This is a genomic window from Kitasatospora sp. YST-16, assembly GCF_026802215.1.
Taxonomy (GTDB): domain Bacteria; phylum Actinomycetota; class Actinomycetes; order Streptomycetales; family Streptomycetaceae; genus Kitasatospora; species Kitasatospora cineracea.
The window spans coordinates 2,958,491-3,015,375 of the sequence record NZ_CP113837.1 but is presented as its reverse complement, the minus strand read 5'-3'; the positions used below and the strand labels follow the sequence as shown (position 1 = coordinate 3,015,375).

Sequence of the window (56,885 nt, the reverse complement as noted above, 5' to 3'; positions counted from 1 at the left end):
GGGAGGGTGCGGCGGGCGGCGAGGCGGGCGCCGGCGATCCGCAGGGCGAGCGGCAGCCGGCCGCAGAGCCGGACCAGGCGGGCCAGGTCGGCCTGTTCGATGGCGACCACGGACCGGTCGGCGGTGGAGCGGCCCGCGGTGCGTTCGACCAGGGCGATGCTGTCGCGTTCGGAGAGGGCGTCGAGCCGCAGGTGCAGAGCGTGGTCCAGGGTGTGCATGGGGGTGCGGCCGGTGACCAGGACGGCGCAGCCGGGGGTGGCGGGCAGCAGCGGGCGGACCTGGGCGGGGTCGGCGGCGTCGTCGAGGACGAGCAGGGTGCGGGTGCCGGCCAGGGCGGTGCGCAACAGGGCGGCGGCGCCGCCGGCGTCCTCGGGGATCGCGCCGGGTGCGGTGCCGAGGCCGAGCAGCAGGGCGGTGAGCGCGGCGTGCGCGGTGAGCGGGGCCAGGCCGGGGGTGGCGCCGCGCAGGTTCAGGAACAGCTGCCCGTCGGGGAACTCGGCCCGCAGCCCGTCGGCGCACCGCACCGCCAGCGCGGACTTGCCGACGCCCGCCATGCCGCTGACCACGGCGACCGCCGTCCGGTCGGAGTCGGCGAGCAGGGCGCGGCGCAGTGCCTCCAGCTGCTCCTGCCGTCCGACGAAGTGGGCGGCGGGGGAAGGGAGTTGGGCGGGTCGAGGACGTTCCGCGGCCACCGACGCCGACGCCGACGCCAGCTCCGGCTCGGACACCGGCACCGGCTCGGACAGCAACTCCGGCACCGGCTCGGACAGCAACTCCGGTTCCGGCTCCGGCTGTTCGGCCAGCAGCCGCCGGTGCGCCTCCCGCACGGCGGGTCCGGGTTCGACGCCCAGTTCCTCGACCAGGGCGGTGCGCAGGCGCTGGTGCACGGCGAGGGCCCGGGCGCGGTCGCCGGTCGCCTGGAGGGCCCGGATCAGCTGGGCGTGGAAGGCTTCGCGGAGCGGGTGTTCGCCGACCAGCCGGGTGAGTTCGGGGATCAGGGCGTGCGGGCGGCCCAGGCGCAGTTCGGCGTCGAAGCGCCATTCCAGGGCCTGCAGCCGGCTCTCCCGCCACTGCTCGCACGCCGCGCCGTTCCCGGCCGCCTCCGGCAGGTCGGCGAGCGGTTCGCCGCGCCACAGGCCGAGCGCGGTGGCGGTCTCGGCCAGGACGGCGGGCAGGTCGCCGGCCTCGTGCGCGGCGTGGGCGCGCCGGACCGCCGCCTCGAACCGCCGGGTGTCGAGTTCCTCGTCCGCCACGACGAGCCGGTAGCCGGCGGGGGTGGCGCGCAGCCGGGTCCCGTCCTCGTCGGCGAGCGACTTGCGCAGCCGGGCGACCAGGTTGCGCAGCGAGGCTTCGGCGGTGGCGGGGGCGTGTTCGCCCCAGAGCGCGTCGACCAGGCGGTCGAGCGAGACGGGCCGGTCGGCGTTCAGCAGCAGGACGGCGAGCAGGGTGCGGGCCTTGGGTCCGCGGATCGGGCGCTCGGCCGTTCCGTCGTGGACCGTCAGAGTTCCGAGCAAGCCGAAGCGCACCGTGGTGCTCCCTGTCCGCGTGCGCCCCGTCCGACTCCCCGTCGGTGCACGTTAGACAGATGTTATCGGCCGATTATCGGCTCGATCCAGGCTTGTCCTGTCGCACCAAGGACCGCCCGCCGGAACCCGACCGCTTCCGGCCCCACGCCACGGCACGGAGAAGAGCATGCCCCGCACCCAGCGCACCGCCACCGCCCGCCGCCCCCGGCGGGACATCGCCTGGTCCTGACCCACCCCGGCCCCCGCCACGACCGGCAGGGGGCCGACCGGACCCGCGGCCGCCCGGACACCCGGCGGCCGCGCCCGCCGAACCCCGCACCGACGGCAGCCGCTCGCCGTCCCGGGGCCCGGCGCACGCACCGCACGGCGCCCGGGGGAGCGCCGCCGGTGCCGCGGATCCGGGGAGCGCGGTCGGCCCGCGGCAGACGCCGCGGGCGGGGGAACCCGCGCACCCCCGGATGCCGCCACCGACCCGGGGCGGCCCCACCCGCCGAACGGCTACTCCGAGGCGTGGTCCGACGCGTGGTCCGGCGCCGCCACCCGGTGCACGAACGTCGCCGTCAGGAACGCCACCACCGCCGAGACGATCAGCAGCGGCATCGAGTCCGCCGCCTGGTCCCCCAGCAGCGCCGCCGCCAGCACCGTACTGGTCACCGGCAGCCGGGTGACCGCCGCGCTGCTCGCCGCCAGCCCGACCGCCAGCCCCGCCTCGACGCCCAGGCCCGGCAGCCCGCCCGCCGCCACCCCGAGCGCCGAGCCCAGCAGCACGGCCGGGAAGATCGGCCCGCCGCGCAGCGACCCGAGCGCCACGCCCCAGCCCAGCCCCTTGAACAGCACCAGCGCCAGCAGCGCCCCGACCGACCAGCCGCGCGGGTCCGCCGCCAGCTGCCCCAGCGCGGCCTGCCCCGACAGCGCGGCCTCCTCGGGCGAGCGCCCCGTCACCAGCGCGTACCCGGCGATGCACGCGCCCACCAGCACCGCGCACAGCACGGTGCGGGCCGCCGTCCGGTGCGCGGTGAACGCCGCGAAGCGGTGCCCCAGCGTCTGCCCCGCGACCAGCACCAGCGCGATCACCACCGCCAGCGGCACCCCCCACAGGAAGTCCCCGGCGTCCGGCAGTTGCGCCTTCGGCACGGACGGCAGGCTCAGCGCGCCGATCGACAGGCCGGTCCAGTGCCCGAAGCCGGTGAACACCAGCGCGCCCACCCCCGAGGCCAGCAGGCACGGCAGCAGCAGCATGGTCAGCTGCGCCCCGCCCAGGCCCGCGGCCTCGATCATCATCACCGCCGCGACCAGCGGGCTCCCGAAGATGGTGGCGATCGCCGCCGTCGACCCGGCCGCCCCCAGCATCGGCCCGACCATCGGACCGGCCGCCCGCTTCGCCGCGCTCACCGTCATCAGCGCCAGCCCGCTGCCCAGCGCCATCAGCGGCGCCTCCGGGCCGAGCACCGCGCCCAGCGGCAGCACGGCCAGCGCCGCCAGCACCACCGAGGGCACCTCCACCGGCAGCGTCGGCGGCCCGCCCAGCCCCAGCACCGGCGTGTGCCCGCCCCGGCCCGGCATCCGGGTCACGATCGGCGCCAGCAGCAGCCCGGCCAGCGCCAGCGCGGGCAGCGGCCACCACCAGGGCGGCTGCCCGTAGCCCAGGGCCTCGGGCAGCGACCCCCACACCCAGTGCTGCAGTTCGTGCTCCAGCCCGACGAAGCCGAACGCGGCCAGCGAGACCGGCACCCCGACCAGCGCCGACACCAGCAGCAGCCGCCCGTACCCGGGGCTGCGGAGCAGCTCGCGCAGGCTGGGCGGCGAGGACGTGTCGACGACCGGTGCTGCCGGCATCTGCGCTCCTGTCTCCGACGGCGGACACACGTCCTCCGACCGTCCGGCGCCCGACCGCCCCCCGGCCAGCGGGGTGGACCGAACGGGCGAGGACCGCTCCCGCCGCCGTACGGTGGACGGAAGGACCGACCGAGGAGGACGCGATGCCCGGTTCCATGACCATCGGCCACACCGACACCCTCGTGATGCTCAGCCACGACGACGCCGAACACCTGGCGTCGGTGCTCGCGGGCCTGTCCGCGCTCGCCGCCGGCGGGCACCTCTCCAGCGAACAGCTCGCCGCCCTCGGCGCGGGCGGCACCCCCGACCGGGCCGCCCTCGCCACCTGGTCCCGCACCCTGGCCGGCTACCTCCGCGACCACCTCTAGGGCCCGTCTTCGAGCCCCCGCCCGCCCCCTACAGTGGGGGGATGGAGCTCTCCTGGGTGACCGTCCCGACCCCGCTGCCGAGCGGGCCGATGCGGTTCGGGGTGACGGACCGGGGGGTGGCCGCCGCCGGCTACGTCTGCGACGGGCCGGTCCCGGAGTGCACCGACGCGCGCAAGGCCGACCTGGTGCGGGCCCGGGTCGGCGAGTACTTCGCCGGTGGGCGGCGGGAGTTGGAGCTGCCGATCGACTGGCGGCTGGCCTCCGGACCCCACCTGGCGGTGCTGCGCCGCCTGTGGGCGGACGTCGGCTGGGGGAGCACCATCACCTACGGCGAACTCGCCGCCCGCAGCGGGGTGTTCACCGAACCGTCCGAGCCGGGGGTACCGGCCCGGACGGTCGGGCAGATGATGGGGGCGAACCCGCTGCCCCTGCTGGTGCCCTGCCACCGGGTGGTGGCCGCGGACGGCCTGGGCGGCTTCGGCGGGGCCTGGCACGGCGTGGAGACCAAGCGCTGGCTGCTCACCCTGGAAGGGGTGCTCCCGCCGACCCTGGACTGGTCCGGGCCGGAGCTCTAGGCCCGCACCGGGACCGGCACCGGCACTGGCACCGGCACCAGCCCCGCCGCGGCGCCTTCGTCGATCCGCTCCAGCGCGGGCGCCGCCGCCTGCCGGGGCAGCACCGCCTGGACGGTGGAGACCAGGGTGTACTCGCCGAGCGTCAGTTCCGTCGCGGCCGGGAGCGCGGGCCGGTGGCCGAGGGCGAGTTCGAGGGCCGCGGCGGGCAGGTTGAGCCCGCACAGCCGGAGTTGGTGCAGGCCGCCGGACGGGCGGGTGTTGATGTCGAGGACCACCGCGCGGCCGGTGCCCCGCTCGTGCCGGAACTGCACGTTCGACAGGTGGCCGACGCCGAACTCCTCGACCAGGCGGCGGGCCGGCTCCAGGTAGGCCGGGTCGAGGGTGAAGCCGCGGCGGCGGCCCCGCTTGGTGCGGCCGACCGCGGCCAGCACCCGGCCGTCCGGTTCGGCCAGGCAGTCGACGGACACCTCGGGGCCGTCCAGGTAGGGCATCACCAGCAGTTCGGCGGGGGCCGCGGACTGCTCCAACGCGCCCAGCACCTGGTCGAGTTGGACCCGGGTGTCGACGTACCCGGCGAGCCGGCGGAGGCTGAACGGCTCGCGGGTCAGGACGCGGAAGCCCTCGCCGCCCGCGCCGGTGGCCGGCTTCAGGCAGGCGGTCATCCCGGTGGCCTCGATCTCCTCGACGGCGGCGAGCAGTTCGGCGGCGGTGTCGGCCTGCCGCCACAGCGGGGTGGGCAGCCCGGCCGTGTCCAGCGCCCGGTAGCCGTCGGCCTTGCTGGCGAACAGCGAGATCGCCGCGGCGGGCGGGCAGACCAGGGCGGTGCCCAGGGCCTCGAAGTCGCGCCGGCGCAGCGAGATCGCCAGCTGGTGCAGCCGCGGCAGGAACACGTCCACGTCGTGCCGGGCGCAGAACTCCAGCGCGAACTCCACGTACCCCTCGGCGCTCAGCCCGTCGGGTTCCAGGGCGCCCAGGTCGGCGGCGGCGAGCACGGGGGAGTCGGGGTCGACGTGGGTGGCCAGGACGTGCACCGGGCGCGGCGCGGCCCGCAGCAGGTCGACGAAGAAGACGTTCTCGGCGTAGGTGCGGTTCAGCCAGACGCGGACGGGCGCGGTCACGAGGGTCTCCCTGGAGAAGGGCGTGCCGATGGGAGGTCACCGACCGGTTCGCCTGCTCTGTGGCGGCGGTCACCACGCGGTGAGGGGGCCACCTTAGCGCTGTTCCGGGCGGATTCGAACACGGGGTTGGTGAGCAGCGCGGACGCCTGGAACGGGGGTGTTACGGGGGTGCTCCGGAGGCCCTCGGAGGGGTGTCCGGAGAGGTGCCCGGAGGGGCGTCGGGATCGAACGATGATCGATCCAGTGCACTGGTCGCACTATTGCGTCCACGCACCTGAATCACCCCCACGAGTGATTGCCGCCTCACCTGAACGGGCGTCAGCATGGGTGCCGCAACGTGCCGCCGAAACGATCTAGGGGCCCCTCGGAAATGACGACCGAAACCACCGCCGAAATCTCCCGGACGGGGCAGCGGAGCAGCCTCTCGGTGGCGGCCGCCAAGAACCTCGCGTCGACCACCAAGTCGGCCCCGCAGATGCAGGAGATCAGCAACCGCTGGCTGCTCCGCGCGCTGCCCTGGGTCGAGGTCTCCGGCGGCACCTACCGGGTCAACCGGCGGCTGTCGTACGCGGTCGGCCGCGGCCGGGTGGGCTTCGCGCAGACCGGCCGCGAGGTCACGGTCGTCCCGCCGACGCTGCGCGAGGTCCCGGTGCTGCGCGGCTTCGAGGACGACGCGCTGCTCGTCGAGCTGGCCGGCCGCTTCGTCCAGCGCGACTTCGCCGCGGGCGAGGTGCTGATCGAGCAGGGCGGCGAGATCGACGAGGTCTTCCTGATCGCGCACGGCAAGGTCGACAAGATCGGCACCGGCAAGTACGGCGACCCGACCGTGCTGGGCACCTTCGCGGACGGCGACCACATCGGCGACGAGGCGCTCACCGTCGCCGACCGCCGCTGGCCCTACAGCGTCAAGGCCGCCACCGCGGGCACCGTGATGGTGCTGGCCTGGCCCGCCTTCCAGGAGCTGGCCGACCGCTCCGAGGCGCTGCGCGACCAGATCCTCGCCTTCATCGCCGACTCGCAGCTCCCGCAGACCCACAAGGGCGAGGCGGCGATCGGCATGTCGGCCGGCCACGAGGGCGAGTTCGACCTGCCCACCGCCTTCGTCGACTACGAACTCAAGCCGCGCGAGTACGAGTTGAGCGTCGCCCAGACGGTGCTGCGGGTGCACAGCCGGGTCGCCGACCTCTACAACAAGCCGATGGACCAGACCGAGCACCAGCTCCGGCTGACCGTCGAGGCGCTGCGCGAGCGCCAGGAGCACGAGCTGGTCAACAACCCGGAGTTCGGCCTGCTGGCGAACGCCGAGTACGGCCAGCGGATCCAGACCCACTCCGGCCCGCCCACCCCGGACGACATGGACGAGCTGCTCTGCCGCCGCCGCAGCACCAGGTTCTACCTGGCCCACCCGAAGGCGATCGCCGCCTTCGGCCGGGAGTGCAACAGCCGCGGGCTGTACCCGGAGTCGATCCGGTTCGAGGGCAGGACGGTGCCGACCTGGCGCGGCGTCCCGATCCTCACCTGCAACAAGATCCCGGTGGTCAACGGCACCACCTCGATCCTGGCGATGCGCGTCGGCGAGGACAACCAGGGCGTGATCGGCCTGCGCCCCGGCGCGCTGCCGGACCAGGTCGAGCCGGGCCTGAACGTCCGCTTCATGGGCATCGACGAGAAGGCGGTCATCTCCTACCTGGTCAGCGCCTACTACTCGGCCGCGATCCTCGTTCCCGACGCGATCGGCGTCCTGGAGAACGTGAACGTCGACCACCGGCAGCACTGACCACCGGGCGGGCCCACCGTCCTGGGCCCGCCCGTCCCACCGCCTGACGCGCCGTCAGCGCGCATTCCTGCCGCCCCGCCGCCCGGGGCCGGCCGAGGGGGAGGACTCACCATGGCCATCACCGTGCCCGAACGCGAACAGCACGGCACCGCCGCCGCCGAGGGCGGCCGCGACACCGCCGAGGCGATGGCCCTGCTCGGCCGGGCCCGCACCGTCGTCGACCCCGCGCTGCGCGCCGCCGTCGACACCCTCCCGGACTCCATGCGGCTGGTCTCCGGCTACCACCTGGGCTGGCTGGAGGCCGACGGCGGCCCCAGCACGGTCGGCGCCGGCAAGGCGATCCGCCCGGCGCTGGTGCTGGCCGCGACCACCGCCGTCGGCGGCCGCCCGCAGGACGCGGTGCGGGCCGCGGCCGCCGTCGAGCTGGTGCACAACTTCACCCTGCTGCACGACGACGTCCTCGACCGCGACCACACCCGCCGCCACCGCCCCACCGCCTGGCGGGTGTTCGGCACCACCGGCGCGATCCTGGCCGGCGACGCCATGCACTCCCTGGCCCTGCGGGTGCTCGCCGAGGACCCGCACCCGGCCGCCGCCGCCTCGGTCCGCCGGCTCGCCGACTGCGTGGTCGAGCTGTGCGCCGGCCAGCAGGCCGACTGCTCCTTCGAGCAGCGCGCCGACGTCACGCTCGCCGAGTGCCTCACCATGGCCGAGGGCAAGACCGGCGCCCTGCTCGGCTGCGCGTGCGCGCTCGGCGCGCTGTACGCGGGGGCGGACGCCGAGGCCGCCGACGCGATGGACGCCTTCGGCCGGGAGATCGGCCTGGCCTTCCAGCTGATCGACGACCTGATCGGCATCTGGGGCGACCCGGCGGTCACCGGCAAGCCGGTGGGCGCCGACCTCGCGGCCCGCAAGAAGTCCCTCCCCGTGGTGCACGCGCTCTCCTCCGGCACCCCCGCGGGCGCGGAGCTCGCCGCCCTCTACGCCACCGGCCGCCCGCTCAGCCCCGCCGAGCTGGCCGCCGCCGCCGACGCGGTCGACCGGGCCGGCGGCCGCAACTGGGCGCAGACCGAGAGCTGCGACCGGATGGCCGCCGCCATCGCCCACCTGGCCGCGGCCGTCCCCGACCCGTCCCGCGCCGACGACCTGCTGGCCCTCGCCGAACTCGTCACCCGCCGCACCTACTGAGCCGGGGAGCGCACTGCCAGGGGCCCGGGGAACTGTCGGCAGACGAGCATGCACCACCAGGGGCCCGGGGAACGGCGGGTCCGTGCTGCTGGTGGCCGGAGCCCATCGGAGGTCGGGGCTGCTGCGTGTCTTGAACAGAACCAGAAGCAGATGCGCGCTCCGGCAGTGAACCGCCAGCAGACCGGGCCTCGCCGTTCCCCGAGCCCCTGACGGGTGCTCCCTGTATTCGCCTATCCGGTGATCTTCCGCTCCTTCGCCGGGTCGATCCCCAGCGGCGTGTCGAGCTGCCGGTAGGCGACCTCCGCGCGGCCGCCGGACTCCAGCCAGGCCCAGGTGTCGGTGACGGTCTCCAGCAGCGGGCGGATGCGCAGGCCGGCCGCGAGGGCGGTGGCCGGGTCGGCCCGCCAGGTGCCGTGCCAGCCCTCGGCGTCGGGCGCCCAGAGCGGGAGTTCGGTCCAGGGGGAGACCTCGGCGGCGAGCAGGTCGGCGTCCGGGGTCCAGACGAACTCGGCGTCGGAGCCGGTCGCGGCGCGGCAGGCTTCGAGGAGCTCGCCGGTGGTCGTGGAGCCGATCGGCGCGGTGGTGACGTAGCGCCCCTCGGCCCGCCGTTCGGCGAGGTCGAGGCCGAACGCGGCGAAGTCGCGGGCGTCGATCAGGCTGAGCGGGCGGTCGGGGGCGCCGGGGGCGAGGACCCGGCCGCCGCGGGCGATCCGGTCGAGCCACCAGGGGAGCCGGCCGATCGGCTCGTGCGGGCCGATCAGCAGGCCGCAGTTGAGGATCGCGGCGGGCCCGTCGAAGTTGTCCCGCAGGGCGCGTTCGCAGCCGGCCTTGAGCGCGTTGGCGAACGGCTGGTCGGGCGGCAGGTCGCCGGGGCAGTCGAGGGTGGCGGAGCCGGCGTCGACGGGACGGGCGGGCCAGTCGGCGAAGGCGTGGACGGAGGAGACGAAGCCGTAGTGCCCGGCCCGGTCGCCGAGCAGCCGGGCGGTGGCGGCGACGTCGTGGGGCTGCTGGCCGGAGGTGTCGACGACGGCGTCCCACCGGCGGCCGTCGACCAGCCGCCGCAGCGCGTCCGGGTCGGCGCGGTCGCCGTGGACGGCCTCGACGCCGGGCGGGTCGGCCCGGCTGAGGCCGCGGTTGAAGGTGGTGACGCGGTGGCCGCGGGCGAGGGCCTCGGTGGCGTAGGCGAGGCCGAGGAACTTGGAGCCGCCGAGCAGAAGGATGTCCATGCCTCCGAGGCTCTCCGAGCCGGGGCCGGTCCATGCGCCGCGTTCACCGGGAGCGGAGCCGTTTCGCCCGGAGCAGACGGCCCGCCCGGGGCCGCACCCGCCTGACGGCCCGTCGGCCGCCCACCGGATGTCCGGAGTGCCGACCGCGGGGGGAGCACATACCATCCCCGTGTACCGGTATGTCTGAATGTTCCCTTTTGGCGGGGAGGAGGGCGGGTGTCATGGGGAACCCGGCGCGCCCGCGTCCCGAAGCCCGAGCCGCCGGACGGCAGCCGGCCGCTGCCCGCCCGGGCCCCCGATGAACCCACCGATCAGACAAGGACGTTCGCATGGCTGACGCCACGCCCGAGATGCTGGCCGCCGAGGCCTTCGTGTACGGCTCCCCGCTGGTGGCCAACCTGACCATGGTGGACACCATCGTCCGCCGGGGGCTGAGTTCGATCGGTCCGACCGCCTGGAACACCTTCGGCCACGCCACCGAACTGGCCGACCCCGCCTCGCACTTCGTCTCGGTGAACAACGACACCGTGTACTCGGTGGCCCCGCTGGACCTCTCGGCCGGCCCGCTGCTGCTGCACGTCCCGGACACCGGCGGCGCCTACGACGTGCTGCAGTTCATCGACGCCTGGACGAACAACTTCGCCTACGCGGGCCGCCGTTCGTCCGGCACCGCCGAGCAGACCTGGCTGGTCGCCCCGCCCGGCTGGCGGGGCAGCGCCCCGGAGGGTGTGCCGGTGATCACCGCGCCGACGGCGGTGGCGGCGATCGCGGTGCGCAACTACTGCGCGGGCCCGGACGACCTTGCGCGGGTCCGGGTGCTGCAGCAGCAGCTGACGCTGACCCCGTTCGAGGACGGCGGCACGGCGGCCGGACCGCCCGAGCCGGCCGCGGACGTCCCGGCGGAGCTGCTGTTCCTGGAGCAGCTGCGGCTGTGGATGGCGGCCTTCCCGCCCGCCGACGCCGACGTCGCCTTCCAGCAGCGCTTCGCCCCGATCGGGCTGCTCGACCGGGGCCGCTCGCCCTACCTGGACGGCCCGGCCGAGTGGACGGCGGCGCTCGCCAAGGGCCTGGCGGCGGGCCGGGAGCGGGTGGAGGCGGCGACCGTCGGCGCCGGCGACCCGACCGGCGAGTGGGCCGCCAACCTGCACCTGTTCGACTACAACCTGGACCACCTCGGCCCCGGCACCCGCGACGAGCCGCAGTGGAAGATCGCCGACCGCCGCGCCGCCTACCTGACCCGCGCGGTCGCGGCCCGGGCCGGCCTGTGGGGCAACCACGCCTACGAGGCCGCGTACGCCACCACCTACAACGACGCGGACGGCGTCCCGCTGACCGGCGCGCACGCGTACACGCTGCGCTTCGAGCAGACCCCGCCGGTGGGCGCGTTCTGGTCGGTGACGATGTACGGCACCCCGGAGTACCTGCTGGTCCCCAACGAGATCGACCGGTACTCGATCGGCGACCGCACGCCCGGCCTGGTGTACGGCGAGGACGGCTCGCTGACCCTCCACCTCCAGCACGAACGCCCCACCGACGCCGACGAGTTGGCGAACTGGCTGCCCGCGCCCGAGGGCGGCTTCCGGCCGATGGTGCGGATGTACCAGCCGCAGGACGCGGTGCTCGACGGCAGCTACCGGCTGCCCGCGATCCGGCTGCGCTGACCGGGAGGGGACGGAGATGGGCGACGCGATCGGGCAGATGCTGGCCTCGGCGGTCGGCATCGCGATCAGCCCACTGCCGCTGATCGCGGTGATCCTGATGCTGGCCACCCCGCGCGGCCGGTCCAACGGCATCGCGTTCACGGCCGGCTGGGTGGTGGCGCTCGGCGCGGTCACCACGGTGGTGGTGTTGGCCGGTTCGGGCATCGACACCGCCGCCGGGACGCCCGACTGGTCGTACTGGGTGAAGCTCGGGCTGGGCGTGCTGTTCCTGCTGCTGGCGGCCAAGCAGTGGCAGGGCCGGCCCCGGGCGGGGAAGGTCGCCGAACCGCCGGGCTGGATGCGGGCCGTCGACCGGTTCACCCCGGCGAAGTCGGCGGGCCTGGCGGCGGTGCTGGCCGCCGCCAACCCGAAGAACCTGGTGCTGGCGGTCGGCGGCGCGGTCTCCATCGCCACCAGCGGCGCGAGCGGCGGCGGCAAGGCGGTGGCCGGGGCGCTGCTGGTGCTGATCGGCTCGCTGTGCACGCTGCTGCCGCTGGGCGTCTACCTGCTCGGCGGGACGCGGGCGACCGAGGTGCTGGGCGGCTGGAAGGCGTGGATGTCCGCGCACAACTCGGCGATCATGCTGGTGCTGCTGCTGGTCCTGGGCACCAAGTACATCGGTGACGCCGTGGCGGGCCTGACCTGATGCGCCGTCCGTCACCGCGATCGCTGCGTTCGCCGGGACGGCCGAAGCCGAGTGACGTCACCTCCGGCCTGGTCACCGGCCTGTTCTCGATCCCGGAGGGCATGGCGTACGCGTCGATCGCCGGGTTCAACCCGGTCGCGGGCCTGTTCTCCGGCGTCGTCCCGGCGATCGTCGGCTCGCTGGCCGCCCGCACCGTGCTGATGGTCACCACGCTGACCAGCGCCATCGCGCTGACCTCGCAGAGCGTGCTGGCCGACGCCGGGCTCGACCCGAAGGACGCCGGGAACGTGGCGGTGCTCGGCGTGCTGTCCGGCGCGGTGATGCTGCTGATGGGCGTGCTGCGGCTGGGCGTGGTGCTCAGCTTCGTCTCCAACGCGGTGATGGTCGGCTTCTCCACCGGCATCGCGCTGCAGATCGTGGTCGGCGTCCTCAAGGACGCCACCGGCTACCAGCCGCAGGGCCACAACAAGCTGGTGCAGCTCGGCGACTGGCTGGCGCACCCCGGCTCCTGGGAGCTCGCCGCGACCCTGACGGCGGCGGCCACCGTCGCGGTGTGGGCGCTGGCGCACGCGGTGAAGCGGCTGCGGACGGTGGCGCTGCTGGTGGCGATGGTACTGGTCAGCGCGGGCGTGGCGGTGCTCGGCACCGACGTCGAACTGGTCGGCTCCATCGCCGACGTCCCCGCCGCGCTGCCGCACTTCACCGCCCCCGACTGGTCGGCGACCGGGCACCTGCTCGGCGGGGCGCTGTCGATCGCCCTGGTGGCGCTCGCCCAGGCCGCCGGGATCAGCCCCTCGGTGCCCAACCCGGACGGCTCGAAGCCCGGCGTCAACGGCGACTTCACCGCGCAGGGCCTGGCCAACGCCGTCGGCGCGCTGTTCCAGTCGCTGCCGGTCGGCGGCTCGCTCTCGCGCACCGGCGTCGCGGTCTCCGCCGGGGCCCGCACCCGCTGGGCGGGCGTGTTCTCCGGCGTCTGGCTGGCGCTGATCGTGCTGGCGCTGGCCCCGCTGGCCGAGCACATCCCGATGCCGGTGATCGGCGGGCTGATCATCGTGGTCGGCGGCGAGCTGATCGTCGGCAAGGTCCCCGACATCGGGCTGGTGCTGCGCACCTCGAAGCTGTCCGCCGCCGCGATGGCGGTCACCTTCCTGGGCACCACCCAGCTGCCGCTGCAGCAGGCGATCATCCTCGGCGCGGTGCTCTCGCTGCTGCTCTACTGCGTGCAGGCGTCCCGGCAGGCGAAGCTCGCCGCGCTCGACCGCACCCCGGACGGGCGCTGGGAACTCGCCGGCGTCCCGGCCGAGCTGCCCGCCGGCCGGGCCACCGTGCTCGCCTACAGCGGGGTCAGCCTGTTCGCCGAACTCCCGCTGATCGACGCCGACTGGCCCCGCGCCCCCGACGGGCCCGCCGTGCTGGTGCTGGTGGTGCGCACCGTCCCCGACGTGCCCTCGTCCAGCATGGTCAAGCTGCTGCGGCGCAAGCAGGACGAGCTGGGCGCCCGCGGCGGACGGCTGATCGTCGCCGGGGCGCAGCCCTCCTTCGTCCGGCTCGCCGGACACACCGGGCTGGCCGGGGCGCTCGGCCCGGACGGAGTCGTTCCCGCCGACCCCGTCCTGGACGCCGCACTGGAGGAGGCGGTGGCCCGCGGTGAGCGCTGGCTGACGGGCCGGCGCACCGCGGCGGACTGACGCCCCGTCAGGGCGAGGGCGACCCGGACGGCGCGGCGGACCCGGACCCGGACGGCGACGACGACGGGGACGCCGACGGGCCGGTGGAGGACGGGGGCGCGGACGGCGAGGGGGACGCCGGGGCGGAGGGCGACGGGGAGGCCGGGGAGGACGGCGAGGCGGACGCGGAGGCCGACGGGGCGGGGCTCGACGGGCTCGGCGAGCCGGACGGGTCGGCCGGGCCCGGGGAGCCGGGGCCGCCGGAGGGGCTCGCGGACGGCGACGGGCCGCCGGGGGTGGGCAGGCCGCGGTGGTCGGTGCCGCCCTCCAGGGTGACCACGGCGGTGGAGGGCGGCAGTGCCAGGTGCGCCGTCCAGCGGGACTGCGGGGCGCGCGACTCGTCGACCGTGACGGTCACGGTGATCCGCTGGCCGGGGGCCAGGGTGCCGGCGTCCCGGCTCAGCCGCAGCCAGTCCACGTCCAGCACGGCGTGCCAGGACAGCGGGCCGTCACCGGAGTTGGTCAGGGTCAGCACCGTGCGGTTGCCGTACTCGCCGGCCTCCACGGCCAGCCGGGCGGCGGTGGCGGACGGCGGCGGGGAGGGTTCGGCGGTCAGCGCGGGGCTGGAGAGCGGGGCGGCCCCGGGCGAGGGCACCGCGACCGCCGGACCCTGCACCACCGGCAGGGACGTTTCTGCGGCAATCGCGCCCGCCAGCTCCAGCGACCCGACCGAGGCGGTCGGCGGCAGCGCCGCCGCGATCGCGGTGGGCTCCGGCACCGGCACCCGGTGCCCGGGCCCGGCGGGGTCCACCCGGACCGAGGACACCGCGGTGCGGTCCTCCCCGCCGTCCCGGTGCGCGCTCCACAGCGCCACCACCGGCGCGGCCAGCACCGCCGCCAGCACGCCCGTGGTGACCACCCGCTGGCGCACCGCCGCGCCGCGTGCCGCCGAGGGCATCCGGTGCCGGGGGAAGCCGCGCTGGTCGAACCGGGGCTCCGCCGGGCCCTGCGCGGCCCGCCGGCCCGCCGCCGCACCGGCCAGGAAGGCCGTCCCGCCGACCGGCGCGGACGCCGGGCGCAGCGGGCCGGGCGCGGCCAGCAGCGGCAGCCCCGGCAGTCCGGCCAGGCCGTGCCCGAGCTGCCCGGCGACCCGCTCGGCGGTGCCCCGGCAGGTCGGGCACTCCACCAGGTGCGTCACCAGCTCCCGGCGCAGCGCCGGGCCGAGCACCCAGCCCCGCCAGGACTCCGCGCCGACGCCGCCGAGCTGGGCCAGCTCCGGGCAGGAGCCGACGCCGAGCACCAGCAGCGCCGTCCTGGTCCGGCCGACCTCGGCGCCCGCCGCGTCCAGCAGCGCCGCCGCGGCCTCGGGGCTCAGGCCGAGCACCGCCGCGACCTCGGCGCCGTCCAGCCGGTGCCGCACCGCCAGCTCCAGCGCCTCGCGCTGCTCCGGGTCGGTGCCGGCCGCCTCCGGCCAGGCCAGCGAGGCGAGTTCGCGGCGCCGCTCGCGCCCGGGCGGCCCGCTCGGGACGGGGCCGCCCTCGTCGGCGGTCCCGTCGAGCCGGGCCAGGCAGCGGTGCCGGGCCAGCGCGTACAGCCAGGCGCGCAGCAGCGCCGGGTCGTCGATCCGGCCGCCGTGGCGCCGGGCCAGGTCGCGGACCTCCAGGACGGCCGCGCCGGCGGCTTCGTGCTCGCAGAGCACGGACAGGCAGTAGGTGAACAGCCCGTCGACGCACGCGCCGTAGGCCCGCAGGGCCGGGGACGGGTCGACGGGGTGGGGCTGGCCGGTGGTCACGGTTCGACGGTAGGCAGCCGAAACCCGCCGCCCGGGGGGTTTCGGCCGTTTGTCCTTCTTTCGGGTAACAGGACCGATTCCTTGTTCGTTTGGTTGACGCCGTCCGGGTGACGTCCGGGCGGTGTCGGTGCCAGGCGCTACCGTGGCCCGCATGGCTGCCCGTACCAAGACCACCGCGAAGCCGCGCCCCTCGTACCGCTGCACCGAGTGCGGCGCCCAACTGCTGAAGTGGGTCGGGCGCTGCTCCGAGTGCAACGCCTGGGGCACGGTGGAGGAGTACGGCGCGGTGCCGATCCGGACGACGGCGGCCGGGCCGGTCTCTGCGCCCGCCAAGCCGATCGGGCAGGTGGACGGGCAGGTCGCCACCGCCCGCTCCACCGGTGTCCCGGAGCTGGACCGGGTGCTCGGCGGCGGCCTGGTGCCGGGCGCCGTGGTGCTGCTGGCGGGCGAGCCCGGCGTCGGCAAGTCGACGCTGCTGCTGGACGTGGCGGCGAAGGCCGCCAGCGACCGGCACCGCACGCTGTACGTCACCGGCGAGGAGTCGGCCGGCCAGGTCCGGCTGCGCGCGGACCGGATCAACGCGCTCTCCGACCACCTCTACCTGGCCGCCGAGCAGGACCTGGGCGCGGTGCTCGGCCACATCGACGCGGTCAACCCCTCGCTGCTGATCCTCGACTCGGTGCAGACCATCGCCTCCGCCGAGCTGGACGGCGCCCCCGGCGGCCCGGCGCAGGTCCGCGAGGTGGCGGGCGCGCTGATCCGGGCGTCCAAGGAGCGCGGCATGGCCACCCTGCTGGTCGGCCACGTCACCAAGGACGGCCAGATCGCCGGCCCCCGCCTGCTGGAGCACCTGGTGGACGTGGTGCTCTCCTTCGAGGGCGACCGGCACGCCCGGCTGCGGCTGATCCGCGGCGTCAAGAACCGCTACGGGGCGACCGACGAGGTCGGCTGCTTCGAGCTGCACGACGAGGGCATCGTCGGCCTGGCCGACCCGTCCGGCCTGTTCCTGACCCGCCGCGACAAGCCCGTCCCGGGCACCTGCCTGACGGTGACGCTGGAGGGCAAGCGCCCGCTGGTGGCCGAGGTGCAGGCGCTGATGGTGGACTCGCAGATCCCCTCGCCGCGGCGCACCACCTCGGGCCTGGAGTCGCCGCGGATCGCCATGATCCTGGCGGTGGTCGAGCGGCACGGCGGCGTGAAGCTCGGCAAGCAGGACATCTACACCGCCACGGTCGGCGGCGTGAAGCTCACCGAGCCCTCGGCGGACCTGGCGATCGCCCTGGCGGTGGCCTCCTCCTCGACCGACACGCCGCTGCCCAGCAACCTGGTGGCGATCGGCGAGGTCGGTCTGGCGGGCGAGGTGCGGCGGGTGACGGGCGTGCAGCGCCGGCTCGCCGAGGCGCACCGGCTCGGCTTCACGCACGCCCTGGTCCCGCCGGACCCGGGCAAGGTCCCGCGCGGCATGCAGGTGGTGGAGGTCTCCGACATCGGCGAGGCGCTGCGGGCGATCCCGGGCCGCCGCCCCCGCTCGAAGCCCCGTCAGGAGGCCGTGACGCCCGCCCAGCAGGGCGCCCAGGCGCTCGCCCGGGCCCGCGCCCAGGCCCCCGTCGCGGCCCACCCGGAGGAGCTGATGGCGGGCTGGGAGCCGGTCGACTCGGACGAACTGGGCTGACCCACGCCCCGCCGCGGCCGTACGCAGTTAGACTTCACCTGCTCATCGGCATCATTCGCAGCAACAACAGACAGACCGTCGGCCGCCGCGGCACACGGTCCGGGTCGGCCCAAGGAGTCACGTGGCAGCCATCGACCGGGCGGACAAGTCCTCCCGCGAGGAGGCCCTGCTGCGGGCCTCCCTCAGTGCGATCGCGCCGGGCACGGCGCTGCGGGACGGCCTGGAGCGGGTGCTCCGGGCCAACACCGGCGGCCTGATCGTCCTCGGCTTCGACAAGAGCGTGGACGCCCTGTGCACCGGCGGTTTCGTGCTGGACGTCGAGTTCACCGCCACCCGGCTGCGCGAGCTGTGCAAGCTGGACGGCGCGGTGATCCTCGACAAGGACCACGCCAAGATCCTGCGCGCGGGCGTCCACCTGATGCCGGACGCGAACATCCCCACCGACGAGACCGGCACCCGCCATCGCACCGCGGAGCGGGTCAACCGGCAGACCGGCTACCCGGTGGTCGCGGTCTCGCACTCGATGCGGCTGATCGCCATCTACGTCAACGGCGCGCGGCGGGTGCTGGAGGACTCCACCACCGTGCTGTCCCGGGCCAACCAGGCGCTGGCCACCCTGGAGCGCTACAAGCTCCGCCTGGACGAGGTGGCGGGCACGCTGTCCGCGCTGGAGATCGAGGACCTGGTCACCGTCCGGGACGTCTCGGCGGTGGTGCAGCGCCTGGAGATGGTCCGGCTGATCGCCGGCGAGATCGCCGGGTACGTGCTGGAGCTGGGCACCGACGGCCGGCTGCTGTCGCTGCAACTGGACGAGCTGATCGCCGGCGTCGAGCCGGAGCGCGAACTCGTGGTGCGCGACTACTTCCCGGACCGCGCCGCCAAGAAGGGCCGCACGGTCACCGAGGTGCTCGCCGACCTGGAGGCGCTCACCCACGCCGAGCTGCTGGACCTGCAGACCGTCGCCAAGGCGCTCGGCTACACCGGCACCCCCGAGTCGCTGGACTCCGCGGTCTCCCCGCGCGGCTACCGGCTGCTGGCCAAGGTGCCGCGGCTGCCGAACACCGTCATCGAGCGCCTGGTCGACCACTTCGGCGGCCTGCAGAAGCTGCTCGCCGCGTCCATCGACGACCTGCAGACCGTGGAGGGCGTCGGCGAGACCCGGGCCCGCTCGGTGCGCGAGGGGCTGTCCCGGCTCGCCGAGTCCTCCATCCTGGAGCGGTACGTCTAGTCCTGCTCCGCCTTCGGCGGGTCCACCGTGTAGAGCAGCGAGAACAGCGTCGCGTCGACGGCGTCCGGGCCGGTGTAGTCGCCCTCCGCGAACACCTCGTCCAGCGCCTCGTCGATCCGCTCGCGCAGCCGCCGCAGCTGCTGCGGGCTGAGCCGGAAGGTGGCGTGCGCGAACTTGCCGGCCCGCTTCTCCGGGGACATGTCGACCCGCCCGGCCAGGAAGTACCGCTGGAAGTCGGAGCGCACCAGGTCCATCGCGGCCAGCACCGCCTCCAGCACGGCCGGCTGCTCGCCGCCCTCGGCGAACACCTGCGGCGACAGCCGCAGTGAGTGCTGCGCCGAGCGGTAGCGGCTCTCCACGATCCCGGAGACCAGCCGGGTCTCCGCCACGTACACCAGCCCGGTCTGCTCCAGCTGCTTGACGTGCCGGTACAGCTTGGTCGGCGCCTCGTCGAGCTCGGCGGCGACCTCCTTCACCGACACCGGCTCCGGGTCGCGCTTCATCAGCACCCCGAGGACGGCCAGCCGCAACGGGTCCGCCAGGGCCTTCAGCGTCGCGACGTCCGTGACCTCGCGCTCCTTCATCCGATCCACCACGTTCACATTCAGCCATGGCGTCAACGCTTGTGCAATCGTTCTCGGCCGTGCAACCATTCACGTGTACGTGAATGGTCTCTAAATCATGAACATGGGCGGGAACATGAACGGAGTACGGGAGATGACCGCGACACTCGAACCGGGATCCACCGCGGTGCCGCTGCGCCGCAACCGCCGCTTCCAGACCCTCTGGGCCGGCTCCGCGGCCGCGATGCTCGGCACCTGCGTCGCCGACACCGCCTACCCGCTGCTGCTGCTCGCCATGACCGGCTCGCCTACGGTCGCCGGGGCGTTCGGCGCCGTCCAGTTCGGCGCCTCCGTGCTGTTCGGCCTGCACGGCGGCGCGGTCGCCGACCGGCACGACCGGCGCCGGATCCTGATCCTCGCCGACACCGCCCGGCTGCTCACCGCGCTCAGCGTCGCGCTCGCCCTCGCCGCCGACCGGCTGACCGTCCCGCACGCGCTGCTCGCCGCCGCCGTCATCGGCGCGACCATGGCCTACGGCGGCCCCTCCCGGATGCTCGCGCTGCGCGCCGTCGTCCCGCCCGAGCAGCTCCGCCAGGCCCTCTCGCAGGACGAACTCCGGGTCAACGGCGCCGCGTTGGCCGGTCCGCCGCTGGCCGGGTTCCTGCTCGGCCTCGGCACCGCCGTGCCCTTCCTGACCACCGTCCTCACCTCCGGCCTCGCCCTCGGCGCGAGCGTCACCGTCCGGTTCGACTCCCGCCCGGGCACGCAGGCGCCGACGGACGGGCGGGAGGAGGGCGGGCGGGAGAAGGGCGCCGCGTTCGCCGGGCTGCGCTACCTGTCCGCCCACCGGGTGCTGCGCGGCACCGTGCTGGTCGCCGCCGCGCTCAACCTCACCGGCTCGGCGATGCTGCTGGCCGTCATGGTGCTGCTGCGCGACCACGGCACCTCCCAGGCGGGCATCGGCCTGGCCCTCACCGGCGAGGCCGTCGGCGGCCTGCTCGGCGCCCTGCTGGTCTCCCGGCTGCACCGGCTGCTCAGCCCCGGCGCCCTGCTGCTGGCCGTCGCCTGGAGCGGCGCGGCCGCCTTCGCCGTCCCCGCGGTGGCGGCCGGCCCGGTGGTGGTGTTCGCGGCCCTCGCGCTCACCTCGCTCGGCGTGCCGGCCCTGCGCGTGATGCTCGACGTGCTGGTCTTCCAGCGCGTCCCCGAGGAGGTGCGCGGCCGCGCGATGGCCGGGACGATGACCCTGCTGATGGCCGGCCTGCCGCTCGGCACCATGACCGCGGGCCTCCTGCTCGACCGCCTCCCCGCGGCCACCGTCCTGGTCCTGCTCGCCGCGGCCCTGGCCGCCGCGCTGCTGCCGCTCACCCTCGGGCGCAGCCTGCGCGGCACCAGCTGGACGGCATGAGAGCCCCTTCAGGGGCCCGGGGAACGGCGGGTCCGTGCTGCTGACGGTCGGAGCCCATCGGAGGTTCGTGCTGCTGCGTGTAGTGACAGAACCGGAAGCCGATGCGCGCTCCGGCAGTGAACGTCCAGCAGACCCGGGCTCGCCGTTCCCCGAGCCCCTGGTTTCGCGTCCCGCCGTTCTTGCCGAGCCCCTGGCGGGGCTCTTCTCAGCTCTCCAGGCGGATCGAGGCGCGGGCCGAGAGCGGGCCGCCGGCCGGGCCGGTCAGGTCGGCCTGGACGAGGTAGTTGCCGGGCTGGGCGGGCGTCGGGTCGGGGGTGGCGCACTGCGGCTTGGAGCGGGTGCGGTCCCAGGTGAAGGTCTCGGTGACGCCGCTGTTGCCGGCGATCTGGGCCCAGGCGTCGACGCGTTCGGTGACGCAGTCGGCGGAGGACCAGATCCGCTCGTTGGCGCTGGAGGTCACGGTCAGGAACGAGTACTCGTGGGAGAGGTTGATCCGGCAGCCCGCGCCGGAGGAGTTGCGGACGGTCAGCGCCAGCTTCGGCTTGTCCTTCGCCGCGTACGAGTTCTGCGCCGAGGCGAGTTCGAGGGTGAGCTGCGCGGTGGTGCAGACCGGCAGGGCCATCACCTCGGTGGTGTTGACGGCGGGCGAGGCCCCGCCGCCGGCCCGGGGGGTGCCGCCGGTGCCGGAGCCCGTCCCGCCGGTGCCGCCCGTCCCGCCGGAGGAACTGCCGCCGCCGGAGGTGCTGTTGCCGCCGGTGACGCTGATCTCGCCGCCCGCGCCGGAACCCGTCCCGCCGGTGCCGCCGCCGGTGCCGCCGGGGCGGGTGGTGATGGCGGGGCCGGTCGGGGAGGCGCCGGGGGTGATGGACTGGGCGGGGGCGGGCAGCGGGCTGCCCTGGGAGGCCTTCTTCTGCTGGTCGCCGCCACTGCCGCCGAACGCCAGCCAGCCGACCAGGAGCAGGACGACGGCGAGGGCGGCGAGGACCACGACACGGCGCCGCCAGTAGATCGAGGCGGGCAGTGGTCCGACGGGCTGGCGCAGAGAGGGCACGCGCAAACTCTACGAGACCGTGTGCACCTGTTGACGCATCAACACCGCACCGGGACCACTTCTTTCACATCATCCGCCATTTGGTCCGGAAGAGGGACTCGACACGTCGGCGCGTCGCCCTATAGTCGCCCTCATGGCCTCCCCGCACGCCCCCGCCCCCACCGGTACGCCCCTCGACCCGGCGCAGATGATCGCCGAGGCGCGCAAGGCGTTCTTCGTCATGTTCGGGTTCCTCTGCCTGGTGTGGGCGACGCAGCTGGTCAACTGGCTGCTGGACGGGCGGATGGCCGTGATGCACGGCATCCGCCCGCACGACGCGGACACCCTCGGGTACCTGCTGACCGCCCCCTTCCTGCACCTGAACTGGCAGCACCTGGAAGGCAATTCGGGCCCGCTGTTCGTCTTCGGGTTCCTCGCCGCGTACCGCGGGGTGCGCAAGTTCCTCGGGCTGACGGTGCTGCTGGTGGTGACCAGCGGGATGGCGGTGTGGCTGTTCCAGTCGGGCGACACGGTGACCGTCGGCGCGAGCGGCGTGGTCTTCGGCTACTTCGGCTACGTGGTGCTGCGCGGCCTGTTCGACCGCAACCTCATCGACTCGCTGATCGGCCTGGTGATGGGCGCCTCCTTCGCCTACCTGCTGAGCACGGCCGTCCCGGGCACCCCCGGGGTGTCCTGGCTGGCCCACATCGGCGGCCTGGTCGGCGGTCTGCTGGGGGCGTGGATCTTCCGGGACCGCAGCCCGAAGCCGGCGGCCGCGCTGTCCGAGGGGGGCGACCCCCTGTCGCTGCCCGGCCCGGGCGGCGGGTCCGGCCGCAAGCCCGGGAAGAAGTCCGGCCAGATCGCGGCCGGCCCGGCCAGCCCGCGCGCGGACCTGCTGAAGGAGCTCGACGACCTGGGGCTTTAAGCCTGCGGCACCGGTCGTGGCAGGATCGAAAAACCATGGTTGCCACAGCTTCGACTCTCTCCCCGGGCGCCGTCCAGGCGCTGCACTCGACCGTCATCGGCTGGTACGAGACCCACGCCCGCGACCTGCCCTGGCGCACCCCGGACGCCTCGCCGTGGGCCGTGATGGTCAGCGAGTTCATGCTCCAGCAGACGCCCGTCAAGCGGGTGCTGCCCGCCTACGCGGCCTGGCTGGAGCGCTGGCCCACGCCCGCCGCGCTGGCCGCCGACGCGCCCGGCGAGGCGGTGCGGATGTGGGGTCGGCTCGGCTACCCGCGCCGCGCGCTGCGGCTGCACGGCGCGGCCGTCGCCATCACCGAGCGGCACGGCGGCGCGGTGCCGGAGGACCACGCGGCGCTGCTGGCCCTGCCCGGGGTGGGGGAGTACACGGCGGCGGCGGTCGCCTCGTTCGCGTTCCGGCAGCGGCACGCGGTGCTGGACACCAACGTGCGCCGGGTGTTCGCCCGGGCGGTGACCGGCGTCGAGTACCCGGCGAACGCCACCACGGCCGCCGAGCGCCGCACCGCCGTCGAGCTGCTGCCCGCGACCGACGAGCGGGCCGCGACCTGGGCGGTCGCGGTGATGGAGCTGGGCGCCCTGGTGTGCACCGCGCGCGGCCCGGAGTGCGGCACCTGCCCGCTGCGGGCGGACTGCGCCTGGCAGCGGGCCGGCCGCCCCCGCACCAGGGCCCGGCCCGCCGCGGGCAGACGTACGAGGGCACCGACCGGCAGGTGCGCGGCAAGCTGCTGGCGGTGCTGCGGGACGCCCGCGGGACGGTCGCCCAGGGGCAGTTGGACGTGGTGTGGCCGGACGCGGTGCAGCGCGCCCGGGCGCTGGACGGGCTGGTCGCCGACGGGCTGGTCGAGCCGGTCGGGCCGGGCACCTACCGCCTGCCGCAGTGACCCCGCGCGGAGCGCGCGAACGGCCCGGGACCACGCGGTCCCGGGCCGTTCGGCGTTCCTCAGGCCGCGGCGGGCCTCAGAGCGCGCCCTCCAGGGCGGCCTCGGCCTTGGCCTCGGCGGCGTCCGCGCCACCGCGGAGCTTGACCTCGCGGATGAACAGCGAGGCGGCGATGGCGACCACGCTGATCACGGTGCCCCACAGGAAGACGGTGTGCATGCCGTTGGCGATGCCGTGCTGGAGCACCGAGACCGCCTCGGGCGGCATGCTCTTCAGCGTCTCCGGGCTCATCGAGCCGGTGGACTCGCCGCCGGCCGGCATCCCGGCGGCCTTCAGGGTGTCGTTGAGGCGGTTGACGTACAGGGTGCCGAACAGCGCCACGCCGAAGGAGCCGCCGATGGTGCGGAACAGGGTGGCGGAGGACGAGGCGACGCCCATGTCCTTCATCTCCACGCTGTTCTGCGCGACCAGCATGGTGACCTGCATCAGGAAGCCCATGCCGGCGCCGAGCACCACCATGTAGCAGGAGGAGGTGAAGCTCTTGGTGTCCACGGCGAGGGTGGACAGCAGCAGCGAGCCGCCGGCCATCACGGTGGTGCCGATGATCGGGAAGATCCGGTACTTGCCGGTCTTGGTGATGGCCTGGCCGACCACCAGCGAGACCACCAGCATGCCGAACATCATCGGCATCAGCAGCAGGCCGGAGTTGGTCGCCGAGGCGCCCTGGACGATCTGCTGGTAGGTGGGCAGGAAGGTCACCGCGCCGAACATCGCGAAACCGACGATGAAGCCGATGATCGAGACCATGGTGAAGTTCCGGTTGCGGAACAGCTTGAGCGGGATGATCGGCTCGGCGACCCGCTGCTCGACGTAGCAGAAGCCGATCAGCGAGGCCAGGCCGAGCGCGCCCAGGCCGAGGATCTGCTTCGAGCCCCAGGCGTACTCGTGGCCGCCCCAGGTGGTGACCAGCACGGCCGAGACGATGCCGACGGTGAGCAGGACCGCGCCGAAGTAGTCGATCTTCGCGTTGGAGCGGATCTTGGGCAGCTTCAGCACCACGAGGATGAAGACCAGCGCGATCGCGCCCAGCGGCAGGTTGACGTAGAACGTCCAGCGCCAGTTCAGGTGGTCGGTGATGAAGCCGCCGATCAGCGGGCCGCCGACGGTGGCCAGCGCCATCACGGCGGCGAACATGCCCTGGTACTTGCCGCGGTCGCGGGGCAGCACCAGCGCGCCCATGATCGACATCACGCCGACCATCAGGCCGCCGGCGCCGAGGCCCTGGACGGCGCGGAAGGCGATCAGCTGGGTCATGCTCTGCGACAGGCCGGACAGCGCCGAGCCGAGCAGGAAGATCACGATCGAGACCATGAACGAGCCCTTGCGGCCGTACAGGTCGCCGACCTTGCCCCAGATCGGGGTGGAGGCGGCGGTGGCCAGGGTGTAGGACGTCACCACCCAGGACATGTGCTCGGCGCCGTGCAGCTCGCCGACGATGGTGGGCATCGCGGTGCCGACGATCAGGTTGTCCAGCATGGCGAGCAGCATGGTGATGACCAGGCCGACCATCACCAGGCGGATCTCGCGGTGCGGGCGCTGCTCGAACTCGTCGGGCTTCCCGAGTTCGACGGGCGGCTCCCCCGGAACCGCCTCGGACTGCTGGGTTGTCATGGTGCGTCTCTCCCGGGGCACAGGTGCCGCGGGGTACCGCGGCGGTACTTACTTGACGACCGGCTAGTTAATCGCCGTCCGGCACGGTAGGTTGTTCCCTAGCCGGTCGTCAAGCCAGTTTCGGAGCAGCCCCTCTGGGCAGGGAGAATGCCAACCGAACGGGACCTTGACGCCGGTCCCGCACCCGCTTCACGAGGCAGGCCGCCAGCGATGACCACCACCCAGAGCCCCCGCAGCGACACCAGAGCGCGGATCATCGACGTGGCCCTGGAGTTGTTCGCCGAGCACGGCTACGAGAAGACCTCGCTGCGGGAGATCGCCGACCGCCTGGGGGTCACCAAGGCCGCCCTCTACTACCACTTCAAGACCAAGGACGACATCGTCCGCGGCATCGTGGAGAAGATGGCCGCCCCGCTCGACGACGCCATCGCCTACGGCGAGGGCAAGCCCTGGTCGCCCCAGCTGCGCGACGAGCTGCTGCGCCGCTTCGCGGCCGGGATGGGCGAGCGGGCCCCGCTGCTGCGGTTCTTCCACGAGAACCAGCCCGCGCTGCGGGAGTCCGCGGCCGGGCTGGCGTTCAAGGACCGGATGATCCGGATGATCAACCTGCTGCACGGCCCGGAGCCGACCTTCCGCGACAAGCTGCGCGCCACCGTCGCGCTGACCTCCATGCACTCGGCGATGTTCCTGCTCAAGGCGGACCTGTGCGAGCCCGACCGGCCCGCCCCCTCGGTGGAGGAGGCGATGGAGGCGGCCCTGGAGGTCGCCCTGGAGGTCGCGGCACGCATCGAGCCGCCCGCGCGGTAGGCGCGGACGGCTCGGGGCTGAGCGGCGGTACGGGGGAGCGGCGGGCGGCGGATCAGAAGTTGGTCGCGCCGTGCTGCTTCAGGTAGGCGACCGGGTCGATCACCTTCGCGTACTGGTTGGCGGTGCGGATCTCGAAGTGCAGGTGCGGGCCGTGCGAGTTGCCGGTGTTCCCGGACTTGCCGACCTGGTCGCCCGCGCCCACGTGCTGCCCGGCCTTCACGCCCAGCTGCGACAGGTGCGCGTACTGGGCGAAGCGGCCGTCGGAGAGCTTCAGCACGATCTGGTTGCCGTAGGCGCCCGCGTAGCCGGCCGACACCACGGTGGCGTCGCCGACGGCCAGCACCGGGGTGCCGACCGAGACCGCGAAGTCGGTGCCGGTGTGGTAGCCGGCCGCGTACGCCGCGTTGGTCTTGTGGTACGGGTTGCTGATCGCCGCGCCCGGCGCGGGGAGGACCAGGCCGGCTTGGCGGCGGCAGCGGCCTGCGCGGCGGCGGCCTGCTCCGCGGCGGCCTGGTCGGCGGCCGCCTTCTCGGCGGCGGCCTGCTGCTCGGCCGCCTGCTGCTGGGCGGCGGCCTGCGCGGCCTGCTCGGCGGCGGCCTGGTCCGCGGCGGCCTGGTTGGCGGCCTGCTGCTGGGCGGCGGCGGCTGCCTGCTCCTGCTCGGCGCCCTGCCCGGCGGCCTGCAGCTCGGTGCGCTGCTCGCTGCGGGAGGCCTGCTCGTCCTGCGGCCGGGCCTGGGCGTCCGTTCCGGCGCCGCCGTCCAGCGAGGCGACGACCGCGGCCTTGGCCGCCATGGCCTGCTCGCTCTGCGGCGCGGCCTGGACGGGCAGCCGGAAGTCCTGCGCCCGCACGGTGGCGGCACCGGTGGCGGCCTGGTCGGCCGGGTGCGCGCCCTGCGCGACGGCCTGCCCGGTGGGGATCAGCAGCGCGCCGGCGGCGACCACGGCGGCGCCGGAGGCGAGCGCCTTGGCGGGGGCCAGCCGGGCCGTGGTGAGCGGGGCGGAGGAGAGCACCGAGCGGACGTGCTTGGTGCTGATCGCCTGGAGAAGCCGGCGGCCGGTGGCGGGGAGGGAACGCATCGGGGTCGGTACCTCACGGGACGGGGCCAGCGCGGGGCCGAGCCGGTGCGGCTCGCCGAACTGGTGGAACGACTCCGGTGTAAACGACCCGGATGCGAAGGCCCAAGCGTGTGACCTACGACGGCCGGTAGTGCGGAAGGCGGCCGGAATACCCCCGCGAGGCGTCGGCCCGAACGGCTTTTCGCGCCCCAAACCTCCTATCCCGGGTCGTATGTCGGAAATGTGCTGTGAGCAGCGCCACCGGGAACCGCCCGGTTTGGGCCCGAACCGCCCCGGGTAGAACAGCGCTTCGAACCAGCTGCACCATCCGATCCACCCGCCCCCGCCACCCGGCCGGGGAATCCCCGTCGGAGATGATCAGCTGATGAACGACACCCCTGTTCAGGACCGCCGCTTCCGGGCCCGCCGCCAGGCCGGCCGGCTGCTCTCCGGCGGCCGCCCGCAGACCGTCCGCGAAGCGCTCGCCGACCTGGCCGGCCTGGCCGACGGCCCGCTCACCCCGGACGAGCCGGTCGACATGTACGGCAACGGCATCGTCCGCACCCTGGAGCGCCGCACCGCCGAGCTGCTCGGCAAGCCCGACGCCGCCTACTTCCCCACCGGGACGATGGCCCAGCAGGCCGCCCTGAAGACCTGGGCCGACACCCACGGCCCGGTGGTCGGCATGCACCCGCTCGCCCACCCCGAACGCCACGAGCGCCGCGCCCACCAGGTGCTGTCCGGGCTGCGCAGCGTCCCGCTCACCGGCGCGCCCCGGCTCCCCACCGCCGCCGAACTGGCCGACCTGGACGAGCCGTACGACGTGCTGATGCTGGAGCTGCCGCTGCGCGACGCCGGCTTCCTGCTGCCCGACTGGGCCGAGCTGGAGGCGCTGTACGAGCTGGCCGAACGGCAGGGCCGCCCGGTCCACCTGGACGGCGCCCGGCTCTGGGAGTCCGCCCCGCACCTGGGCCGCACCCTGCCGGAGGTCTGCGCCCGGGCCGGCTCGGTGTACGTCTCCTGCTACAAGTCGCTCGGCGGCCACAGCGGCGCCCTGGTGGCCGGCGAGGAGGAGTTCGTCCGCCGGCTCAAGGTCTGGCGGCACCGCTACGGCGGCAGCCTCTGGCAGCAGTGGCCGGCGGTGCTCTCCGCGCTGGCCGGGCTGGAGCGCGAGCTGCCCCGGCTGCCCGGGTACGTGGCGCACGCCAAGGTGGTCGCCGCCGCGCTCGCCGAGGCCCCGGGCGCCCGGGTGCACCCCGCGCCGCCGCACACCCACCAGTTCCAGTTCTGGCTGCCGCACCCCGCCGAGCTCCTCGACGAGGCCGGCCTGCGGCAGGCCGAGGAGCAGGGCGTCGCGCTGTTCGGCGGCTGGCGCGAGCCGGGCCCGCAGCCCGGCCTGTCGATGACCGAGGTGACGGTGGCCGCCGACGCCGCCGGGTGGAGCGCCAAGGAGGTCACCGCGGCGCTGCAGGACTTCCTCGCCCTGCTCTGACCGGCCGGGCACGCGGGAGGGCCCCGGCGGTTCGGAAACCGCCGGGGCCCTCGCTGTGCTACCGACCAGGTGTCACTTCTTGACGGGCTTCACCTTGATCATGGCTTCCAGGTCATTGTGGGACTGCCACAGCACCTCGATCTGGGTGCCGGTGTCCGGGACCTGGACGCTGCTGTACTGGTTCTCCGGGAACCAGTACTTGGTGGTGTGGTCGTTGAAGACCGTGACGCCGCGCGAGCTCGGGATCTTGGTGAGCGCGTCGGCCTTGTGCAGCTGCAGGCCGTCGGTGCGGTCGGAGCCGAAGGTCGCGTCGTAGGACTGGAAGCGCGGACGCATCAGCGTGCCGTCGTTCCACTTCAGCGGCGCCGGGTGGGCGTCGACCGGCAGGATCAGGCCCTGGCCCGGGTGGTTGAACACGTTGTTGTCGGACTGCGAGGAGTCCCACAGCCAGATCAGGATGCCGTTCTGGTTGGCGTAGTGCTCCACCCAGTCCGGACGGGCGGCCGAACCGAAGTTGTACGGGCCGGTCTTCAGCGTGGTGTCGAACGAGACGTACTGGCGGTTCTCGACCAGGTAGTGCTGGTCGTAGTCCTTGGAGAACTTGCCGGAGATCCGGGAGAAGCCTGCCGCGGTCCAGCCGTTGTCGCCGTTCTCGGCGCCGTCGGTGAACAGGGCCGCGCCGTCCGCGGTCACCGAGATGTTGTCCAGGGCGATGCCCTTGTTGTGGACGCCCGGGTCGGTGGTGTTGTGGAAGCGGACCTGCACCGACTTGCCGGCGTAGGCGTCCAGCGGGAAGGCCAGGTCGGCCCAGCCGTTGGTGCTGCCGGTGAGGGCGTTGTCCGCGATGGCGGCGCCGTTCAGGGTGCCGGCCAGCGAGGACCAGTTCTTGCCGCCGTCGGTGGAGACCTCGGCGTACGCGAAGTCGTAGTCCTGCTCCAGGTCGATCCAGGCCTTCGCGGTCAGCTTGGCCGAGGTCTTGCCGGTCAGGTCCACGGTGCGGGTCAGCGTGACGTTCAGGTTGTCGGCGCTGCCGCTCCACCACTCGTTGCCACCCTCGAACGGGGTGTTGATCTCGGTGGTGACGGTCTTCGGCGGCAGGTTGACGACCAGGCCCTGCTTGCGCTTGGTGTTGTACTCGACCGGGCCGAGCAGCGACAGCGAGGTCTGGCCCGCCTTGGCGGTGTCGTAGTTCAGCCAGCCCAGCTTGAGCTTCGACCAGACGTCGAGGTCGTTCGGCATGTCGCCGATCTCGTTCTTGCCCTCGCCCAGCCAGGAGCCGGAGGACATCAGCGACCAGAAGCCGACCGAGTTGTCGATGCCCTGGCCGGTGGTGTCGTACAGGTCCGGCAGGCCCAGGTCGTGGCCGTACTCGTGGGCGAACACGCCCAGGCCGCCGTTCTCCGGCTGCATGGTGTAGTCGCCGACCCACAGGCCGGTGGCGCCGATCTGGGTGCCGCCGAGCTTGTTGTTGTCCGGGCCGGTCTTGCCGGCCTGGTTGGCGTACGCGTACGAGCGGTGCGCCCACAGCGCGTCCGTGCCCTGCACGCCGCCGCCGGCCGACTGGTCCTCACCGGCGTGGACGATCTGGAAGTGGTCCAGGTAGCCGTCCGGCTCGTTGAAGTTGCCGTTGCCGTTGTAGTCGTAACGGTCCCACTGGTCGTACTGCGCCAGGTCGGCCTTGATCTGGGCGTCGGTGCGGCCCTTGGCCTTCTGGTCGGCGACCCAGGCGTCGATGCCGTCGCGGATCAGGTCCTGCGCGTTGGCGCAGACGTGCTGGCCGCAGTAGTCCGAGCCGTAGCGGGCCTCGTTCCACGGCACCCGCACCCAGTCGGTGACCAGGCCGTCGACCGAGTACCGGCCGGAGGACTGGCGCTCGTAGTACGTCTTCAGCGAAGGCTTGTCCTTCGCGAAGTAGATGTCCTGGTAGTGCGCCTGGTTGTAGTCCGCCTGCCAGGCCGTCGAGTTGTCGTTCTTGCGGTCCGGGGCGGCGATCTGGTTGTGCGCCGGGCCGGGGGTGCCGCCGTACTTGACCTTGCCGTCGGCGGTCTTGGTGGTGGTGTCCACCTGGTCGCCGAAGTCGACGAGGATCGTGAAGATCTTGTCGGTGCGCTCGCGGGACAGCTCGACGTACTTGTCGCGGCCCAGCTTGATCGAGGAGCCGTTGCCGTGCTGCTCGACCTTCGCGGTCCCGTTGACCAGTTGCTCCACCGCAGCGGTCTGCTCGGCCTGCTGCTTGTCCGCCAGCGGGCTCTGCAGCTCGCGCGGAACGCTGTCGTTCTGGACGGCGTCGGCCGGGTCAGTGATCGTCGTGGCCGCCGGGGCGGCGGTGGCCGTCCCCGGGAGCATTCCGGCGCCGAGCGCGGCGGTCACCGCGACGGCGGCGGAAGCCGCGACAGCCCTCTTGGTTATTTTCAACGTGGTGACGTCCTCCCCTTACCGGTGGGGCTGATGGCCTGACCGGTGAACCAATGCAAGACAGGTGGACGACATTTGACCCAAGGTCCGGTAAAAAAGAAAGACCTTGACCGGGCCATGGCCACGCCGCTATGCTCCCGCAACCCGGTTCGCCTGACGGACCGTCAACCTACCTGCGGGGCCGGGCCGCCAAGGGCCGATCGTGCCCGCACCGTGCCGCGGTCCACCCGTTCGGCGGCCCGCCGGGCCCGTATTCACAGCACACGGAAACCTAAACAGTTTTTCAACTGAAAAGCGGCGCACCGAAAAGCCTCCGCCCCCGACCTGGACAGGTCGGGGGCGGAGGCTTGCCGAGTGCTTTGCGGTGCTATTACTTCGTCAGATCCGGGCCGGCCGCCGAGACCGCCGCCGGAGTGTCCGCCACCGGGGACTTCTCCTCGCCGCGGAAGGTGAACTTGGCTTCCTTGCCCTCGCCCTCCACGCCGACGACCACGATGTGGCCGGACCGCAGCTCACCGAACAGGATCTTCTCGGACAGGTGGTCCTCGATCTCCCGCTGGATCGTGCGGCGCAGCGGACGCGCGCCCAGGATCGGGTCGTAGCCGCGCTTGGCCAGCAGGCTCTTGGCCTCCGGGCTGAGCTCGATGCCCATGTCCCGGTCCTTCATCCGCTGGTCGACCCGGGCGATCATCAGGTCGACGATCTCGATGATGTTCGCCTCGGACAGCTGGTGGAAGACCACGATGTCGTCGACGCGGTTGAGGAACTCGGGGCGGAAGTGCTGCTTGAGCTCCTCGCCGACCTTCGCCTTCATCCGCTCGTAGCCGGCCTGGACGTCACCCGTGGCCGCGAAGCCCAGGTTGAAGCCCTTGGAGATGTCCCGGGTGCCGAGGTTGGTGGTCATGATGATGACCGTGTTCTTGAAGTCCACGACCCGGCCCTGGGAGTCGGTCAGGCGACCGTCTTCCAGGATCTGCAGCAGCGAGTTGAAGATGTCCGGGTGGGCCTTCTCGACCTCGTCGAAGAGGACGACCGAGAACGGCTTGCGGCGCACCTTCTCGGTGAGCTGGCCGCCCTCCTCGTAGCCCACGTACCCGGGCGGGGAGCCGAACAGCCGCGAGACGGTGTGCTTCTCGGAGAACTCGGACATGTCGAGCGCGATCAGCGCGTCCTCGTCCCCGAACAGGAACTCCGCCAGGGTCTTGGACAGCTCGGTCTTACCGACACCGGACGGGCCGGCGAAGATGAACGAACCGCCGGGGCGCTTCGGGTCCTTCAGGCCGGCACGGGTGCGGCGGATCGCCTGGGAGAGCGCCTTGATGGCGTCCTCCTGGCCGATGACCCGCTTGTGCAGCTCGTCCTCCATGCGCAGCAGGCGCGAGGACTCCTCCTCGGTCAGCTTGAAGACCGGGATGCCGGTGGCGGTGGCCAGGACCTCGGCGATGAGCTCCTCGTCCACCTCGGCCACGACGTCCATGTCGCCGGCCTTCCACTCCTTCTCCCGCTTGGCCTTCGCCTGGAGCAGCTGCTTCTCGTTGTCGCGCAGCGACGCGGCCTTCTCGAAGTCCTGCGCGTCGATCGCGGACTCCTTCTCCCGGCGGACCTCGGCGATCTTCTCGTCGAACTCGCGCAGGTCCGGCGGCGCGGTCATCCGGCGGATGCGCATCCGGGAACCGGCCTCGTCGATCAGGTCGATCGCCTTGTCCGGCAGGAAGCGGTCCGAGATGTACCGGTCGGCCAGGGTGGCGGCGGCGACCAGGGCGGCGTCGGTGATCGAGACGCGGTGGTGCGCCTCGTACCGGTCGCGCAGGCCCTTGAGGATCTCGATGGTGTGCGGGAGCGAGGGCTCGGCGACCTGGATCGGCTGGAAGCGGCGCTCCAGCGCGGCGTCCTTCTCCAGGTGCTTGCGGTACTCGTCCAGCGTGGTGGCGCCGATGGTCTGCAGCTCACCGCGGGCCAGCATCGGCTTCAGGATGGAGGCGGCGTCGATCGCGCCCTCGGCGGCGCCCGCGCCGACCAGGGTGTGCAGCTCGTCGATGAACAGGATGATGTCGCCGCGGGTGCGGATCTCCTTGAGCACCTTCTTCAGGCGCTCCTCGAAGTCACCGCGGTAGCGCGAACCGGCCACCAGGGCGCCGAGGTCCAGCGTGTAGAGCTGCTTGTCCTTCAGCGTCTCCGGGACCTCGCCCTTGACGATCGCCTGGGCCAGGCCCTCGACCACGGCGGTCTTGCCGACGCCGGGCTCGCCGATCAGCACCGGGTTGTTCTTGGTGCGGCGGGACAGCACCTGCATGACCCGCTCGATCTCCTTCTCGCGCCCGATCACCGGGTCGAGCTTGGCCTCGCGGGCGGCCTGCGTCAGGTTGCGGCCGAACTGGTCGAGCACCAGGGAGGTGGACGGGGTGCCCTCGGCCGGGCCGCCGGCCGTGGCCGACTCCTTGCCGCTGCCGGCCTGGTAGCCCGACAGCAGCTGGATCACCTGCTGGCGCACCCGGTTCAGGTCGGCGCCGAGCTTCACCAGGACCTGGGCGGCGACGCCCTCGCCCTCGCGGATCAGGCCGAGCAGGATGTGCTCGGTGCCGATGTAGTTGTGGCCGAGCTGGAGGGCCTCGCGGAGCGACAGCTCCAGGACCTTCTTCGCCCGGGGGGTGAAGGGGATGTGGCCGGACGGGGCCTGCTGGCCCTGGCCGATGATCTCCTCCACCTGCTGGCGGACCGCCTCGAGCGAGATGCCGAGGCTCTCCAGCGCCTTTGCGGCGACACCCTCGCCCTCGTGGATCAGGCCCAGGAGGATGTGCTCGGTGCCGATGTAGTTGTGGTTGAGCATCCGGGCTTCTTCCTGTGCCAGGACGACAACCCGCCGCGCGCGGTCGGTGAACCTCTCGAACATCGTTAATCGCTCCTCAGAGCGGTCGGTCAGTTCGGGGGCCGTCCCCGCCCTGTCCTTCCGCATGCTAGTCCCGCTCAGCAGCGCGGCTACGGAACTCCCACGGAGCGGGAGCAACATGCTGCGCGACCAGCCGACACCTTTCCCAACCTGATGCTGGGAGACGGTGTTCCCAGCGGCGGGCCCGATGCACCGGATCCCGCTACGCCAACGGCGAACACGGTTCGGTGGAACCGGTTCACCGGCCCCGCGGCGTGCTGCGGCCGGGCTCCTGCGACCCCGTCCACCAGCATTCATACCCGGTAATCCGGCGGGTTTCGCGCGGTTTCCGCGGGGTGCGTGTTCGCCTGGCGAGAAGTCGGCCGACCCGGCTCCGGAGGTGACGGACCATCAGGTCGGCCGCGGGGGGCGTACCGCCGTCCCGGTGGCGGTCGCGTGACCGCCCGGCCCCTCCAGCGTTGCACAGGTCGTGACCCGTCCGCTGCCCGCCGCCCCCGCCGCACCCCGTGCGGCCGCCGGTTGGCGCGGCTCGGACCGGGTGCTGGCGCCGCTGGGGCCCGCGCGGGCCGCGCTGGGCCGCCTGGAGCGGCTGGGCCGCGCCACCGGGCCGGTGCTGCGGCAGGCCGACCGGGCCGTCTTCCTGCTCGCCCCCGGGGCCGCCGAGCCGGTGCCCGACCTGCTCCGCTGGCTCGGCTGGGGCCCGGAGCTGCGGCTGCCGATCGAGGCCCGCGCGGCGCACCCGGGCGACCCCGGGTGCCCGAGCCGCGGACCGCCGACTGGCTGCGGGCCGGGGCGCCGCGCCCCGCCCTGGACCTGCGCTCGCCCGACCTGCTCCGCCTGCTGGACGCCCTGGCGGACGCCTGCGCGCGGGAGCGGCTGGGCCTGCCGCCCGCCCGCTGAGGGCCCCGCCGGGGCCCGTGCGTCAGGACGCGTTGGCCTTCTCGTACGCCTCGCGCACGTTGCTCGGGACGCGGCCGCGGTCGTTGACCGCGAGGCCGTTCTCCTTCGCCCATGTGCGGATCTTGGCGGTGTCGGCCTGCCCGGCCGCCGCGGACCGCCCGGCGCTCCGGCCGCTGCCGCCGCGACGCGGGGCGGTGAGCCGGCCGCTCTGCTTGCGGCCCTTCTCGACGTACGGGGCGAGCAGGACGCGGAGCTTCTCCGCGTTGTCGCTCTTCAGGTCGATCTCGTAGGCCACACCGTCCAGGGCGAACGTCACCGTCTCGTCCGCGGATCCGCCGTCGAGATCGTCTTCCAGAATGACCTGAACCCTCTGTGCCACGGGCTTCCCTTTCCGCGATAACGGTCCATTGCCTAGAGAAAGGAAAGCGTCTTTTCCCGGAAAACACAAACCCCTGTGTCGCCGGTCGCGCCGCGGGGCATCACTCAGAGGTGCAGCAGCATGCGCGAGTTGCCCAGCGTGTTCGGCTTCACCCGCTCCAGGTCGAGGAACTCGGCGACGCCTTCGTCGTACGAGCGCAGGAGTTCTTCATAGACTTCTGTGGCCACGGCCGCCGGGTCTGCCGTACGATCGTCGTTTTCGCCGATCTCGACGAACCCGTGTTTCGAGAAGAACGGAACCTCGAACGTCAGGCAGAAAATCCGACGGACGCCGAGCCAGCGCGCGGTCTCCAGCAGCTTGTCCAGCAGCCGGTGCCCGATACCGAGGCCCTTGCAGACCGGGTCCACCGCGAGGGTGCGGACCTCGGCGAGGTCCTCCCACATCACGTGGAGCGCGCCGCAGGCCACCACCCCGCCGTCCTGGTCGCGTTCGGCGACCCAGAACTCCTGGACGGATTCGAACAGGGTGACGGTGGGCTTGTCGAGCAGAATGCCGTCGCGGGAGTACGCGTCGATGAGCCGACGGATGGCGCGCACGTCGGTGGTCCGCGCACGGCGGATGGTGACCTCCATGGCGGGGAACGTTATCGTGCCGCGGGGGGCCCGGTCTCCTCGGTATCGACGCCCGCCACCCGCAGCGCGTCGCGCAACCACTCGCGCTGTTCCGGCGACATCATCCCGAAGAAGTGCACCAGGGCGGCCGCCGGATTGTCGCTCGTCGCCCAGGCGTCGTTCATCAGCGCGGCGGTGTACGCCTCGCGCGAGGAGACCGGCTCATATCGGTATGCGCGCCCCGCGCGCTCCCGGCGCACCCAGCCCTTTCGGTAGAGCTTGTCGAGCACCGTCATCACGGTGGTGTACGCGATTTCGCGTTCCGCCCGCAGATCCTGCAGAACCTCCCGAACCGTGACCGGGCGGTTCCACTGCCACACCCGGGTCATGATGTCGTTCTCGAGTTCTCCGAGTTGCCGCACCATAGTGCCGCCAAGGATAGGACCGATGCGGACAAAAGGCGGCAAACGGCAAACGCGGCGGCGCGCCGTTCCCCGGAGGGGGGAACGCCGCGCCGCCGCGGATACCGCTATTCGGCGGAGGAACGCGCCGCCATGGCCTCGGCCACGGCGTCCTCCTTCGACTTCTGGGCGCCGCCCTGGCTGCGGATGATGGCCCGCACCAGGAAGGCGAAACCGACCGCCATGACCAGCGGCGGGACGATCGCGCTGACGTACTCCACGGTCACTCCTCGGTGGTGTCGGACTCGGCCGCGTCGGCGGCCTTCTCGCTCTTCGCGGCCTTCTCGGCCCGCTCCGCCTTCTCGGGCTTCACCAGCGGGAAGAGCACCGTCTCGCGGATGTTCTTGCCGGTGAGCAGCATGATCAGGCGGTCCACGCCCAGGCCGAGGCCGCCGGTGGGCGGCATCGCGTACTCCAGGGCGCGCAGGAAGTCCTCGTCCACCTGCATCGCCTCGACGTCGCCGCCGGCCGCCAGCAGGGACTGCGCGGTGAGCCGGGCGCGCTGCTCGACCGGGTCGATCAGCTCCGAGTAGGCGGTGCCCAGCTCGGTGCCGAAGATCACCAGGTCCCACTTCTCGGCGACGCCCTCGATCGAGCGGTGCTGCCGGGTCAGCGGGGAGACCGAGGTCGGGTAGTCCCTGATGAAGGTCGGCTTGATCGCGTGGTGCTCCAGCAGGCGCTCGATCAGCTCCAGGACGATCTGGCCGTGGTCCCAGTTCGGGTCCAGGTACTGGTCCAGGTCGTGCTCCACGGCCAGCTTCCGCAGCTCCTCCACGGAGGTGGCGGGGGTGACCTCGGTGCCCAGGTGCGCGGAGATGCCCGGGTAGACCGAGACCTCCTGCCAGGGCTCGGCCAGGTCGATCTCGTGCTCGGTGCCGTCCGGGCCGACGCCCCTGACCACGGTGGTGCCCAGCGCGTCCCGGGCGGCGTTGACGACGATCGCCCGGATCAGCTCGGCCTGGGTGTCGTAGTCGCCGTACGCCTCGTACGACTCCAGGGCGGTGAACTCCGGGTTGTGGGTGGCGTCCGCGCCCTCGTTGCGGAAGTTCCGGTTGATCTCGAAGACCTTCTCGGCGCCGCCGACCACCAGGCGCTTGAGGTACAGCTCGGTGGCGATGCGCAGGTACAGGTCGATGTCGTACGCGTTGATGTGCGTCACGAACGGGCGGGCGTTGGCGCCGCCGTGGATCGGCTGCAGCATCGGGGTCTCGACCTCGAGGTAGCCGCGGTCCTCGTAGGTGCGGCGGATCGAGCGGATCACCTTGGTGCGCAGCTGCAGCATCTCGCGCGCCTCGGGGTTCACGATCAGGTCGACGTAGCGCTGGCGGACCCGGGCCTCCGGGTCGCTCAGGCCCTTGTGCTTGTCCGGCAGCGGGCGCAGGCACTTGGCGGTCAGCTCCCAGCGGTCGACCATCACGCTGAGCTCGCCGCGCTTGGAGGTGATCACCTCGCCCTCGACGCCGACCTGGTCGCCGAGGTCGATGTCGCCCTTCCAGGCGGCCAGCCGCTCGGCGCCGAGCTTGTCCAGGGACAGCATCACCTGGAGGTCGCCGGAGCCGTCGCGCAGGGTGGCGAAGCAGAGCTTGCCGCCGGTGCGGGCCAGGACCACCCGGCCGGTGATGCCGACCCGCTCGCCGGTGGCGGTGTCCGGGGCCAGGTCGGGGTGCTTGGCGCGCAGGTCGGCGATGGTGGAGGTGCGGGGGAAACCGACCGGGTACGGGTCGATGCCGGCCGCCCGGAGCCGGTCCAGCTTCTCGCGCCGGACGCGCATCTGCTCGGGAAGGTCGTCGGTCGCGGGGAGAGTGCTCTGATCGCTCACCCCACCAGGGTAGCCAGGCTCACGGGCCGCTCCGCCACGGGATATCGGGCGGCGCGCGCCGGAGGCCCTGGACGCGCCGGGGCACCGGCCCGCCGGAGCGGCGGACCGGTGCCCCGGCGGCGGTTCAGCCGCGCGCGCCGGCCTTGCGGCGGCGGGCGGCGACGAGCACGCCGCCGCCGAGCACCACGGCGCCGATGCCCAGGCCGAGCATGGTGCCGGTGCCCTGGCCGCCGCCGGTGGAGGCCAGGTTGCCGCCGGCGGTCGAGCCGGTCGAGCCGGTCGAGCCGGTGGCCGTGGCGCTCGACGTGGCGGTGGCGGAGGCGGAGGCGGTGGAGCCGCCGTTCCCGCCGGTGGTCGAGCCGCCGCCGGTGGTGGAGCCGGTGGAGCCGGTGCCGCCGCCGGGCTTGGTGGTCGGCGCGGCGGTGGAGCCGGTGGTGCCGAGGGCCACCACGGCGGTGTTGTTGGCGTTCTCGCTGTCGAACGCCAGCGGCTCGACGCGGTTGTTGTAGCCGCCGTCCTCGGGGGTGATGCCGAGGAGGACCTTCGGGGCGGAGGTCGGGTCGGCGACCGCGAGCGGCAGGTCGAAGGTCTGCTCGGTGCCGTTGCCGACGTACGCCGTGGTGTGGCAGGTCACCACGTTCGGGAGCTCCTCGCGGACGAAGCAGCCGTCCGGCAGCTGCCCGTCGACGGTGACCCCGGCGGGCAGCGTCACCAGCTCGGCGGCGACCGCGTTGCCGCTGCGCGCGTAGGCGACCGAGGCCGGGCCGTTGTTGTGCACGCCGGTCCTCAGAACGCCCTTCCGGCCGCCGTCGGACGGGGTCCAGGTGCCGAGCACGGCGAAGTCCGCGGTGCTGTCGACCCGGTACTGGACGATCACGCTGTCGCGTCCGTCGTTCTCGCCGCCGGGCAGGTTCGGCGGGCCGGGCTTGGTGCCGTCGGTCTCCGGCACGCCCTGGACGGTCAGCCGCTCACCGGTGCCGGAGGCCGGGGTGAAGGTGAAGCCCCGGTTCAGGTAGACCAGGGTGTCGGTCTCGGGCACGGCGTAGAACTGGATGTCCGGGTAGAGCGCGTCGGCTCCGACCTTGAACTCCAGCGGGTTGACGGTGACCTGCTGGCCCGGCCGCACCGAGGTGTTGATGGTGCAGATGGCGGCGCTGCCCGCGCTGTACCGGGGGTCGGTGTTGCGGGAGGTGCCGTACGAGCAGTTGGCGAACTTCTTCTCGAAGGTCAGGCCGGGCGAGAGCTCGGCCGCCACCACCAGCCGGCCGCTCTCCAACGGGCCCTTGTTGGTGATCTCCAGGGACTGCTTGAGGACCGTGCCGGGCTTGCCGGCGGGCCGCGGGGAGCTGTCGAAGTCCTTGGCGAACGCCAGCCTGGGGCCGCCGGCGTAGACCGCGACGTCGATGCTCTGCGGCGCGGCGCCCTTCCAGGACTGGGAGACCTTCAGGTGCCCGGCGGTGTTCGCCGGGGCGCCCTTGAGCGCGGTCAGCCGCGGCTGGAACTGCATGCCGAACTCGGGGTGGCCGGGTACGGAGTAGTGCCGGTAGGTGCAGGTGACGAGCTGCCCGGCGGTGGTGCAGTCGTGGCTGGTGCCGCTCTCGGGGGTGAGCGACGCGATGCCGGCCAGGCCGGTCGTGTCGTAGGTGACGACCAGGTCGCCCTCGGTGGTGGCGGTGCCGCGGGCGTCGATGAACAGCGTCGTGCCGTCGGCCTGGTCGGTGGGCAGCGAGATCGCGGGGACGGCGTCCAGGGTGATCTGCTCGGCGGCCTGGGCCGGGACGGCGAAGGCGCCGAGCGCGAGGACGGTGAGTGCGGCGGACGCGGCGAGCGTCCGGGAACGGGGGTGCTGCATGGGCTTCCTCGGTACTGGTGAGGTGGGCGGCGCCCCTGTCGGCCCGGCCGGGTGGGCGGGGACGCCGGAGGTGTGCGGGTGCCTCAGCGGTGCGCCCCGGCCTTGCGGCGGCGGCGTCCGGTCGGCACCGGCCCGTCGGTGGCCTCCGGTCGGGGCCCGCCGGTGTGCGTCAGGAGGTCGGCGGCCGGCGGAACGCCGGTGGCCGCCACGCGCGGGACACGCGAATTCCCCACGTTGACCCTTCGATCTTTCGAATGCGATCGAGCCAGACCATAGGGGGGTGGGGTGACGTCGGGCGGGCTGATAAATCGGACAGTTCGGGATGTGGTCGACCTATTGTCCGAAGGTTTTGCCAGATCTTTACCGAAGGATTCTCCGCGAAAGCCTCACATTGTCGACACATCTCCCGGGGGCACGGAAAAGCCCCCTCCGGGGAGGGGGCTTCGGTGTCCTGGCGGGGTGTCAGCCGTCGGTGCCGGTGGCGAGTTCCGGGTGGTCCTCGTCGGCCGGGGGGTCCTGGTGCGGGGTGGTGCGGGTGCGGCGGCCGAACAGTTCGGCGGGGGTGGGCATCCGGCGCGGGCGGGGCCGGTCGGCCGGGTGCGGGGGCTGCTGCTGGTCGCTCATCGGGAACCGTCCTCCAACGGGGGTGGCGGGCTGGGGTTCGGACGCCGGGCTCGGCACCGCCGCGAGGTGCCGCTGCCCGGAGCCCAGGGAGAGCCGCTCGCGGACCTCGGCCTCGGCGAGCGCGTGGCAGCGCCCGGCGAGCCGGGAGCGGCGGGCCTGCTCGGGCGGGCCGCAGGGCTGGCGGGAGAGCGAGCGCAGCGCCGAGAGGTCCTCGGCGGTGGGCAGGTAGCCGTCGGTGACGGCCTCCTCCAGGCGGTCCAGGTAGCCCGCGGCGCTGCCCGGCAGGGCGGCGCGGTAGCGGGCCAGGTCGGTGAGCATGAAGGCGCGCAGCCGCCCGCCCTCCTGGACCGCCTCGTCGATGGACTCGGTCAGCCGGAGCGCGTCCTGGACGTCCTCGGCCCACAGCTCGCCGGTCGCGGTGGGCACCGGGAGCCGGTCGGGCGCGGCCGGGTAGAGGGCTTGGGCGAGGACACGGCGCAGCACCCGGACTTCATCGGCGCTGAAGGCCATGCCGCCGCGCGATCCGTGTGGCGTTGGCATGGGTCGACAGTACGTGTCGTACGTCCGACTTATGGCGATTGATGACGTGTTTGTCCCGATTGGCCTATGAGATGGTGCATCCGGGGCGGGCCCGGGATCGCGGCGGGCCCCGGACCTCGCGGCGGGGTCCGGGGCCCGGGGCGGGCAGGGCCGGCGGGGCGTCAGGCCGCGGTGGCCGGGCGGTTGCGCTCGAAGATCAGGCGCAGGCCGATCAGGGTCAGCCAGGGCTCGTGCACGTCGATCGAGTCGGCCTCGCCGAGGACCAGCGGGGCCAGGCCGCCGGTGGCGATCACCTGGACGTCGTTCGGGTCCTTGGCGAGCTCCTTGGCCATCCGGTTGACCAGGCCGTCCACCTGCCCGGCGAAGCCGTACAGGATGCCCGACTGCATGCCCTCGACGGTGTTCTTGCCGATCACGTTGCGCGGGCGGGCCAGCTCGATCTTGCGGAGCATCGCGGTGCGGCCGCCCAGGGCGTCCACCGAGATCTCGATGCCCGGGGCGATCGCGCCGCCCACGTAGTCGCCGCGCGCGTTGATCGCGTCGAAGGTCGTCGCGGTGCCGAAGTCGACCACGATGCACGGGCCGCCGTACAGGTGGTTGGCGGCCAGCGCGTTGACGATCCGGTCCGCGCCGACCTCCTTCGGGTTGTCCATCAGCACGTGCACGCCGGTCTTCACGCCCGGCTCGACGATCACCGCCGGGACGTCCCCGTAGTAGCGGCGGGTCACCTCGCGCAGCTCGTGCAGGACCGCCGGGACGGAGGAGCAGATCGCCAGGCCGGCCACCCGGTCGTCCGCCGAGACGATCGGGTGGGCGCCCATCAACCCCTGGAGCAGGACCGCGAGTTCGTCCGCGGTGCGGCGCGGGTCGGTGGAGATCCGCCAGTGCTCGACGATCTCCTCGCCGTCGAACAGGCCGAGCGTGGTCTGGGTGTTGCCGACGTCGATGGTGAGGAGCATGGGGCGCTTTCTGCTTCGAAGGGTCAGGAGCTGCGGAGGTCCAGGCCGATGTCGAGGATCGGCGCGGAGTGCGTCAGGGCGCCGACGGCCAGGTAGTCGACACCAGTCTCGGCGACCTCGCGCGCGGTGGCCAGGGTCAGGCCGCCGGAAGCCTCCAGCTTCGCCCGGCCCGCGACCAGGGCGACCGCCTCGCGCAGCTGCTCGGTGGAGAAGTTGTCCAGCAGGATCAGGTCCGCGCCGGCCGCCAGGACGGGCTCGATCTGCTCGACCGTGTCGATCTCGACCTCGATCGGCAGCTCCGGGAACGCCTCCCGGACGGCGGTGAACGCCTCGGCGACGCCGCCCGCGGCGACCACGTGGTTGTCCTTCACCAGCGCCGCGTCGGACAGCGCCATCCGGTGGTTGGCGCCGCCGCCGGCCCGCACCGCGAACTTCTCCAGCGCGCGCAGGCCCGGCGTGGTCTTGCGGGTGTCGCGGACCACCGCGCCGGTGCCCTCCAGGGCGTCCGCCCAGGCCCGGGTGGCGGTGGCGATGCCGGACAGGTGGCAGAGCAGGTTCAGCGCCGAGCGCTCGGCGGTGAGCAGGTCCCGGGTGCGGCTGCGCACCGAGAGCAGCACCTGGCCGGGGGCGACGAGTTCGCCGTCCTCGACGTGTCGCTCGACCTCGAACTCCTCCTCGCAGACCAGCGAGACGACGGCCTCCGCGACCCGCAGGCCGGCCACCACGCCGGCCTGCCGGGCGGTGAAGTCCGCGGTGGCGACGGCCTCGGCCGGGACGGTCGCCACCGAGGTGACGTCCTCGCCGCCGGCCAGGTCCTCGGACAGGGCCATCATCGCCACGTCCTCCACCTCGACCGGGTCCAGCCCGGCGTCCTCCAGCAGCGCGGCGAGCGCCGGGTCGAGCCCGGTCTCGTACTCCTCGCCCTCGCCGCACGCGCAGCCGTCGCCGCAGCCGCCGGACTCGGTGGACAGGAGGGGGAGTTCGGAGTGGGACATGGTGGCGGGGCTCCAGGTTTCGGCGGGACGGGAGGGCGTCAGTCGGCGAGGGGGTGGACGACGTGGCGGTGCCAGTGGACGTCGTCGCGGTCGGGGAAGTCCTCGCGCCAGTGGCAGCCGCGGGTCTCCTGGCGGAGGGCGGCGGCGGTGGTGAGGGCGGTGGCGACCTGGTGGAGGTTGGTGGCCTCCCAGGTCTCCACGGAGGGGTCGGCGGGGTGGTCCGGGTCGGCCAGGGCCGCCAGGCCCTTGGCGGTGGCGGCCAGCGAGTCCGCGGAGCGGATCACGCCCGCGCCGGACGTCATCAGGTGCTGGATCCCGCCGCGGGCCGTGTCGGGCAGCAGCGGCACCGGGGTCGCGGCGTGCGCCGCGTCGGTGGTGACGGTGCGGGCCGGGAGCTTGCCGGCGGCGTTCAGCGCGGCCAGGTCGGCGGCGATCCGCTCGGCGAAGACCAGGCCCTCCAGCAGCGAGTTGGAGGCCAGCCGGTTGGCGCCGTGCACGCCGGTGCAGGCCACCTCGCCGCAGGCGTACAGGCCCGGGACGGTGGTACGGCCGTGCAGGTCGGTGCGGACGCCGCCGGAGGCGTGGTGGGCGGCGGGGGAGACCGGGATCGGCTCGGTGACCGGGTCGATGCCGTGCGCCCGGCAGGCGGCCAGGATGGTGGGGAAGCGGTGCTCCCACATCTCGGCGCCGAAGTGCCGCCCGTCCAGGTACATGTGCCGGGTCCCCTGGGCGTGCATCCGGCGGATGATCGCCTTGGCGACGATGTCGCGCGGGGCGAGCTCGGCCAGTTCGTGCTGGCCGACCATGAAGCGGACGCCGTCGGCGTCGACCAGGTGGGCGCCCTCGCCGCGGACCGCCTCGGAGACCAGCGGCTGCTGGCCCTGCGCGTCCGGGCCGAGGAACAGCACGGTCGGGTGGAACTGGACGAACTCCAGGTCGGTGACCTCGGCGCCGGCCCGCAGGGCGAGCGCGATGCCGTCGCCGGTGGAGACCGCCGGGTTGGTGGTGGCCGAGAAGATCTGGCCCATGCCGCCGGTGGCCAGCACCACGGCGCGGGCCAGGATCGCGCCGACGCCGTCGCGCTGGCCCTCGCCCATCACGTGCAGGGTGACGCCGGAGGCGTGGCCGTCGGCGTCGGTGAGCAGGTCCAGGACCAGGGCGTGCTCGATCAGTTCGAGGCCCGGGTCGGCCTCGACGGCGGCGACCAGGGCGCGCTCGATCTCGGCGCCGGTGGCGTCGCCGCCGGCGTGCGCGATCCGGCGGCGGTGGTGGCCGCCCTCGCGGGTCAGCACGATCTCGCCGTCCGCGTCGAGGTCGAACTCGGCGCCGGTCTCGATGAGCCGGCGCACCGCGTCCGGGCCCTCGGTGACCAGGGCGCGCACCGCCTCCTCGTCGCACAGGCCGGCGCCGGCGACCAGGGTGTCCTGCAGGTGCTGCTCGGGGGTGTCGCCCTCGCCCAGGGCGGCGGCGATGCCGCCCTGGGCCCAGCGGGTGGAGCCCTCGTCCAGCACCGCCTTGGTGACCACCATGGCCCGCAGGCCGGCCTTGCGGGCGTTGAGCGCGACGGTGAGCCCGGCCACGCCGGAGCCGATCACGACCACGTCGGTGCTCGTGGTCCAGCCGGGGGCGGGGGCGGTCAGGCGGTGCGACATGGGTTCAGCTGCTCCTTCAGCGCGCGGCGGCGTCGGCCGCGCCGTTCGGACCACCGTACGCGGCGTCGCCACGCAGCAGTCCGCTGCCCTCGGGGGCGTCCGCGGGGTCGCCGCCGAGGCCGGTGATCCGGTTGTGCCCGTCGACGAAGACCACCTTCGGGAGGTAGGACTTGGCCTCGGCGGTGTCCATCTGCCCGTAGGCGATCAGGATCACCAGGTCGCCGGGGTGGACCAGGCGGGCGGCGGCGCCGTTGATGCCTATGACGCCCGAGCCGCGCGGGCCGGCGATGGTGTAGGTCTCCAGCCGGGCTCCGTTGTTGATGTCGACGATGTGGACCAGCTCTCCGGGGAGCAGGTCCGCGGCGTCGAGCAGGTCCTCGTCGACCGTGACCGACCCGACGTAGTGCAGGTCGGCCTGGGTGACGGTGGCACGGTGGATCTTGGACTTGAGCATGGTGCGGAGCATGGGTCACGCCTCCTGTGAGTGCATGCCTGAGGGTGCTGGTACCGGGATGGGAGGGGCGGGCGGGCCTTAGGGAGGTCCGACCGCCCCGGGTGTCCGGGTTAGCGGACGATGACGCTCACGTTGTCGATCAGCCGGGTCGAGCCGACCCGGGCCGCGACGGCGAGCACCGCCTCGCCCTGGAAGTCGTCCGGCGCCTCGGTGAAGGACAGCGGGTCGACCAGGGCCAGGTAGTCGGGGGAGACGCCGTCCGCGCCCTCGAGCACGGCGGCGGCCGCCTCGCGGACGGCCTTCGGGCCCTGCGCGCCGGCGTCCCGGCCGGCGAACAGGGCGCGGGAGAGGGCGAGCGCCTGGACGCGCTCGGCCCCGGAGAGGAAGCGGTTGCGGGAGGACAGCGCCAGGCCGTCCTCCTCGCGGACGGTCGGGACGCCGACGACCTCCACGTCGAAGTCCAGGTCGGCGACCATCCGGCGGACGATCGCCAGCTGCTGGGCGTCCTTCTCGCCGAACACCGCGAAGTCCGGGTCGGTGATGTGCAGCAGCTTGGCGACCACGGTCAGCATCCCGTCGAAGTGGCCCGGCCGGGAGGCGCCCTCGAAGCCCTCGCCCATCGGGCCCGCGGAGAGCCGCACCAGCGGCTCGCCGTTCGGGTACATCTCCTCGACGGTCGGGGCGAACACCACGTCCGCGCCCATCTCCTCGGCCAGCGCGACGTCCTCGTCCAGGGTGCGCGGGTAGCGGTCCAGGTCCTCGCCGGCGCCGAACTGCAGCGGGTTCACGAAGACCGTCACCGCGACCCGGCCGTCCTTGCCGACCCGGCGGCGGGCCTCGCGCACCAGCGCCGCGTGGCCCGCGTGCAGCGCGCCCATGGTCATCACCACGGCGTTGTCCACCGGCTGCTCGTCCGGCCAGAACGCGGCCTCGAACTCGTCCACGGTGCGGGTCAGCACCGCCTTGCGGACCTTCGCCGCCTTCGGGGCCTTCGCCGGGCGCCTGTCGCGTGCCATCAGTGCTTCTCCTCGTTCAGTACGTCCAGCAGCGCCGCCGCCGGCTCCGGCTTCAACGTGCCGTTGGCCACCGCGCGCTGGGCGGTGGCCCGCGCCATCGCCCGGTACGCCTGGCCGATGTCCGGGGTCACCGTAGCGAGTCGGCCCAGGTGCGTGCGCACCGTCCCGACGTCACCGCGGGCCACCGGGCCGGTCAGCGCCAGGTCGCCGGAGCGCAGCGCGTTGTCCAGGGCCGCGCCCAGCAGCGGGCCGAGCAGCTGGCCGGGCTCGGCGACGCCCGCCGTGCGGAGCAGCTCCATCGCCTGCGCGACCAGGGTGACCAGGTGGTTCGCGCCGTGCGCGAGGGCCGTGTGGTAGAGCGGCCGGACCTCCTCGGGGATCCAGGCCGGCTCGCCGCCCATCTCCACCACCAGCGCCTCGGCGACCGGGCGGAGCTCCTCCGGGGCCGTCACCCCGAACGGGCAGCCGGCCAGCCGGGCCACGTCCACGGAGGTGCCGGTGAAGGTCATCGCCGGGTGCAGCGCCAGCGGCAGCGCGCCGACGCGGGTGGCCGGCTCCAGGACGGCCACGCCGTGCGCGCCCGAGGTGTGCACGAGCAGCTGGCCGGGGCGGACGGCGCCGGTCGAGGCCAGGCCCTGCACCAGGTCGGGCAGGGCGTCGTCCGGGACGGTCAGCAGCACCAGGTCCGCCGCCGCCATCACCTGCGGGGGCGTCACCAGGCGCACCCCCGGCAGCAGGGCCTCGGCGCGGCGGCGGGACGCGGTGGAGACGCCGGACGCGGCGACGACGCGGTGGCCCGCGAGCTGCAGGGCGGCTCCCAGGGCGGGGCCGACGCGGCCGGCGCCGACGACGCCGACGGCGAGCCGGGCGGGGCGGTTACCGGGGTCGGAGGGGTCTCCGAAGTCGGGCAGCACTCTTCCGTTCCAGTCCTCTAGGGGTACCAGACGTACCGGTCAATGGTACGGGGGTTTCCGGCCCGTGCGGACGCCGAGGGCGGGCTCGGTTCGGAGGCCCGGTGCGGCGGGCGCGGGTGCACCTGGGCGAGAGGTGCACGGGTGGGCGGGCGGGGTGCGGGAGCCGGGGAGCGCCGCCCCCGTCAGGGGGTCTCGCCGGCGCGGACGAGGCCGTTCTCGTAGGCGAGGACGACGGCCTGGACGCGGTCGCGGAGGCCGAGTTTGGCGAGGATGCGGCCGACGTGGGTCTTGACGGTGGCTTCGGAGAGGACCAGGCGGGCGGCGATCTCGCCGTTGGACAGGCCCTGGGCGACGAGCAGGAAGACCTCGCGCTCGCGGTCGGTGAGGGGGCCGAGGACGGGGGAGCCGGGGGTGCTGGCGGGGGTGGGGAGGACCTCGGCGAAGCGGTCGATCATGCGGCGGGTGGTGGTGGGGGCGACCACCGCGTCGCCGCCGTGCACGGAGCGGATCGCGGCGACCAGTTCGACCGGCGGGACGTCCTTGAGCAGGAAGCCGGAGGCGCCGGCCTTGAGCGCGGCGAAGGCGTACTCGTCCAGGTCGAAGGTGGTGAGGATGAGGACCCGGGGGGCGTGCTCGACCGGGGCGCCGTGGTCGTCGAGGCAGATCCGGCGGGTGGCCTGGACGCCGTCGAGGCGGGGCATCCGGACGTCCATCAGGATCACGTCGACCTCGGCGGTGCGCAGCACGTCGAGGGCCTGCTGGCCGTCGCCCGCCTCGGCGGCGATCTCGATGTCGCCCTGCGACTGCAGGACCATCCGGAAGCCGGTGCGCAGCAGTTCCTGGTCGTCGACCAGCATCACGCGGATCGGCATCGGTCGGTCTCCATTCATTTGGATGCTTTGAGGGGCAGGACGGCCCGGATCCGGAAACCGCCGCCGGGCCGGGGCCCGACGTCCAGGCTGCCGCTGACCATACCGACGCGCTCGCGCATGCCGATCAGGCCGTGGCCGAGGCCGTCGGTGCCGCCGGCGAGCTGTTCGCTGGTGGAGCCGCGGCCGTCGTCCTCGACCAGGACCTCCAGGTCGCCGTCGCGGAAGTCGACGGCGACCTTGGCCCGGGCGTTCGGGCCGCCGTGCTTGCGGACGTTGGTGAGGGCCTCCTGGACGATCCGGTAGACCGTCAGTTCGAGGCCGCGGGGCAGTTCGCGGACCTCGCCGGTGGCGGTGAACTCGACCGGCAGGCCGGCCGTGCGGACCTGCTCCAGCAGCTCGGGGAGCTCCTCGACGCCGGGCTGCGGCACGTACTCGCCGGCCGTGTCGGCGGTGCGCAGCACGCCGAGCAGGCGGCGCATCTCGGCGAGCGCCTGGCGGCCGGTGGAGGCGATGGTGCCCAGCGCCTCCTTGGCCTGCTGCGGGGAGGAGTCCAGCACGTAGGCGGCGCCGTCGGCCTGGACGATCATCACCGAGACGTTGTGCGCGACCACGTCGTGCAGTTCGCGGGCGATCCGGGCGCGCTCGGCGGCGACCGCGACCTGGGCCTGGGCGTCGCGCTCGCGCTCCAGCCGGGCGGCCCGGTCCTCCAGCTCGACCAGGTAGGCGCGGCGGACCCGGGTGAGCCGGCCCCAGGCCCAGCAGAGCACGAACGGGGTGGTCATCAGGACGGCCAGGAACACCGCCTTGTAGCCGTCCCCGCGCTGCTCGGCGGGCGTCAGCCGCCACAGCGTCAGCGGGCCGGCCGCCAGGCTCGCGGCCAGCGCCAGCCGGGACGTCCAGGCGCGGCCGAACGCGGCGCCGGTGTAGCCGAAGACCAGGAAGGCGATGCTGGAGGCGCCGGGGTCGACGCGGAGCGCGACCTGGCCGAGGCCGATCGCCACGGCGGCCGCCGTGGTGGCGTCCGGCCAGCGGCGGCGCACCACCATCAGGGCGGGCAGCAGGCAGGCGACCGCGATGCCGGTGTAGTGCTTCCAGGACGGCATCGGGGCGTCCGGCAGGCCGGTCGACTCGGCCGCGGCGAGCACGCCGAGCATCAGCACCAGCAGCGCCCAGGCCGAGTCGACGACCATGGGATGTCGGCGGAGCCAGGCGTTGAGTCGATGCACGGTTCCAGCGTAGGGAGTCCGGGAGGGCGTTCTGCTCCGCCGCGAGGTCGATCCGGGGCTACTCCCCAGGGTGGAGGCGGGGCCGGGCCGGTAACGTCGCCCGCTATGACATGGAAGCGGTGGCGGCCCGCGATCGAACACGCCCTGTACCGGCCCGACGGCGGCTTCTACCGCAGGCCGGAGGGCCCCGCCGGGCACTTCCGCACCTCCGTGCACGCCTCCGCGCGGTTCGCCGCCGCGGTCGCCCGCCTGCTGGCGGGGGTCGACGCGGCGCTCGGCCGGCCGGAGCGGCTGGCCTTCGTCGACGTGGGCGCCGGGCGGGGCGAACTCACCCTGGCGGTGCGGGCGCAGCCGCCCGCCGGGCTGCGCGGACGGGTGGACTTCCGGGCCGTCGAGCTGGCCGACCGCCCGGCCGGACTGCCCGCGGACGTCGACTGGCGGGCCGAGCCGCCGGCCGGCGTCCGGGGCCTGCTGTTCGCCAACGAGTGGCTGGACAACGTCCCGCTGGACGTCGCCGAGCCCGGCCCGGACGGGCGGCTGCGGTACCTGGAGGTCGCGCCGGACGGGACGGAGCGGGCCGGCGGGCCGCTGGCGGAGGCGGACGCCGCCTGGGCCGGGCGCTGGTGGCCGGACGGGGAGCGGGTCGAGTTGGGCGGGCCGCGGGACGCCGCCTGGGCCGGGGCGGTCGGCGCCCTGGAGCAGGGCCTCGCGGTGGCCGCCGACTACGCGCACCTGCGGGCCGCCCGGCCGCCGTTCGGCACCCTGACCGGGTTCCGGGACGGCCGCGAGTGCCCGCCCGTCCCGGACGGCTCGTGCGACCTGACCGCGCACGTCGCGCTCGACGCGGCCGCCGTGCCCGGGCACCCGGCGCTGCTCACCACCCAGCGCGAGGCGCTGCGCGCGCTCGGCGTCAGCGGCGCCCGGCCGCCGCTGGCGCTGGCGAGCAGCGACCCGGCGGCGTACCTGCGGGCGCTGTCCGGCGCCGGGGAAGCGGCCGAGCTGACCGACCCGGGCGGGCTGGGGGCGTTCCACTGGCTGGTCCAGGCCGTCCGCATGCCGGTACCGGACGACCTCGCGGGCCTGCCGGGATGGCAGACTCTCCCCTCGTAGAAGGAGGCGACGGCCATGACGGAGACCACGGTCGGCATCGGCCCGGGCGCGCAGACGCTCCCCGGCGACGGCGGCAGCACCGACATGGTGCTCAACATCGGCCCCCAGCACCCGTCCACGCACGGCGTGCTCCGTCTGAAGCTGGTGCTCGACGGCGAGCGGATCACCAGTGCCGAGCCGGTGATCGGCTACATGCACCGCGGCGCGGAGAAGCTCTTCGAGGCCCGCGACTACCGGCAGATCATCATGCTGGCCAACCGGCACGACTGGCTGTCCGCGTTCGCCAACGAGCTGGGCGTGGTGCTGGCCGTCGAGCGGATGCTCGGCATGGAGGTGCCCGAGCGGGCGGTGTGGCTGCGCACCCTGCTGGCCGAGCTCAACCGGGTCCTCAACCACCTGATGTTCCTCGGCTCCTACCCGCTGGAACTGGGCGGCATCACGCCGATCTTCCACTCCTTCAACGGTCGCGAGGAGCTCCAGCACGTGCTGGAGGAGGCCTCCGGCGGCCGGATGCACTACATGTTCAACCGGGTCGGCGGCCTCAAGGAGGACCTGCCGGCCGGCTGGCTCGGCCGGGTCCGCCGCGCGGTCGGCGTGGTCCGCGGCCAGCTGCCGGTCTTCGAGGACCTCGTCCTCGGCAACGAGATCTTCCGCGGCCGCACCGCGGGCGTCGGCGTGCTCTCCCGCGAGCACGTGCACGCGTACGGCGTCAGCGGGCCGATCGCCAGGGCCAGCGGCGTCGACTTCGACCTGCGCCGCGACGAGCCCTACCTCGCGTACGGGGAGCTGCGGGACGTGCTGAAGGTCGCCGTCCGGGAGGAGGGCGACTGCCTGGCCCGGTTCGAGTGCCTGCTGGAGCAGACCGCCAACGCGCTCGACCTCGCCGACGCCTGCCTGGACCGGCTGGCGGAACTGCCCGCCGGGCCGGTCAACCTGCGGCTGCCCAAGGTGCTCAAGGCCCCCGAGGGCGAGACGTACGCCTGGACCGAGAACCCGCTCGGGCTGAACGGGTACTACCTGGTCTCGCGCGGCGAGAAGACGCCGTGGCGGCTCAAGCTGCGCTCGGCGTCCTTCAACAACATCCAGGCCCTGACCGAACTGCTGCCGGGGACGCTGGTCGCGGACATGGTGGCGATCCTGGGGTCGATGTTCTTCGTGGTCGGCGACATCGACAAGTGACCGGCCCCTGCTAGGCGTTGTCCGCCGGGTGCGGGGCGAGGCGGGTGTCGTGGGCCTTGCAGAGGGCGACCAGCTGGTCGTACGCGGCGGGGCCCATGAGTTCGGTGAGTTCGGGGCGGTAGGAGACGTAGACCGGGTCGGGGGCGTTGTGCGCCTCGGGGGAGCCGGTGCACCACCAGTGCAGGTCGTGGCCGCCGGGGCCCCAGCCGCGGCGGTCGTACTCGCCGATGGAGACCTGGAGGTAGCGGGTGTCGTCGGGGCGGTCGATCCAGTCGTAGGTGCGGCGGACCGGGAGCTGCCAGCAGACGTCGGGCTTGGTCTCCAGCGGCTCCAGGCCCTCGCGCAGGGCGAGGACGTGCAGGGCGCAGCCGGCTCCGCCGGGGAAGCCGGGGCTGTTGAGGAACAGGCAGGCGCCGTTCACCCGGCGGGTCTGGCGGTCGCCGTCCTCGTCGAACATGGTGATGCCGCCGTCGCGGCGGATCCGGCCCCTGGCGTCGGTGCCCTCGGCGTGGTGCTCCCAGATGTCGGGGGTGAGCCGGGCGGCGTGCCCGGCGACGCGCTGCTCGTCGTCCTCGTCGGAGTAGTGGGCGCCGAGGGTGCAGCAGCCGTCGGAGGCGCCGCGGCCGGGCTGGATGCCGTGGCAGCCCTTGCCGAAGATGCAGCCCCAGCGGGAGGTGAGCCAGGTGAGGTCGCAGCGGAACACCTGGTCCTCGTCGGCGGGGTCGGTGAACTCGACCCAGGCGCGCGGGAAGTCGAGGGCGACTTCGCGGACGGTGGGCATCGCCAGGTCGACGACGGGGCCCTTGGCCTTGGCGGCCTTGCCGGGCTTCTCGGTCTTCTTGCGCTTGGTGCTGTCAGCTGGTGCCACCCGGTAAGGGTAGGGCCTGGACGGGCCGGTCCGGGGTGCGGCGGCGCGGCTTTGCCGGTGGTTCGTCCGACTCGGGGAGGTTCGTCCCGGTTCGGGCGGGTGCGAAGGTGAAACGCCTGTGAAAAGCGCCGTCGGCCGGTCGGCGGGGGCCGGGGAGTGGTCCTAGGATGGCCCAGCCGGTAGGTCGGGCGCACGAGCGCCCTTGCACGGGGGAGTGCAGATGGGCGACGAGGTCGTCATCCGGTCGTGGGAACTCCACGGCGAGGGACGGGAGTTCGAGAAGATCTCGGACGAGTTCGGTAGTGCGGCGAAGCAGTTGGAGAGCGGGTTGGCGGCGCTGGGCGCGCCGTGGGGCTCGGACCAGCCGGGACAGCCGTTCGGTACGGCGTACGGCGAGGCCCGGGAGGGCGTGCTGGCCGGGTTGCAGGGGCTGTCGGAGCGGCTGGGCCGGATCGGTCAGGGGCTGCACACGATGGCGGACCGCAGCGAGCGCACCGACCAGGACATCAGCGCGGACTTCAACGCGCCCTCGCTGAACCACCCGACCGCAACCGGTCGGGCCTGAACCGGAGTCAGACCACCTGGCGGGCCGCTGCGCGCGCCGAGCCGTACCACCCGAAGGGGGAGCACGTGTCCAGGAACCTGCCGGAGGAACTCGCCCCCGCGCTGGCGCGGACCGGCCACGCGTGGCCGCAGGCGGACGAGGACGGGCTGCGCCGGGCGGCGGGCCTGTGGCGCGAGTTCGGGTCGGAGGCGGACGCCCTGGTGGCCCGCGGCGCGGCCTCCGCGCAGCGGGTGGCGGGCGAGAACAAGGGCCCCGCGGTGGAGGCGTTCGCCGACCACTGGCGGCAGTTCAGCGGCGGCGGGCGCGGCCAGCTGGACGACGCCGCCGCGGCGGCCGCGCTGGTGGCCGCGGCCCTGGACAAGGCGGCCGGGGCGGCCGACCAGGCCAAGGCCGACATCATCGCGGTGCTGACCGAGCTGACCGAGAAGATCCGGGCGGCGGACGCGGCCGAGGCCAAGGCCAAGGCGGACATCGCGCAGGCCGGCAAGGAGGCCGCCACCGGACTGGGCGGGCTGGTCACCGGCGCGGTCGGCGCGGTGGTCGGCGCGGTGAAGGAGGTCGCCGCCGAGGCCGAGGAACTGGCCGCGGTCGAGCACGCCAAGGTGAAGATCGGCCAGCTGCTGGACCAGCTCGGCCGGGACATGGGCGAGGCCGCCAAGTCGCTGGCAAAGGAGCCGCCGCTGGTCGCGCTGGAGCGGATCGCCCAGGCCGACGGGCGGGGCCTGCACGGCGAGCAGCGCGAGTCCTCGATGGCGGCCCGCTCGGGGCAGGTCACCGGGGCGCTGGCGAAGGCCGGCGTGGCCCGCTCGGTGGAGGTGGCCTCGGTCGCCGGCCTGCACGCGGACGTCAAGGCCGACGGCACGATCCGCACCGACCGGCACGGCAACCCGGTGCTGGTCGGCGAGGACGGGCAGCGGGTCAAGGGCGTCGACGGCCTGACCGTCACCCAGGGCCCGGACGGCAAGCAGCAGTTGGTCGGCCCCGACGGCACCCCGGTCAGCGGCGTGGCGATGGGCGAGGACGGCAAGCCGCTGCTCGGCTCGAACGGCAAGCCGCTGCTGGTCGGCCTGGGCGGCGCGATCCTCGGCACCGGCATCACGCTGGCGCTCGGCCTCAACGGCAAGCCCGAACTCGGCGACGACGGCCACCCGGTGATGATGGCGGCCGACGGCACCCAGGTCTCCGGCCTGGTCGCCGACCAGAAGGGCCACCTGCTGGCGGGCCAGGACGGCCGGCCGGTCACCGTGGACGCCTCGGGCCGGGCCACCGGCCCGGGCGGGCAGGTGGTCCAGTTCGGCGCGGACGGCCGCCCGCAGGAACTGCTCGGCGCCGACGGCAAGCCGGTCACCGTGCTGGACGGCCAGCAGCAGAACGGCGGCCCGTTCCAGGACGGCCCGCAGCACGGCCACGGCCACGGCGGCCCGAACGGCAACGGCAACGGGATGGGCAGCGGCCACGGCGCCCAGGGCCCCGGCGGCCTGCTCACCGACCTGACCGGCAGCGTCACCGACGGCGTCACCGGCGTCACCGACACGGTGTCCGGGGTGACCCAGAGCGCGCTGGGCGACCGCCCGCAGTACGGCCAGTCCGACACCGGCGGGCACCGCGGCGGCGGCTACCAGGGCGGCGGCTCGCACGGCGGCGTCTCCTACGGCGGCTCCTCGGCGCCCGCGTACAACGGCCCGTCCGGCGGCGGCTCGTACGGGGGCGGCGGCGGTTCGTACGACGGCGGCGGCTCCTACGACGGTGGCGGCTCCTACGGCGGCGGCGGGGGCGGCGGCCACAGTGCGCCGGACCGCGGGCCGCTGTCGGTGCACGTCGACTCGGTGCTGGCGCCGCCCGCGCCGAGCGCCCCGCCGGTGGTCGGCGGCGACATCTGGTCGACCGGCGGCGGCTCGTACGGGGGCGGCGGCGGTCACCACGCCGCGGACCCCGGCTCGTCCTTCGGCGGCTCGGGCTCCTCGGGCGGCTCCTCGTTCCAGCTCGGCCCGGTCGGCGGCGGCGGGTCCGCCCCGGTCGGCGGCGGCATCCCGGCGGGCACGCCGGTGCCGGGCGCCCCGGTGGCCGGGGCGGGCCCGGTGGGCGGGCCGGTCGGCGCCGCTCCCGGCGGCGCGGCGGCGGTGCCCGGCGCCCCGGGGGCTCCCGGTGCGCCCGGCGCGGTGGCGGGCCCGGTGGGCGGCGCGGCCGGTGCGGTCGGCGCCCCCGGGGCGGTCGGCGTGGTCGGCACCCCCGGCACGGCCGGTGCGTCCGGCGGTTCGGCCGCGGTGATCGGGGTCGGCCAGACCCCGGTCGGCGGCCGGCCGGTGGCGGGCGTCCCGGTGCCGCCCGCGGGCGGCGGCGGGATCGGCCAGCACGCGCCGGGCACCCCGGCGCGCGGCTACGAGCCGCTGCCGGACGTCCGGCGCCAGGCGGGCCAGGACGACCAGGGCCTGCCGGTGCACCCCGGGCAGGCGTCCGCGGCCTGGCTGGTGATCGCGGGCGGGCGGCGCTCCGGCGTCGCGGGCCCGCTGCCGGCCGGCGAGCGCGAGCGGACCCTGGCCGACAGCCGCCCCTACGGCCTGCCCGGCGGGCTGGGCCCGGTCGACCCGGCGCACCAGGCCGAGGCGGTGCGCCGCACCCCGGTGCCCGCGCCGGACCCGATGGTCGGCGAGTGGATCGAGGTGCTCAACGGCGGCGGCCCCGCCGAGAGCGGCCGCGCCAACAACTGCGTGGACGTGTCGCTGTCCGCCGTGGACACCCTCGGCGGCGTCCCGACCTGCGCCGCGCCCCGGCTGCCCGACGGCCCGGCCGGCGAGCGCGGCGGCCGCGACCGCGCCGAACTGGAGCTCGGCACCCGCTTCCTGGACCTCGGCGACGGCACCGACGCCCACGGCAAGCTCGGCCAGGCCCTGCTCGCCCACGGCACCGGCACCCGCGCGGTGCTGCTCACCGTCGACGCGTTCGGCCGCTCGCACACCTGGAACGCCGTCAACCACAAGGGCGTGCTCAGCTACCTGGACCACCAGACCGGCTACGCCGCGCCCACCCCGCTCTACCCGGCCGACCACGGCCTGTGGGCGATCGCGGTGGACGCCGCCGACCGGCCGATCGACCTGACCGCGCCGCTGCCCGCCACCGTCGCCGTCCCGGAGCACGCCCCCGAGCGGGAGCCCGCCCTGGTCGGCGCGGCCGGACCGGAGGCCGGAACGGACGGGGCCGCCGAGGAGGCCACCCCCGCCGACCGGCCCGCGCCGCCGCGCTCCCGGCTCACCATCCACCGCACCACCACCGGGAGCACCAGCCGATGATCACCCGCGAGCAGGCCCTCGCCACCGCCCACCGCTGGGTCAACGGCGACCTCCCGCAGGAGGGGGCGCGGCCTGTCAGGTGCCACGAGTTCGACCTCGGCTGGGTGCTCTGGCCCGAGCCCGCGCCGGTCCTCACCGACCCGCTGACCGGCGCCCGCCGGGCCCCCGAGGAGATCGGCGCGGCCTGCGCCGTGGTCGACCGGGTCACCGGCGAACTCGTGGTCTACCCGTCCGTCCCGGTGCCGGTGGTGGAGCAGCTGCACCGCGACCGGCTCGGCGCGGGCAGCCACAACCCGGCGCTGCCGCCGGTCACCGGCCCGGGCACCCGGGCCACCCTGAGCTACCTGGACGACAAGGACCGGCCGCAGTCGCTGACCGTCCGCTCCGCGCACGGCCACCCGCACCCCGCGCTGCGCGCCCGGCAGCAGCTCGCCGCGCAGGGCGTCCCGGCCGAGAGGCTGGTCGCGCTCCGCACCGACCTGCGGCTGTCGATGCTCCCCGGCAGCTACTCCGAGCAGGCCGTCGCCGAGCAACTCCCTGGCGTGCGGCTGGAGTTCGAGCAGCCGTACGGGCCGCGCCACGACCACCGGGCGGCCGCCGTGCGGGCCCTGGCGGCCCGCTCCCGCAGCGCCTACAACCGGGTGCCGTTCCCGCCCGCGGTGCCGCCCGCCCAGCCCGAGGACGAGACCGGCCTCGGCAAGCGGCTGGCCGCGCTGTTCGGCGAGGACGGGGTGCGCCGCTTCGAGCAGGCCGAAGTGCTCGCCGCCGACCTGCCCGAGGCCGTCGGCCGCCCGCTGTGCCGCACCGGCCTGCCGCGCGAGGCCCCCGGCTTCTTCACCCTGTACCTGCCGGAGGCCGACGGCATCGCCGAGCAGGCCGCCCCGCCGCTGCCCGACCTCACCGAGCACCTGGCCGCGTTCGGCCGGGGCCGCCGGGCCACCGCCGCCGCCCGGGCCGCGCTGCTCGGCCAGCGCCTGATCGGCACCGACGGCTGGGCGCTGCTCACCGTCGACACCGCGCAGGGCCGGGTCCGGGCGGTCGACCCGGACACCTGCGAGGCCCGCTACTGCAACGCCGACCTGACCGCCTTCCTC

At 74.2% G+C, this 56,885-nt stretch carries 45 protein-coding genes and 3 pseudogenes (2 of these 48 running past the window's edge); 20 read left to right on the top strand and 28 right to left on the bottom strand.

The genetic code is table 11. From position 1 onward, the window contains the following. On the bottom strand, nt 1-1,514 hold the 5' portion of the coding sequence (locus OU787_RS13675; RefSeq protein WP_232794804.1) for an AfsR/SARP family transcriptional regulator. 1,426 nt of this gene lie to the left of the window's left edge; the window shows 1,514 of its 2,940 coding nt (coding positions 1-1,514); it begins with the start codon at nt 1,512-1,514; its stop codon lies off the left edge, out of view. 510 nt (nt 1,515-2,024) lie between these two features. Then, the gene (locus tag OU787_RS13670) at nt 2,025-3,362 is read right to left on the bottom strand and encodes a chloride channel protein (protein WP_268659477.1); all 1,338 of its coding nucleotides are present in this window, start codon (nt 3,360-3,362) and stop codon (nt 2,025-2,027) included. A 143-nt stretch (nt 3,363-3,505) separates the two neighbouring features. Here OU787_RS13670 and OU787_RS13665 point away from each other — a divergent pair, with 143 nt between their 5' ends. Then, a complete protein-coding gene (locus tag OU787_RS13665) occupies nt 3,506-3,730 on the top strand; it encodes a hypothetical protein (protein ID WP_268659476.1) in 225 nt (74 codons plus the stop codon). A gap of 41 nt (nt 3,731-3,771) precedes the next feature. Further along, entirely contained in the window at nt 3,772-4,305 is a 534-nt protein-coding gene (locus tag OU787_RS13660; RefSeq protein ID WP_030457921.1) for a methylated-DNA--[protein]-cysteine S-methyltransferase, read from the top strand. Here OU787_RS13660 and OU787_RS13655 read toward each other — a convergent pair. Continuing rightward, nucleotides 4,302-5,423: an ATP-grasp domain-containing protein gene (locus OU787_RS13655; protein ID WP_268659475.1), complete on the bottom strand. Its 1,122-nt coding sequence runs from the start codon at nt 5,421-5,423 to the stop codon at nt 4,302-4,304. The two genes, OU787_RS13660 and OU787_RS13655, sit on opposite strands and share 4 nt — an antisense overlap. Before the next feature lie 370 nt (nt 5,424-5,793). On the opposite strand from OU787_RS13655, the gene OU787_RS13650 reads away from it, so the two are divergent. Further along, entirely contained in the window at nt 5,794-7,200 is a 1,407-nt protein-coding gene (locus OU787_RS13650; protein ID WP_268659474.1) for a family 2B encapsulin nanocompartment shell protein, read from the top strand. 111 nt (nt 7,201-7,311) lie between these two features. Beyond that, nucleotides 7,312-8,388, top strand: coding sequence for a family 2 encapsulin nanocompartment cargo protein polyprenyl transferase (locus OU787_RS13645; RefSeq protein WP_442788463.1), 1,077 nt, complete (start codon nt 7,312-7,314; stop codon nt 8,386-8,388). A 230-nt stretch (nt 8,389-8,618) separates the two neighbouring features. On the opposite strand, the gene OU787_RS13640 is transcribed toward OU787_RS13645, so the two are convergent. Next, on the bottom strand, nt 8,619-9,614 hold the full coding sequence (locus OU787_RS13640) for an NAD-dependent epimerase/dehydratase family protein (protein ID WP_268659473.1): 996 nt from the start codon (nt 9,612-9,614) through the stop codon (nt 8,619-8,621). A 329-nt stretch (nt 9,615-9,943) separates the two neighbouring features. Between OU787_RS13640 and OU787_RS13635 the strand changes: the two genes are divergently transcribed. Genes OU787_RS13635 through OU787_RS13625 form a run of 3 tightly spaced genes read left to right on the top strand, consistent with a single transcriptional unit; the run spans nt 9,944 to nt 13,648 of the window. Beyond that, nucleotides 9,944-11,275 (top strand): DUF1254 domain-containing protein, encoded by a 1,332-nt coding sequence (locus OU787_RS13635; protein WP_268659472.1) that lies wholly within the window; start codon nt 9,944-9,946, stop codon nt 11,273-11,275. A gap of 16 nt (nt 11,276-11,291) precedes the next feature. Continuing rightward, nucleotides 11,292-11,960 (top strand): GAP family protein, encoded by a 669-nt coding sequence (locus OU787_RS13630; RefSeq protein WP_268659471.1) that lies wholly within the window; start codon nt 11,292-11,294, stop codon nt 11,958-11,960. Next, on the top strand, nt 11,960-13,648 hold the full coding sequence (locus tag OU787_RS13625) for a SulP family inorganic anion transporter (RefSeq protein ID WP_268659470.1): 1,689 nt from the start codon (nt 11,960-11,962) through the stop codon (nt 13,646-13,648). Before OU787_RS13630 ends, OU787_RS13625 begins: the two co-directional genes overlap by 1 nt. A 7-nt stretch (nt 13,649-13,655) precedes the next feature. Here the strand turns inward: OU787_RS13625 and OU787_RS13620 are convergent, their stop codons facing one another. After that, on the bottom strand, nt 13,656-15,419 hold the full coding sequence (locus OU787_RS13620) for a BACON domain-containing protein (RefSeq protein WP_268659469.1): 1,764 nt from the start codon (nt 15,417-15,419) through the stop codon (nt 13,656-13,658). Between the two features lie 151 nt (nt 15,420-15,570). Between OU787_RS13620 and radA the strand changes: the two genes are divergently transcribed. Further along, nucleotides 15,571-17,091, top strand: a complete 1,521-nt coding sequence (gene radA / locus OU787_RS13615; protein WP_268659468.1) for a DNA repair protein RadA — start codon at nt 15,571-15,573, stop codon at nt 17,089-17,091. Nucleotides 17,092-17,212: 121 nt separating this feature from the next. Continuing rightward, entirely contained in the window at nt 17,213-18,319 is a 1,107-nt protein-coding gene (disA, locus tag OU787_RS13610) for a DNA integrity scanning diadenylate cyclase DisA (RefSeq protein WP_051778408.1), read from the top strand. Here the strand turns inward: disA and OU787_RS13605 are convergent. After that, a complete protein-coding gene (locus tag OU787_RS13605; protein WP_268659467.1) occupies nt 18,316-18,903 on the bottom strand; it encodes a winged helix-turn-helix domain-containing protein in 588 nt (195 codons plus the stop codon). The two genes, disA and OU787_RS13605, sit on opposite strands and share 4 nt — an antisense overlap. A gap of 133 nt (nt 18,904-19,036) precedes the next feature. Here OU787_RS13605 and OU787_RS13600 point away from each other — a divergent pair, with 133 nt between their 5' ends. Continuing rightward, complete coding sequence (locus OU787_RS13600) at nt 19,037-20,287, top strand: MFS transporter (protein WP_268659466.1); 1,251 nt, start codon at nt 19,037-19,039, stop codon at nt 20,285-20,287. A gap of 205 nt (nt 20,288-20,492) precedes the next feature. On the opposite strand, the gene OU787_RS13595 is transcribed toward OU787_RS13600, so the two are convergent. After that, entirely contained in the window at nt 20,493-21,338 is an 846-nt protein-coding gene (locus OU787_RS13595; RefSeq protein WP_268659465.1) for a hypothetical protein, read from the bottom strand. 133 nt (nt 21,339-21,471) lie between these two features. On the opposite strand from OU787_RS13595, the gene OU787_RS13590 reads away from it, so the two are divergent. Together OU787_RS13590 and OU787_RS13585 are read left to right on the top strand one after the other, a co-directional pair. After that, entirely contained in the window at nt 21,472-22,242 is a 771-nt protein-coding gene (locus OU787_RS13590) for a rhomboid family intramembrane serine protease (protein ID WP_268659464.1), read from the top strand. 35 nt (nt 22,243-22,277) lie between these two features. After that, nucleotides 22,278-23,182, top strand: a pseudogene (locus OU787_RS13585) (A/G-specific adenine glycosylase). Nucleotides 23,183-23,258: 76 nt separating this feature from the next. Here the strand turns inward: OU787_RS13585 and OU787_RS13580 are convergent. Further along, the gene (locus tag OU787_RS13580; RefSeq protein WP_442788462.1) at nt 23,259-24,851 is read right to left on the bottom strand and encodes an MDR family MFS transporter; all 1,593 of its coding nucleotides are present in this window, start codon (nt 24,849-24,851) and stop codon (nt 23,259-23,261) included. A 210-nt stretch (nt 24,852-25,061) separates the two neighbouring features. Between OU787_RS13580 and OU787_RS34560 the strand changes: the two genes are divergently transcribed. Further along, nucleotides 25,062-25,658, top strand: a complete 597-nt coding sequence (locus OU787_RS34560) for a TetR/AcrR family transcriptional regulator (RefSeq protein ID WP_030457904.1) — start codon at nt 25,062-25,064, stop codon at nt 25,656-25,658. Between the two features lie 52 nt (nt 25,659-25,710). Here OU787_RS34560 and OU787_RS13570 read toward each other — a convergent pair whose 3' ends face one another. Both OU787_RS13570 and OU787_RS13565 read right to left on the bottom strand, forming a co-directional pair. Continuing rightward, entirely contained in the window at nt 25,711-26,001 is a 291-nt protein-coding gene (locus OU787_RS13570; RefSeq protein WP_268659463.1) for a M23 family metallopeptidase, read from the bottom strand. Next, nucleotides 25,929-26,735 carry a hypothetical protein gene (locus tag OU787_RS13565; RefSeq protein WP_268659462.1) on the bottom strand — a complete coding sequence of 269 codons (807 nt, stop codon included), beginning with the start codon at nt 26,733-26,735 and terminating at the stop codon, nt 25,929-25,931. Before OU787_RS13565 ends, OU787_RS13570 begins: the two co-directional genes overlap by 73 nt. Nucleotides 26,736-27,099: 364 nt before the next feature. Here OU787_RS13565 and OU787_RS13560 point away from each other — a divergent pair, with 364 nt between their 5' ends. Beyond that, on the top strand, nt 27,100-28,206 hold the full coding sequence (locus OU787_RS13560) for a threonine aldolase family protein (protein WP_268659461.1): 1,107 nt from the start codon (nt 27,100-27,102) through the stop codon (nt 28,204-28,206). 72 nt (nt 28,207-28,278) lie between these two features. Here the strand turns inward: OU787_RS13560 and OU787_RS13555 are convergent, their stop codons facing one another. After that, a complete protein-coding gene (locus OU787_RS13555; RefSeq protein WP_035953768.1) occupies nt 28,279-30,621 on the bottom strand; it encodes an immune inhibitor A domain-containing protein in 2,343 nt (780 codons plus the stop codon). Nucleotides 30,622-30,991: 370 nt separating this feature from the next. Beyond that, entirely contained in the window at nt 30,992-33,511 is a 2,520-nt protein-coding gene (locus OU787_RS13550) for an ATP-dependent Clp protease ATP-binding subunit (protein ID WP_030457900.1), read from the bottom strand. A gap of 750 nt (nt 33,512-34,261) precedes the next feature. Here OU787_RS13550 and OU787_RS13545 point away from each other — a divergent pair. Next, nucleotides 34,262-34,408, top strand: a complete 147-nt coding sequence (locus tag OU787_RS13545; RefSeq protein ID WP_268659460.1) for a hypothetical protein — start codon at nt 34,262-34,264, stop codon at nt 34,406-34,408. Between the two features lie 22 nt (nt 34,409-34,430). Here the strand turns inward: OU787_RS13545 and OU787_RS13540 are convergent, their stop codons facing one another. The 15 genes and pseudogenes from OU787_RS13540 to OU787_RS13470 form a co-directional block, all read right to left on the bottom strand. Next, on the bottom strand, nt 34,431-34,787 hold the full coding sequence (locus OU787_RS13540) for a histone-like nucleoid-structuring protein Lsr2 (protein WP_268659459.1): 357 nt from the start codon (nt 34,785-34,787) through the stop codon (nt 34,431-34,433). Between the two features lie 104 nt (nt 34,788-34,891). Then, nucleotides 34,892-35,419 carry an amino-acid N-acetyltransferase gene (locus OU787_RS13535; protein WP_030457897.1) on the bottom strand — a complete coding sequence of 176 codons (528 nt, stop codon included), beginning with the start codon at nt 35,417-35,419 and terminating at the stop codon, nt 34,892-34,894. Between the two features lie 11 nt (nt 35,420-35,430). Next, a complete protein-coding gene (locus OU787_RS13530) occupies nt 35,431-35,823 on the bottom strand; it encodes a BlaI/MecI/CopY family transcriptional regulator (protein ID WP_030457896.1) in 393 nt (130 codons plus the stop codon). A gap of 104 nt (nt 35,824-35,927) precedes the next feature. Next, nucleotides 35,928-36,080, bottom strand: coding sequence for a hypothetical protein (locus tag OU787_RS13525; protein WP_030457895.1), 153 nt, complete (start codon nt 36,078-36,080; stop codon nt 35,928-35,930). 80 nt (nt 36,081-36,160) lie between these two features. Then, nucleotides 36,161-37,642 (bottom strand): annotated as a pseudogene (gene lysX / locus OU787_RS13520) (bifunctional lysylphosphatidylglycerol synthetase/lysine--tRNA ligase LysX); the annotation flags it as partial. Between the two features lie 160 nt (nt 37,643-37,802). Beyond that, the gene (locus OU787_RS13515) at nt 37,803-39,530 is read right to left on the bottom strand and encodes an LPXTG cell wall anchor domain-containing protein (protein ID WP_268659458.1); all 1,728 of its coding nucleotides are present in this window, start codon (nt 39,528-39,530) and stop codon (nt 37,803-37,805) included. A 462-nt stretch (nt 39,531-39,992) separates the two neighbouring features. Beyond that, nucleotides 39,993-40,694: a hypothetical protein gene (locus OU787_RS13510; RefSeq protein WP_268659457.1), complete on the bottom strand. Its 702-nt coding sequence runs from the start codon at nt 40,692-40,694 to the stop codon at nt 39,993-39,995. A gap of 161 nt (nt 40,695-40,855) precedes the next feature. Further along, complete coding sequence (locus OU787_RS13505; protein WP_014136518.1) at nt 40,856-41,653, bottom strand: type III pantothenate kinase; 798 nt, start codon at nt 41,651-41,653, stop codon at nt 40,856-40,858. A 23-nt stretch (nt 41,654-41,676) separates the two neighbouring features. Further along, complete coding sequence (nadC, locus tag OU787_RS13500; RefSeq protein ID WP_268659456.1) at nt 41,677-42,648, bottom strand: carboxylating nicotinate-nucleotide diphosphorylase; 972 nt, start codon at nt 42,646-42,648, stop codon at nt 41,677-41,679. 38 nt (nt 42,649-42,686) lie between these two features. Beyond that, nucleotides 42,687-44,300: an L-aspartate oxidase gene (locus OU787_RS13495; RefSeq protein WP_030457890.1), complete on the bottom strand. Its 1,614-nt coding sequence runs from the start codon at nt 44,298-44,300 to the stop codon at nt 42,687-42,689. Between the two features lie 16 nt (nt 44,301-44,316). Then, the gene (gene panD / locus OU787_RS13490; RefSeq protein ID WP_268659455.1) at nt 44,317-44,766 is read right to left on the bottom strand and encodes an aspartate 1-decarboxylase; all 450 of its coding nucleotides are present in this window, start codon (nt 44,764-44,766) and stop codon (nt 44,317-44,319) included. Between the two features lie 98 nt (nt 44,767-44,864). Further along, the gene (gene panC / locus OU787_RS13485; RefSeq protein ID WP_268659454.1) at nt 44,865-45,770 is read right to left on the bottom strand and encodes a pantoate--beta-alanine ligase; all 906 of its coding nucleotides are present in this window, start codon (nt 45,768-45,770) and stop codon (nt 44,865-44,867) included. Further along, a pseudogene (locus tag OU787_RS13480) lies at nt 45,706-46,681 on the bottom strand (Rossmann-like and DUF2520 domain-containing protein); the annotation flags it as partial. The gene panC and the pseudogene OU787_RS13480, both read right to left, overlap by 65 nt. 185 nt (nt 46,682-46,866) lie before the next feature. Next, nucleotides 46,867-47,556 (bottom strand): response regulator, encoded by a 690-nt coding sequence (locus tag OU787_RS13475; RefSeq protein WP_268659452.1) that lies wholly within the window; start codon nt 47,554-47,556, stop codon nt 46,867-46,869. Between the two features lie 14 nt (nt 47,557-47,570). Then, a complete protein-coding gene (locus tag OU787_RS13470) occupies nt 47,571-48,782 on the bottom strand; it encodes a sensor histidine kinase (protein WP_030457885.1) in 1,212 nt (403 codons plus the stop codon). Between the two features lie 105 nt (nt 48,783-48,887). On the opposite strand from OU787_RS13470, the gene OU787_RS13465 reads away from it, so the two are divergent. Then, complete coding sequence (locus tag OU787_RS13465; RefSeq protein WP_268659451.1) at nt 48,888-49,892, top strand: SAM-dependent methyltransferase; 1,005 nt, start codon at nt 48,888-48,890, stop codon at nt 49,890-49,892. A gap of 15 nt (nt 49,893-49,907) precedes the next feature. Then, complete coding sequence (locus OU787_RS13460) at nt 49,908-51,071, top strand: NADH-quinone oxidoreductase subunit D (RefSeq protein ID WP_030457883.1); 1,164 nt, start codon at nt 49,908-49,910, stop codon at nt 51,069-51,071. Between the two features lie 10 nt (nt 51,072-51,081). On the opposite strand, the gene OU787_RS13455 is transcribed toward OU787_RS13460, so the two are convergent. Beyond that, the gene (locus OU787_RS13455) at nt 51,082-51,939 is read right to left on the bottom strand and encodes a hypothetical protein (RefSeq protein ID WP_380375332.1); all 858 of its coding nucleotides are present in this window, start codon (nt 51,937-51,939) and stop codon (nt 51,082-51,084) included. A gap of 220 nt (nt 51,940-52,159) precedes the next feature. On the opposite strand from OU787_RS13455, the gene OU787_RS13450 reads away from it, so the two are divergent. The 3 genes from OU787_RS13450 to OU787_RS13440 form a co-directional block, all read left to right on the top strand. Then, entirely contained in the window at nt 52,160-52,504 is a 345-nt protein-coding gene (locus OU787_RS13450) for a WXG100 family type VII secretion target (RefSeq protein WP_051816504.1), read from the top strand. 65 nt (nt 52,505-52,569) lie between these two features. After that, complete coding sequence (locus tag OU787_RS13445) at nt 52,570-55,791, top strand: toxin glutamine deamidase domain-containing protein (RefSeq protein ID WP_268659450.1); 3,222 nt, start codon at nt 52,570-52,572, stop codon at nt 55,789-55,791. Then, on the top strand, nt 55,788-56,885 hold the 5' portion of the coding sequence (locus OU787_RS13440) for an SUKH-4 family immunity protein (protein WP_268659449.1). The gene runs 180 nt beyond the window's last position; 1,098 of the gene's 1,278 nt are visible here — the first part of the coding sequence; the start codon lies at nt 55,788-55,790; the stop codon falls past the right edge of the window. The genes OU787_RS13445 and OU787_RS13440 overlap by 4 nt, the downstream gene beginning before the upstream one ends.

What these genes read in the sequence shown, in the direction of transcription:
- OU787_RS13670 (WP_268659477.1), bottom strand. Translation starts at nt 3,362, where the DNA reads ATGCCGGCAGCACCGGTCGTCGACACGTCCTCGCCGCCCAGCCTGCGC.
- OU787_RS13665 (WP_268659476.1), top strand. Translation starts at nt 3,506, where the DNA reads ATGCCCGGTTCCATGACCATCGGCCACACCGACACCCTCGTGATGCTC.
- OU787_RS13660 (WP_030457921.1), top strand. Translation starts at nt 3,772, where the DNA reads ATGGAGCTCTCCTGGGTGACCGTCCCGACCCCGCTGCCGAGCGGGCCG.
- OU787_RS13650 (WP_268659474.1), top strand. Translation starts at nt 5,794, where the DNA reads ATGACGACCGAAACCACCGCCGAAATCTCCCGGACGGGGCAGCGGAGC.
- OU787_RS13645 (WP_442788463.1), top strand. Translation starts at nt 7,312, where the DNA reads ATGGCCATCACCGTGCCCGAACGCGAACAGCACGGCACCGCCGCCGCC.
- OU787_RS13640 (WP_268659473.1), bottom strand. Translation starts at nt 9,614, where the DNA reads ATGGACATCCTTCTGCTCGGCGGCTCCAAGTTCCTCGGCCTCGCCTAC.
- OU787_RS13635 (WP_268659472.1), top strand. Translation starts at nt 9,944, where the DNA reads ATGGCTGACGCCACGCCCGAGATGCTGGCCGCCGAGGCCTTCGTGTAC.
- OU787_RS13630 (WP_268659471.1), top strand. Translation starts at nt 11,292, where the DNA reads ATGGGCGACGCGATCGGGCAGATGCTGGCCTCGGCGGTCGGCATCGCG.
- OU787_RS13625 (WP_268659470.1), top strand. Translation starts at nt 11,960, where the DNA reads ATGCGCCGTCCGTCACCGCGATCGCTGCGTTCGCCGGGACGGCCGAAG.
- radA (WP_268659468.1), top strand. Translation starts at nt 15,571, where the DNA reads ATGGCTGCCCGTACCAAGACCACCGCGAAGCCGCGCCCCTCGTACCGC.
- OU787_RS13605 (WP_268659467.1), bottom strand. Translation starts at nt 18,903, where the DNA reads ATGAAGGAGCGCGAGGTCACGGACGTCGCGACGCTGAAGGCCCTGGCG.
- OU787_RS13600 (WP_268659466.1), top strand. Translation starts at nt 19,037, where the DNA reads ATGACCGCGACACTCGAACCGGGATCCACCGCGGTGCCGCTGCGCCGC.
- OU787_RS13590 (WP_268659464.1), top strand. Translation starts at nt 21,472, where the DNA reads ATGGCCTCCCCGCACGCCCCCGCCCCCACCGGTACGCCCCTCGACCCG.
- OU787_RS13580 (WP_442788462.1), bottom strand. Translation starts at nt 24,851, where the DNA reads ATGACAACCCAGCAGTCCGAGGCGGTTCCGGGGGAGCCGCCCGTCGAA.
- OU787_RS34560 (WP_030457904.1), top strand. Translation starts at nt 25,062, where the DNA reads ATGACCACCACCCAGAGCCCCCGCAGCGACACCAGAGCGCGGATCATC.
- OU787_RS13565 (WP_268659462.1), bottom strand. Translation starts at nt 26,735, where the DNA reads ATGCGTTCCCTCCCCGCCACCGGCCGCCGGCTTCTCCAGGCGATCAGC.
- OU787_RS13560 (WP_268659461.1), top strand. Translation starts at nt 27,100, where the DNA reads ATGAACGACACCCCTGTTCAGGACCGCCGCTTCCGGGCCCGCCGCCAG.
- OU787_RS13550 (WP_030457900.1), bottom strand. Translation starts at nt 33,511, where the DNA reads ATGTTCGAGAGGTTCACCGACCGCGCGCGGCGGGTTGTCGTCCTGGCA.
- OU787_RS13535 (WP_030457897.1), bottom strand. Translation starts at nt 35,419, where the DNA reads ATGGAGGTCACCATCCGCCGTGCGCGGACCACCGACGTGCGCGCCATC.
- OU787_RS13530 (WP_030457896.1), bottom strand. Translation starts at nt 35,823, where the DNA reads ATGGTGCGGCAACTCGGAGAACTCGAGAACGACATCATGACCCGGGTG.
- OU787_RS13515 (WP_268659458.1), bottom strand. Translation starts at nt 39,530, where the DNA reads ATGCAGCACCCCCGTTCCCGGACGCTCGCCGCGTCCGCCGCACTCACC.
- OU787_RS13510 (WP_268659457.1), bottom strand. Translation starts at nt 40,694, where the DNA reads ATGCCAACGCCACACGGATCGCGCGGCGGCATGGCCTTCAGCGCCGAT.
- OU787_RS13505 (WP_014136518.1), bottom strand. Translation starts at nt 41,653, where the DNA reads ATGCTCCTCACCATCGACGTCGGCAACACCCAGACCACGCTCGGCCTG.
- nadC (WP_268659456.1), bottom strand. Translation starts at nt 42,648, where the DNA reads ATGTCCCACTCCGAACTCCCCCTCCTGTCCACCGAGTCCGGCGGCTGC.
- OU787_RS13495 (WP_030457890.1), bottom strand. Translation starts at nt 44,300, where the DNA reads ATGTCGCACCGCCTGACCGCCCCCGCCCCCGGCTGGACCACGAGCACC.
- panD (WP_268659455.1), bottom strand. Translation starts at nt 44,766, where the DNA reads ATGCTCCGCACCATGCTCAAGTCCAAGATCCACCGTGCCACCGTCACC.
- panC (WP_268659454.1), bottom strand. Translation starts at nt 45,770, where the DNA reads ATGGCACGCGACAGGCGCCCGGCGAAGGCCCCGAAGGCGGCGAAGGTC.
- OU787_RS13475 (WP_268659452.1), bottom strand. Translation starts at nt 47,556, where the DNA reads ATGCCGATCCGCGTGATGCTGGTCGACGACCAGGAACTGCTGCGCACC.
- OU787_RS13465 (WP_268659451.1), top strand. Translation starts at nt 48,888, where the DNA reads ATGACATGGAAGCGGTGGCGGCCCGCGATCGAACACGCCCTGTACCGG.
- OU787_RS13460 (WP_030457883.1), top strand. Translation starts at nt 49,908, where the DNA reads ATGACGGAGACCACGGTCGGCATCGGCCCGGGCGCGCAGACGCTCCCC.
- OU787_RS13450 (WP_051816504.1), top strand. Translation starts at nt 52,160, where the DNA reads ATGGGCGACGAGGTCGTCATCCGGTCGTGGGAACTCCACGGCGAGGGA.